The following is a 55,359-nucleotide window of genomic DNA, read 5'->3' as shown; positions in this document are numbered from 1 at the left end:
CTGTGGACGGCGCAGCCGGGCGACGCCCACGGCGCCGCGCACAAGACCTGGTGGAAGCGGATCGAGGGCTGGCGGGCCCGCAAGAGCCTCGCCTACAAGGCTTCGACCGAGGTGATCAAGCCGCAATACGCGATCCAGCGGCTCTACGAGCTGACCAAGGACCGCGACACCTACATCACCACCGAGGTCGGCCAGCATCAGATGTGGGCCGCGCAGTTCTACGGCTTCGAGGAGCCGAACCGCTGGATGACCTCCGGCGGCCTCGGCACCATGGGCTACGGCATCCCGGCCGCGGTCGGCGTGCAGCTCGCCCATCCGGGCGCGCTCGTCGTCGACATCGCCGGCGAGGCGTCGGTGCTGATGACCATGCAGGAGATGTCGACCGCGGTGCAGTACCGGCTGCCGATCAAGATCTTCATCCTCAACAACCACTACATGGGGATGGTCCGGCAGTGGCAGGAGCTGCTGCACGGCGGCCGCTACTCGCAGAGCTACTCGGAGGCGCTGCCCGACTTCGTCAAGCTCGCCGAGGCCTATCACGGCGTCGGCATGCGCTGCGAGAAGCCGGGCGATCTCGACGCCGCCATCAAGGAGATGATCGCGGTCGACAAGCCGGTGATCTTCGACTGCGTGGTCGATCCGTCGGAGAACTGCTTCCCGATGATCCCGTCGGGTCGCGCCCACAACGAGATGCTTCTGGGTGACGCCGCCGAAAAGCTCGACGAGGCGATCACCGAGGAAGGCAAGATGCTGGTCTGAGACCTGATCATCACGCACCCCGCTCCGGCGGAGCGGGGTGGATGTCATTCGGGGCAGGGAATTTTCTCATCATGAACGCCATCACGCCGACCTCCGGCAGCACCTCGCACTATCCGTCCGCCCACGTGGCGCAGGCGATCGAGACCCACACGCTCGCCGTCATCGTTGACAACGAGCCGGGCGTGCTCGCCCGCGTCATCGGCCTGTTCTCGGGTCGCGGCTACAACATCGAGAGCCTGACGGTGTCCGAGACCGAGCACCAGAAGCACCTGTCGCGCATCACCGTGGTGACGCGCGGCACGCCGATGGTGATCGAGCAGATCAAGAACCAGCTCGACCGCATGGTGCCGGTGCACCGGGTCGTCGACATGACCGTGTCGGCCCGCTCGATCGAGCGCGAGCTCGCCATGGTCAAGGTGCGCGGCAAGGGCGATCACCGGGTCGAGGCGCTGCGCCTCGCCGACGCCTTCAAGGCGCGCGTCATCGACGCGACGATCGAGAGCTTCGTGTTCGAGATCACGGGCGGGGCCGAGAAGATCGACCAGTTCGTCAGCCTGATGCTGCCGCTCGGACTGGTCGAGGTCTCCCGCACCGGCGTCGTCGCCATCGCGCGGGGCCCGGAAGGGATGTGAGGCGGCGGCGCGCTCACCGGCGCGCCGGCTCGATGCTTCCCTCTCCCCGCGGGGAGAGGCGTCAGGCGGCGCCAGCCGTGGACGTCTTGCCGGTTCGGATATACATTGTGTATCCGAAGAGGATGCCATGAAGGTCAAGGTCTCGAAATGGGGCAACAGCCTCGGGGTGCGGCTGCCGAAGGCGGCCGCCGAGGCCGCGGGCCTCACCGAGGGCAGCGAGGTCGACGTGGTGGTCGAGGGGCGCGAGCTGCGGCTGAAGCCGGCGACCACGCGGGTCGGATACACGCGCTATCGGCTCGCCGACCTCGTCGCCGAGGCGAAGCGGCTCGGCCCCGAGAACGAGCCGCCGACCGTCGACTGGGGGCCGGACCGCGGGGAGGAGATTCTGCCCGAGGACGAGTATTCGCGCGGCGAGATCACGTTCGAGGATCTGACCAGAAACAATGCTCCCCGAAAGCGGTGACATCGCCTGGGTCGAGCTCGACCCGGTGCTCGGAACCGAGCAGGCCGGCCGCCGGCCGGCGCTCGTGCTGAGCGATCGTGCCTATCACGAGATATCGCGACGCAGCATCGTCTGCCCGATCTCGTCGCGGACGAAGCCGTGGAGCTTCAACGTCCCGCTCCCCGAAGGGCTGCAAACCCGAGGCGTCGTGCTGGTCGATCAGATCCGCAGCGTCTCCCGCGAGCACCGCATGTTCGGCGTCATCGAGCACGTGCCCGACAGCGTCCTGCTCGACGTCCGCGGCGTGCTGGTCGCACTGCTCGGGCTCGACAGTGTCCCGATCGCGCCCGGCCCGTCGCCGTGAGAATTCAGGACGGAACGGCATAGGACTTCCGCGGTTGTCGGGCTTGTCCCGGTCCCGCGTACCTCTTAAGAACCCACCCACGGCAGCCCGGTTCTCGGGGCCTGCCGGACCCGCAACGACCAGGGCGGCCGGCCCGCCGAGAAGGGGAATTCCCATGCGTGTCTATTACGATCGCGACGCCGATCTCAATCTGATCAAGACCAAGAAGGTCGCGATCGTCGGCTTCGGCAGCCAGGGCCACGCCCATGCGCTCAACCTGCGCGACTCCGGCGTGAAGAACGTCGCCGTCGCCTTGCGCCCGGGCTCCGCCAGCGCCAAGAAGGCCGAGGCCATGGGCCTGCCGGTGATGACGGTCGCCGAGGCCGCCAAGTGGGCCGACGTGATGATGATGCTGACGCCGGACGAGCTGCAGGCCGACATCTACGCGGCCGAGATCGCGCCCAACATCCGTTCGGGCGCCGCGCTGATGTTCGCGCACGGCCTCAACGTCCACTTCAACCTGATCGACCCGAAGAAGGACGTCGACGTCCTGATGGTGGCGCCGAAGGGCCCCGGCCACACGGTGCGGGCCGAGTACGCGCGCGGCGCCGGCGTGCCGTGCCTGCTCGCCATCCACCAGGATCCGTCGGGCAACGCCCACGATATCGGCCTCTCCTACGCCTCGGCGATCGGCGGCGGCCGCGCCGGCATCATCGAGACCACGTTCCAGGAAGAGTGCGAGACCGATCTGTTCGGTGAGCAGGCGGTGCTGTGCGGCGGCGCCGTGGAGCTGATGAAGGCCGGCTTCGAGACGCTGGTCGAGGCCGGCTACGCGCCCGAGATGGCCTATTTCGAGTGCGTCCACGAGCTCAAGCTGATCGTCGACCTCATCTACGAGGGCGGCATCGCCAACATGAACTACTCGATCTCCAACACGGCCGAGTACGGCGAGTACAAGTCGGGCCCGCGCCTGATCACGGCCGAGACCAAGGCCGAGATGAAGAAGGTGCTGGCCGACATCCAGTCGGGCGCCTTCGTGAAGGACTGGATGCTCGAGAACAAGGTCAACCAGGCCTCGTTCAAGGCGATCCGCGCCAACAATGCCAAGCATCAGATCGAGCAGGTCGGCGCCAAGCTGCGCGAGATGATGCCGTGGATCAAAGAACGCGCCATGGTCGACAAGAGCAAGAACTGAGCGGACCCGTCCGCGGGCTCGCCTGGACCTGAATTTTGCGAAGGGTCGCCGTGAGGCGGCCCTTTTTCGTGTGTGACGCCACGTGTCTGCGACGCGCTTCACCTCTCCCCGCGCGCGGGGAGAGGTCGACGCTCGCGCGATCAGCGCGGACGTCGGGTGAGGGGGCGTCTCCGCGAGTCTCGAAGTCTCGGTGTGCGGAAGCGCCCCCTCACCCGACTCGCCTCTGCGCGGCGAGCGCGCGGCGGGGAGAGGGAACCGGCGCGCGCCGCCGCCCGACAACGACATGGCAGCCTCTTTGATTCCGGTTGAATCCCGCGCCGCCGCCCGATATCGACGAAGATCAACAAGGGCTCGCCAAGGGTCCGGGGACCCACGTGCCCGCCGAATGTCCACGGGAGGACTGCATGAGGCTGAAGACCCTGGCCGTCGCCGCTGCGGCGGTGCTCGCCGCGCTCGCCGCTCCGCTGTCGCCGGCCGCCGCGCAGAGCGCGCCGGCGCCCGAGAAGCCGAAGCTGGTGCTCGGTGTCGGCGGCAAGAACCTCCTCTACTACCTGCCCCTCACGCTCGCCGAGAAGCTCGGCTACTTCAAGGAGCAGGGCCTCGACGTGACGATCACGGACTTCGGCGGCGGCGCCAAGTCGCTGCAGTCGCTGATCGGCGGCTCGGCCGACGTCGTCACCGGCGCCTACGAGCACACGATCCGGATGCAGGCGAAGGGCCAGGAGATCCGCGCCGTCGCCGAGCTCGGCCGCTTCCCCGGCATCGTGCTCGCGGTCCGCAAGGACAAGGCGGCGCAGGTGAAGTCGTTCAAGGACCTGAAGGGCATGAAGATCGGCGTCACGGCGCCGGGCTCGTCGACCAACTTCTTCCTGAACGCGTTGATCGCCAAGGACGGCCTGAAGTCGACCGATGTCTCGATCATCGGGGTCGGCGCCGGCATGTCGGCGGTCGCCGCGATGAAGAAGGGCGAGCTCGACGCCATCTCCAATCTCGATCCCGTCATCACCAAGCTGGTGCAGGACGGCGACGTGGTGGTGATGGCCGACAGCCGCACCGAGGCCGACAACGAGAAGCTGCTCGGCGGCAACAACCCGGCCGCGGTCGTCTATCTCAAGGCCGACTTCATCGAGAAGAACCCGGAGACCACCCAGCGCATCGTCAACGCGTTCTACAAGACGCTGCAATGGCTCAAGACCGCGACCCCCGAGGACGTCGCCAAGACGGTGCCGGAGGAGTACCACCTCGGCGACCGCGGCCTCTACATGGCGGCCTTCACGGCGTCGAAGCCGATGTACTCGACCACCGGCATCATCCCGGAGAAGGGCATGCAGAACGCCCTCGACATGCTGGTGCAGTTCGACGACGAGATGAAGAGCGCCAAGATCGACCTCAAGCGCACCTTCGACGACCGCTTCGTGAAGAAGGCCGCCGGCACGATGTGAGCCGACGAGTCTCTGACTCGTCATGCCCGCGCTTGTCGCGGGCATCCACGTCTTACTGTCGATCGGACAGCGAAGGTCGTGGATGGCCGGGACGAGCCCGGCCATGACGAGGCGGCGGTTCGTGTTTCGACCGATGGGCTTGACCTCGCCGCCCGCTCGGAGGAGACCGGGGCTGCCGCGCGTGCCGACGCGCGCGGCGTCCGGGTGGAGGGGCTGCGGCCCGCGGCCGGAGCACCCCCACGCGGCCGGGCGCCAGCGCCCGGACCGCACGCCGGACGGCACGCCCCGCAATGTACGCCCCCCGTCTCACCTTGCCGCACACGCTGCTGGCGCTTCTCGTCGCCGGCATCTGGGGCGTCGCCTTCGTCTTCACCAAGCTCGGGCTCGACAGCTTCTCGCCGCTCGTTCTCACGACGCTGCGCTTCGCGACCTCGGCGCTGCCGCTCCTGGTGGTGCCGCGCCCGCGGATCGCCCTGTCCGCGACGGTCGCCATCGGGCTGACGCTGTTCGTCGGCCAGTTCATGTTCCTGTTCCTCGGCATCACGCACGGCGTGCCGCCCGGCCTCGCCGCCGTGATCCTGCAGACCCAGTCGATGTTCACGGTGGCGCTCGCCGCCGCGATCTACCACCAGTATCCGACTGGCCGGCAGACCGTGTCGCTCGTCGTCGCGGCCGCCGGCCTCGCCTGCATCGGTGGCACGGTGGGGCAGGAGTTCGACGTGTGGGCGCTTCTGCTGATGCTCGGCTCGCCGCTCAGCTTCGCGGTCGGCAATCTCTTGCTGCGCAAGGCCGGGCAGAACGACATGGTGGCGCTGATGTCGTGGCTCAGCCTGGTGCCGCCGCTGCCGTGCCTCGCGCTCGCGCTCGCCCTCGAAGGACCGGCGGCGATCGGGCAGAGCCTCGTCGCGGCGCCGTGGATCGCCTGGGTCGCGGTGCTCTACCTCGCCTTCGCCGGCACCACGATCGCGTTCGCGGCGTGGGGCGCGCTGCTGCGCCGCTACGGCGTCGCCACCGTCGCGCCGTTCGCGCTGCTGGTGCCGTTCATCGGCGCGATCGCCTCGAGCCTCGTTTTCGGCGAGACCTTCGGCCCGCTGCGCCTCGCCGGCATGGCCCTCGTGCTCGTCGGCCTCGCCATCCTGATGGTGCCGACCCGCAAGCGCGCGTGAGGGCGCCGCCGGGATTTGCGCCGCCGGGCGCCACGCGCTAGGGGTTCGGCTCCGCTCCGACGCACTCCCGCCGATGCCATGCCCATGAACATCCTGTCGATCCAGTCGCACGTCGCCTACGGCCATGTCGGCAACGCCTCTGCCGTGTTCCCGCTGCAGCGGCTCGGCTGCGAGGTGTGGCCGATCCACACGGTGCAGTTCTCCAACCACACCGGCTACGGCGCCTGGAAGGGCCGCGTCTTCGACGGCGGCCTGATCGGCGAACTCCTGGAAGGCATCGCCGAGCGCGGCGCGCTGCCGCTGTGCGACGGCGTGTTGTCCGGCTACATGGGCGGCGCCGACATCGGCGAGGCGATCCTCGACGCGGTCGGCAAGGTGCGGGCCGCCAACCCGAAGGCGCGCTACTGCTGCGACCCGGTGATCGGCGACGTCGGCCGCGGCGTCTTCGTGCGGCCCGGCATTCCGGAGTTCATGCGGGCGCGCGCCGTGCCGGCCGCCGACATCATCACGCCCAACCAGTTCGAGCTGGAATATCTCGCCGACCGCACGACCGGCACGCTCGCCGACGCCGTGAAGGCGATCGAGATCGTCCATCTGCTCGGGCCGAAGGTGATCCTAGTGACGTCGCTGCACACGAACGAGACGCCGGCCGACGCGATCGATCTCTTGGCCTCCGGGCCGGACGGACGCTTCCGCCTGCGCACCGAGAAGCTCGACATCGCGATCAACGGCGCGGGCGACGCCATCGCGGCGCTGTTCTTCTTCCACTTCATGTCGACCGGCTCGACTGCCGAGGCGCTCTCGCGCGCCGGCTCGTCGATCTTCGGCCTGCTGAAGCGCACCGTCGCGGCGGGCTCGCGCGAGATCCTCACCGTCGCGGCGCAGGACGAGTTCGTGACGCCGTCGCGCGTCTTCACGGCCGAGCCGGTGTGATCACGATGGCGCGCCGCTTCGTCACGCTCGACGTGTTCACGGCCGAAAAGTTCGCCGGCAACCCGCTCGCCGTGGTGCTCGACGCCGAGGGGCTCGACACCGCCGCCATGCAGGCGATCGCGAAGGAGTTCGCGCTGTCCGAGACCGTGTTCGTGCTGCCGCCGGACGATCCCGGTCATCGCGCCCGGCTGCGCATCTTCACGCCGGCCCGCGAGCTGCCCTTCGCCGGGCATCCGACGGTCGGCACCGCGGTGCTGCTCGGCCGGCTCGACGGCGGCATCGGGCTGCGCGAGATCGTGGTGGAGGAGGGCGTCGGCCCGGTGCGTTGCACGGTAACGCCGCGCGACGCCGACCGCGGGACGGCGCGCTTCGACCTGCCGCGGCTGCCCGAGCCGGTGGCGGCCGCGCGGGATCCCGGGACGATCGCAGCGGCGCTCGGCCTCGCCGCGGGCGAGATCGGCTTCGGGAATTTCGTCGCGGAGGACTGGTCGGCCGGCGTCGCCTTCACGCTGGTGCCGCTCGCGAGCCGCGACGCGGTCGCCCGCGCGACGCCCGACATGCGGCACTGGGCGGCCGCCTTCGGGACGCAGGGGCATCCGGCCGCATTCGTGTTCAGCCGCGAGACCGCCGTGCCCGGCCACGCCTTCCATGCCCGCATGTTCGCCCCGAGCCTCGGCATCGCCGAGGACCCGGCGACCGGCGCCGCGGTCGCGGCCTTCGCCGGCGCCGTCGCCCGCCACGGCGGGCTCGGCGATGGGACACACACGCTGGTGATCGAGCAGGGTTTCGAGATGGGCCGGCCGAGCCTGATCACGTTGTCGCTGGTGTTGCGAGGCGGCGCGCTCGTCAGCGCAGCCATCGGCGGCGACGCCGTGGTGATGAGCGAGGGGCGGCTGCTCGTCTGATCTCGAGCGAGCGGGCGAGGGCGGTCATGGCGAAGGCGTTTCAGGACCAGATTCCGTGAACGACCTCGACGTGATTCCGATCGACGCCCTCGACCTCCGCCTGGAGCCGTTCGACTGGCCGTTCGCTGCCGCGCGGCGGGCCGAGATCGACGCCCATTTCGACGCGCTCCGGCGCCACCTGCCGCATGTCTGGAACGGCCGCGTGCTGCTGATGCGCGACTGGACCGTCGACGGCGGCACGCTGCGGGCGCGCCTGTTCGAGACCGACTATGCGAGCTTCATGGCGTGGCGCGACTGGGGCTGGCCGGACCCGACCGTGACCAACGCCTTCGCCATGGGCGCGCTGCGCGGCACCGACGGCGGCTTCCTGCTCGGCGAGATGGCGGCCGGCACGGCGAACCAGGGCCAGGTCTACTTCCCCTGCGGCACGCCGGATCCGAGCGATGCCCGCGGCGGCATCGTCGACTTCGCCGGCAGCGTCGTGCGCGAGATTTTCGAAGAGACCGGCATCGGTGCTGATGCCTACACGGCCGGTCCGTGGGCGATCGTGAAGGCCGGGCGGCTGCTCGCCGTCATCCGCCTGCTCGAGGCGCACACGACCACGGCCGCGCTGTGCGCGACGGCGCGTGCCCATATCGCGTCCGAGGTGGATCCCGAGTTGTCCGCCATCGTCGCCGCGCACGGCCCGGACGATCTCGGCCCCGGCGTCCTCGATTTCGTCCGGGCCTATCTTCTGCACGCCTGGGACTGAGCGCATCGGCGCCGAGACGAGTGCCAGGGCACAGACTCTCGATGGTCGTTGTCCACGCAGGCAACGGCTCTGGATGACTCGGTCATCCCGGGGCGCGAACCTTAAGGTTCGCGAGCCCGGGATCCATACGCCCGGTGTCGGTGACTCACGAAGACAGGGCGTATGGGTCCCGGGCTCGGCGCTTCGCGCCGCCCCGGGACGACGGAGCGTGCTGCAAAACCTCGCCCGTGCGGAGCACGACGAGGAGAGCTTCGAGCCTTGCCCCATCCCCTGTGAAGCCGAGTGACCGGCGTCGCCCCGACGTTGCACCGCGCCCCCGACCGCCTGTCGCGCCGCTGTCATGCAGCCTCGCTAGGGTGCTGGTGAAAACGTTTACACCAGCCTCGGCGCACGGCCGCTCATGGACCCCTCCGCGCTCTGCGACACTCCTGAGACAAGCGACGACGCGCCGCGGCGCGCGACGACCATCAAGGACGTCGCCAGAAAGGCGCGCTGCTCGATCGCCAGCGTGAGCCGTGTCGTCAACGACTCCGGCCCGGTGAGCGCGGCGCTGCGCCGGCGCATCGCGGCCGCCGTCGCCGAGCTCGACTTCCGGCCGAGCGAGGTCGGCCGCAGCCTGGTGCTCAAGCGCAGCCGCACCATCGGGGTGCTGGTGCCGAGCGTCACCAATCCGGTGTTCGCCGACTGCCTCGCAGGTCTCCAGGAGACGGCGCGCCGCGCCGGCCATGCGGTGCTGATCGCGCAGTCCGACTACGAGCCGGGCCGCGAGGTCGAGGCGATCGCGCCGCTGATCGCCGAGCGTCCCGCCGGCCTGGTGCTCACCGTCTGCGATCCGGCGGCGAGCGAGGCGAGGGTCCGCGCCGCGGCGGCCGGCATCCCGACCGTGCTCTTGTTCAACGAGGCGGGCGCGGCGGGCGACGCCGTCGTGACGGTCGACAATCGCGGCGCCGGGCGCGAGATCGCCGCGGCGCTGATCCGCCACGGCCATCGCCGCATCTCGTTCGTCGCCGGGCGTTTCGCCGCGTCGGACCGGGCGCGAGCACGTTACGAGGGCGTGTGCGACGTGCTCGCCGCCGCCGGGCTGCCGGTCGCGCCGCCGGTCGAGATCGACTTCATCGACGGGCCGGACCGCATCGACCTCTCCGAGCTGATGGCACAGTCGCGGCCGACCGCCATCGTCGCCTCCAACGATCTGCTGGCGATCGGCGTCGTCGCGGCGCTGTGCCGCCTCCGGCTTTCGGTGCCGGAGGACGTGTCGGTCGCCGGCTTCGACGGCATTGCCATCGGCCGGCTGATCGCGCCGGCGCTCGCCACCATCGAATGGCCGGCCCGCGCCATGGGCGCCGCCGCCGCCGCCATGCTGCTCGACCTCGTCGCCGGCAACGCCGCCACGGCGGCCCGCGTCGTGTCGCTGCCGCATCTGTTTCGCCCGGGCGGCACGCTCGCCGACGCCCAGAACGCTCCCCGCTGAGTCACCCACGGAGACCCTCATGACGACCCGCCGGATTGTTCTCGGCCTCGCCGCCGCGACGCTGCTCGCCACCCCGCTCCTGCCCGGCGTGCCGGCCGCACAGGCGCAGCAGGGCGGCACCGCGATCTGCTACAACTGCCCGCCGCAATGGGCCGACTGGGCCGCGATGCTGAAGGCGGTCCATCAAGACCTCGGCATCACCATGCCGCACGACAACAAGAACTCCGGCCAGGCGCTGTCGCAGATCCTCGCCGAGCGCGCGAGCCCCGTCGCCGACATGGCCTATTACGGCATCACGTTCGGCATCAAGGCGAAGGCCGAGGGCGTGACCGAGGCCTATCAGCCGGCGCTGTTCGACAAGATTCCCGACGGCCTGAAGGACAAGGACGGTCACTGGTGGACCGTGCATCAGGGCACGCTGGGTCTGTTCGTCAACGTCGACGCGCTGCGGGGCAAGCCCGTGCCGGCCTGCTGGGCCGATCTGAAGAAGCCCGATTACAAGGGTCTCGTCGGCTATCTGAACCCGACCTCGGCGGCGGTCGGCTATGTCGGTGCCATCGCGGTCAACCTGGCGCTCGGCGGCACGCTGGAGAACGTCGAGCCGGGACTCGCCTTCTTCAAGGAGCTCGCCAAGAACGATCCGATCGTGCCGCAGCAGACGTCCTATGCGCGCGTCGTCTCGGGCGAGATCCCGATCCTGTTCGACTACGACTTCAACGCCTACCGGGCGAAGTACACCGAGAAGGGCAAGTTCGCCTTCGTCATCCCGTGCGAGGGCTCGGTGTCGTTCCCCTATGTGATGACGCTGGTGAAGGGCGCGCCGCACGCCGCCGAGGCGAAGCGCGTGCTCGACTATCTGCTCTCCGACAAGGGCCAGCTCGTCTGGACCAACGCCTATCTGCGTCCGGCGCGCCCGATCGAGATGCCGGCCGAGGTGGCGGCCAAGTTCCTGCCCAAGACCGACTACGACCGCGTCAAGGACATCGACTGGGGCGCCGCCGAGAAGATCCAGAAGACGTTTTCCGACCGCTACCTCGCCGAGGTGCGGTGAGTCCAGCGCCAGCCGCGGACGCGGCGTGACCCTCTCCCTGAGGGTCGCGCTCTTGCGCGACAAGAGGGTCGGGCGCGAGCGCAGCTCGCGCGCGGGGTGAGGGTTTACGGCGCGAATTGTCTGGCCTCGGCACCCCCTCACCCGGACCTCGCGCCTTCGGCGCGAAGTCCGACCTCTCCCCGCTGGGGAGAGGTGACACGTGCCCGTCGCTAATGCTGCGGTCCAATCCGTCCCATCCAATGCACCGCCGAAAGCCCGAATGCCCCGCCGCTTCGAGATCCTCCTCCTGCTTCCCGCCGGCGTGTTCGTGCTGGCGTTCCTGCTCGTGCCGATGGCCGCGCTGGTGCCGGTCGCGGGCTCGGGCAAGCTCGGGTGGGGCGCCTATCTCGCCGTGCTCACCGAGCCGCGCTATCGCGCCACCATGATCTCGACCCTGATGGTCGCGGCGGCGACCACGGTTCTCACGCTGGCGATCGCCACCGTCGCGGCGCAGTTCCTGGCGGTGCGGCGCTTCCCCGGACGTGATCTGCTCGTCGCCATGCTCACCTTTCCGCTCGCGTTCCCGGGCGTCGTCGTCGGCTTCATGGTGATCCTGCTCGGCGGCCGGCTCGGCCTCGTCGGGCAGGCGTCCGAGGTTCTAGGGGGCAGCCGCATCGTCTTCGCCTACTCGCTGACCGGGCTGCTGGTCGGCTATCTCTACTTCTCGATCCCGCGCGTCATCCTCACCGTGATGGCGGCGGTCGAGAAGCTCGATCCGTCGCTCGTCGAGGCGGCGCGCTCGCTCGGCGCCGGGCCGTGGCGTATCCAGCGCGACGTCGTGCTGCCGGCGCTGGCCCCGGCCCTCACGGCCGCCGGTGCGCTGTGCTTCGCGACCGCGATGGGCGCCTTCGGCACGGCGTTCACGCTCGCCACCCGCATCGACGTGCTGCCCATGGTGATCTACACCGAGTTCACGCTCGGCGGGAACGTCGCCATCGCGGCGGCGCTGTCGATCGCGCTCGGCCTCGTCACGTGGGGCGCGCTCGCGATCGCGCGCAACGCCACCGGCAACGTCGCGGCGGCGGGCTGAGCCATGCGGATCACCACGCTCGCCGCCGGATTCGTCACCGTGCTGGTCGCCGGCTTTCTCGTCGTGCCGGCGATCGTCTCGATGTTGGCCGGCGTCTCGGTCTCCTATGCACGCGGTCTCTCCGAGGGCCTGACGCTCGACTGGATTTTCGAAGTCTGGCGGCTCTATGCCGACACCATTCTCCGGTCCGTCGTGATCGCGCTCGCGACGCTCATCGTCACGTTGCTGATCGGTGTGCCGGCCGCCTATGCGCTGGTGCGGCGCGGCGGCAGGCTCGCCCGCATCGTCGAGGAGATCGTCACGCTGCCGCTGGCGATCCCCGGGCTGGCGCTCGCGCTCGCCCTGATCATCACCTACGGGGGCGTGCGCGAATTCCGCGGCTCCTCCGCCTTCATCGTGGTCGGCCACGTGCTCTACACGCTGCCCTTCATGCTGCGCTCCGTGATGGCGGTGCTGCAGTCGATCGACTGGCGGCTCCTCGACGAGGGCGCCGCCTCGCTCGGCGCCTCGCCATGGCGGCGCTTCGTCGATGTGATGCTGCCCAACGCACGACCCGGAATTCTCGCCGGCGCCCTCACCGTCGTCACCCTCTCGATCGGAGAGTTCAATCTCACATGGATGCTGCACACGCCCTTGACCAAGACGCTGCCGGTGGGGCTCGCCGACTCCTACGCCTCGATGCGGCTGGAGATCGCCTCGGCCTACACACTCGTGTTCTTCCTGATGATCGTGCCGCTCCTGATCGCCATGCAGTTTTTGGCGCGACTCGGCGGGCGGAAGGAGGTCCGGCCGTGACGGCAGGAGAGGGCGCGGCGCACGGCGCGACGCTGTCGGTGCGCCGTGCCGGAAAGACGTTTCCGGGCGGCGTGGTTGCGCTCGCCCCGACCGATCTCGACCTGCCGGCCGGCGAGATCCTCGTCCTGCTCGGCCCCTCGGGCTGCGGGAAGACGACGCTCTTGCGACTCGTCGCCGGGCTCGCAGCGCCCGATCCGGGCGGCGCCGTGCTGTTCGACGGCATCGACGTGACGGCGACGCCGATCGAGCGCCGCCGCGTCGGCATGGTGTTCCAGTCCTACGCGCTGTTTCCCAACATGACGGTCGCCGAGAATGTCGGCTACGGCCTGAAGGTGCGGGGCGAGCCGCGCGCCGTGCGCGACGCCGAGGTGGCGCGCCTTCTGGAGATGGTCGGGCTCGAGCAGCTCGCGGACCGGCCGGTCGACCGTATCTCGGGCGGTCAGCGCCAGCGTGTCGCGCTCGCCCGCGCCATCGCGATCCGCCCGAAGATTCTGCTGCTCGACGAGCCGCTGTCGGCGCTCGACGCGGCCTTGCGGGAGAGGCTGCGGATCGAGCTCGCGGCGCTGCTGCGGCGCTTCGCCATCACGGCCATTCACGTGACTCACGACCAAGCCGAGGCGATGGCGATCGGCGACCGCATCGCCGTGATGCGCGATGGCCGCATCGTCCAACGCGACGCGCCCGAGGCGATCTACGAGCGTCCGGCGGACGCCTTCGTCGCACGCTTCGTCGGCACCATGAACCGGCTGCCCGGCCGGCTGGTGCCCGGCGCGACCGCCGAGGTGGTGCATTTCCGACCCGAGGCCGTCACGCTCGGCCCGGCCGGGACCGACACGATTCCGGCGCGCGTCACCGCCGCGACCTTCTTCGGCGCGCATCGCCGGCTGAGCCTCGACGTCGCCGGCCATGTCGTCGAGGCCGATGTTCCGGCATCATGGCGGGTGGCCGTCGGCGACTCGGTCGCGCTCACCATCGACCCGGCCCGCCTACACGTGTTTCCCGACACCGACCCTGTCACGACCCCGAGCCCCGACGCATGCTGATCGCCCAGATTTCCGACCTTCACGTCCGGCCCGCCGGCGTGCTCGCCTACGGCGTCTCCGAGACGAACGCCTATGCCGAACAGGCCGTCCACGCCCTCGCCCGGCTGCAGCCGGCGCCCGACCTCGTGATCGTCACGGGCGATCTCACCGACGCCGGGCTGCCGGAAGAGTACGCGTTCCTCGCGGGCCTGTTCGACCGGCTGCCGATGCCGGTCTATTGCATCGCGGGCAATCACGACCGCCGCGCCACCCTGCGGGCGGCCTTGGGGCCGAAGGGCTACCTGCCGGCGGAGGGGCGGCTCGACTTCGTGATCGAGACCCGACCGGTGCGGATCGTCGGGCTCGACAGCCTGTGGGAGGGCCACGGCGCCGGCCGGCTGGAGCCCGAGTCGCTCACGTTCCTGGCCGACGCGCTCGGCGCCGCGCCCGAGGTGCCCACGATCGTCGCCGTCCACCATCCGCCCTTCGTCTGCGGCATCGGCCACATGGACCGCATCCGCCTGCTCGACGGGGCCGAGCACTTCGCCGCGATCGTCGAGGCGAACCCGCAGGTCGAGCGCGTGATCACCGGGCATCATCACCGGCCGGTCGCGGTGCGCTGGGCCGGCACGATCTGCCAGATCGCGCCCTCGGTCGCCCATCAGGTGACGCTGACGCTGACGCCGGACGCGGCCTCCGACTTCGTGCTCGAGCCGCCGGCCTTCCTGCTGCACAAGTGGATCGAGGGCACCGGCCTCGTCACCCACCAGGCCTATGTGCAGCGCGCGCCGGGACCGTTCCCGTTCTTCGCGCCCAAGCCGGCCGCGGTCGAGTGATCGGGTCGGATTATGCGGGATCTGAGGACGCAGCCTCGTGCCTTGGACAAGGCGCAGCAGGCCGCAGGCCTGTTGCGCCGCAGAGCCGGGGCTCAGGCGCGGCACGACGGGCCGCATGGAGAAAGAGGTTCTTCGACCGCCGCGCTTGATCGCCCCTGGGTCCCGGTTCGCGACGCTTCGCGCCGCGCCCGGGACACGATGCCTTCGCCGAGGCAGCGCAGCGTAACCGCGATCGTTTGGATCGGAGGGAGGGTCTGAGACGATCGGCGCCGGCGACGCGGCGAACCACTCCTCACCTCCGCCGTGAGGCCGGCGGCGGCGTCGCGTGAGCAAGAGCGCGACGGTCGGGGGCAGGGCGAACGGGAGACGACGCGCGCGGCGCCGCCTCCCGATCGGTCGTCTCAGTTGACGCGCGTCTCGGTGCGGGCCTCGGCGGGCTTGAAGGCCCCACCCTTGGCGGCCGGAAGCTCGAGCGTCGCCGGCGCGGCCTTGGCCGGGGCGTTGGCGCGGCGGATCTGGTAGAGGTACCAGGCGCCGACGCCGGCCACCAGGATGCCGACCTGGTAGGCGGGCAGCAGCAGCGACAGGGCGATCAGCACCACCGCGACCGTGCAGGCCTTGGCGAGCTTCTCGCCGTCCGAGGCGATCAGCGACAGCCGATCGTAGTTGTCACCCTCCAGGAAGGGCGCCGCGAAGCGATCCAGGCCGAACCGCGTCCATGCGTTGAGGAAGCCCAGCTTGTGGGCCCACAGCAGGAACAGGGTGGCGGCGAAGGCGATCACGGAAACCGCGGCACCGAGCGGGCCGGCGGCAGCGCCGATGACCACGACCAGGGCGACGGCGAAAGCAGCAATCCAATAATTCATTTGAGTAACCCTTCACCCGAGCGTGGGTGCCTTTCAGGTTGTCCTCTCCCGACGAAATACGCAGACCGGATGAATCTACCGCGTCGGCATGATCGTGTAAATTTAGCCGCCGGGGTGTGGTCGGGCCCGCACAGGGTGCCGGAAGCCTGCCCGGCAGGTATAATCCACTCGATTATCGGGCGTCTTCGGCCCGGTCACCATCGATCAACCTTCTGCGACGAGCGCGCCCCTGCGACCGCCCGCGGGGTGGCGCGGTCGTCCGGAGCGGGCGCCGCCACGATCCCGGCAGCGACGAATCGCACGGCATGGGCTGGCGATTGCGTGCAATCAAGGGTTGCGTTGACCTCGGGGCGGAGGATGCAACCAAAGCCGTCGCACCGGCTTGCCCCGCCGGCCGACGCACGTTACAAGGGCGGCGTTGCGTCTTCGGTAACGCCGCGTCAACACGTGTCGGGCACCGTGACGGGCACAGAGGATCGGGCATGTCGCCGCGCCGCCAGCATCGCGCGCTCTTGGATCGGGTCGTTTCGGCCCCGTCCGCGGCTGCCCTGATTTCCGGCCTCCTTCTCCTTAGCTGCCCCTGAGGGCCGGCAGGGCGCGACGCGCCTGGGCGCTCAGGGGATCCGAGACGGAACCCGGACGCGCCCCGACGAGGCGCACGCTCTTCGAGAAGGATTTCTTTCCATGACCGCGCAACACCCGGCCGCGCCGACCGCGCACGCTCACTCCGACAAGGACCGCGTCGTCATCTTCGACACGACGCTGCGCGACGGCGAGCAGTCGCCCGGCGCCACCATGACTCACGAGGAGAAGCTCGAGGTTGCCGAGCTGCTCGACCAGATGGGCGTCGACGTCATCGAGGCCGGCTTCCCGATCGCCTCGGAGGGCGACTTCTTCGCCGTCAACGAGATCGCCAAGCGGACCAAGAATGCCGTCGTCTGCGGCCTCTCCCGCGCAGCCTTCAAGGACATCGACCGCTGCGCCGAGGCGATCAAGCCGGCGGCGCGCAAGCGCATCCACACCTTCCTGTCCACCTCGCCCGTGCACATGAAGCACAAGCTCCAGAAGGAGCCGCACGAGGTCTACGAGATGGTGATCGCGCAGGTGACGCGCGCCCGCAACTACACGGACGACGTCGAGTGGTCGTCCGAGGACGGCACCCGCACCGAGATCGACTTCCTGTGCCGCTGCGTCGAGGCCGCCATCAAGGCCGGCGCGACGACCATCAACATCCCGGACACGGTCGGCTACACGACGCCGGAGGAGTACTACAACCTGTTCAAGACGGTGCGCGAGCGCGTGCCGAACTCCGACCGCGCCGTGTTCTCGGTGCACTGTCACGACGATCTGGGCCTCGCCGTCGCCAACTCGCTCGCCGGCGTGCGCGGCGGAGCGCGCCAGATCGAATGCACCATCAACGGCATCGGCGAGCGCGCCGGCAACACCGCGCTGGAAGAGGTCGTGATGGCCATGAAGGTGCGCAACGAGGTGCTGCCCTGGTGGACCAACATCGACGCCACCATGCTGACCCGCGCCTCCAAGCTGGTCTCGGCCGTGACCTCGTTCCCGGTGCAGTACAACAAGGCGATCGTCGGCCGGAACGCCTTCGCGCACGAGAGCGGCATCCATCAGGACGGCATGCTCAAGAACGCCCAGACCTACGAGATCATGACGCCGGAGAGCGTCGGCGTGAAGCAGACCTCGCTGGTGATGGGCAAGCATTCCGGCCGCCACGCCTTCATCCGCAAGCTGGAGGACTTGGGCTACAAGCTCGCCGGCAATCAGCTCGAGGATGCCTTCGTGCGGTTCAAGGCGCTGGCCGACCGCAAGAAGCACGTCTACGACGAGGACATCGAGGCGCTGGTCGACGAGGAGATCGCCACCGCCCAGGATCGCATCCGGCTGGTGTCGCTGTCGGTGATCGCCGGCACGCACGGGCCGCAGCGCGCCACCATGAAGCTCAACATCGAGGGCCGCACGGCGATCGAGGAGTGCGAGGGCAACGGCCCGGTCGACGCGGTGTTCAACTGCATCAAGGCGCTGGTGCCCAACGAGGCGAACCTGGAACTCTATCAGGTGCACGCCGTCACCGAGGGCACCGATGCGCAGGCCGAGGTGTCGGTCCGCCTCTCCGAGAACGACAAGACCGTCACGGCCAAGGGCGCCGATCCCGACACTTTGGTCGCCTCCGCCAAGGCCTATCTCGGCGCGCTCAACAAGCTGATGATCAAGCGCCAGCGCACCAAGCCCGAGGCGATGACGGCGACGCCGTAGTCGGGCTTCGTGTCCCGGACGCGCTGCGCCGCGAAGCGGTGCAGCGTGAGCCGGGACCCAGGGCCAGAAACGAGGCGCCCCTTTTCACCTCTCCCCGCGCGCGGGGAGAGGTCGCCGGCCGGGATCTGTCAGCTCTTGCTGCGCGCGCCCCGATGCTGCGTCAAGGCGGCGGGTGGCGTTCATATCGTGGTCGGGTCCAGTTTCGACGCGTAGATCGCCGCCTCCATGACGATGGTGAGTGCAACACCGGGAGCGAGAACAGGCTGCACTTGCCGAATTAAGGCATTGGCGGCATGCGCTGCGATGGCAGGCCAGAACCTGATGCTCGCCTCGCCGAGATGGGGCGATCCAGCCGGACCGCGGCCGCTGAAGCAGATCAGCGCCAATGGCCACACGGCCTTCAACAATTCTCTGACGGGAAAGAAGGGGAAGTGCTCGCGGGGCACCGATGGCATACCTTCGAGGTCTCCGCCGATGGTTTCCGCGACGTGCGAGAACATGGCGTCGAGATTTGGCAGGTGACGCGGATCCAGACCCGCCGCGACAGCCGCACCGGCTGCCAGCGGCCACAGTTTCTCACCCGCCTCGGCGTCGGACATCGCGATGAGCATCTGGTTGAGCGGTTCGCCGAAGAAGTATGTCCCGCCATCCTTCGTCATGACCCGATGGATCTGGCTCAGGCCGGCGTGATCGCCTGTTTCGGTGAGCCGGGTGATCATGGCGCGTTGCGCCGCGAATCCGGTGATCGCCCCGATTGCCGCGACACATGTTTCCGCATGGATGCGATCGTCCACCGCCAATTTGGCGGTGACATTGTGAATGAGGCTGCCCAGCGCGATGTTGCAGGCGGCATAGTCCGGCTGGCCGCTCCAAGGATATCGGCTTTCGAGATTGATCAGGCGTCCCCCGTCAGCGGGAGTGCCATCGGATCGCTGTTCCTTTGGCTGCGTGGCTTGGCCGTCTGCCGCTGCTGTGTTTCTTTTTCCGAAGCTGCCTCGGACCTCCGAGGAGTCCAATTGTGGTGCCGGCGGTTCTCCGGGGCCTGTGCTTCTCTTCCCGAACGGATTGAAGATCATGGAAACCTCCCAGGCGGCCATGCGCGCAACTAGGCTAAGCAACAATTACCAAAAGCGCCGGGCAGCGATCCGTCGGTCGTCACCGCCGGACTTGATCAGGCGGTCTATCGATATGAAGTCGCAGTTTTTTACACGATGGTTTCGCGGGACGAGCCCGCGAATGACGAGTCGAAAGTTCGTGCCGATTGTACTAGTACCTTTCTGCCCCGAAAATCTTACTGGTCCGTCAAAGGCAGGCTGGCGACGAAATCGGCAACCGATGATGAAGCGAGCCGTAGGGTGGGCAAAGGCGCGCCGAAAGCGCGCTATGTTCACGCCGTCCATCGGATCGGCTGCGTGAGACCGCGTGGGCACGGCGCGTCCCGCGCCTTTGCCCACCCTACAAGTCTACAAGTCCCGGAACATCACCAGCGCATCGACATAGCCTTTGGTCGGGTGCTCGAAGGCGCCCGGCAGGCGGCCGACCACGGCGAAGCCCATGTGCTGCCACAGCCGCACGGCGCGCTCGTTCGAGCTGATCACGAAATTGAACTGCATCGCCCGGAAGTCCCGCGCCTTGGCGCGCGCCAGCGAGTGCGCGCACATCTCCTGCGCGACGCCGCGGCCGGCGGCGTCCGCCGCGACCATGTAGCCGCAGTTCGCGACGTGGGCGCCGCCGCCGGCGTTGTTGGCTTTCAAATAATAGGTGCCGACCATCGCTTCGCGGTCGCCGTCCTCGTAGAGGGCGACATGCACCTCGTGGGCCGGCGACAGCCAATAGGCGAGAGCGTCGTCGCGCGAAAGGTCGCGCGGCAGCGGATAGGTCTCGCCGGCCCGGATCACCGGCTCGAGGATCCGCCACAACGCATCGGCGTCGGCGGGCGTGGCGGGGCGAATGCGCATGGGCGCCGTTGTTCCATTGTTAGCGGCGCGTCTGGTCCGGTCTGTGGAGTGGCCGCAGGCACCGACACCCTCTCCCTGAGGGAGAGGGTCGGGCGCGAGCGAAGCTCGCGACCGGGGGTGAGGGTTTACGGCGCCGGTCGGCTGGCCTCGGCACCCCCTCACCCGGACGTCGCGCCTTCGGCGCAAAGTCCGACCTCTCCCCGCTGGGGAGAGGTGAACCGAGAACGAGGCTCGCGCCGAGCTTGCCAGGTCGCGTCGTCAGCACGTCGCCGCGAGCGGCGGGGCCACCATGTTGGGGATCTCGATCTCGATCTCCAGCGTGGAGATCGTCGCACCGCGGTCCATCTTGACCTGGACGTGGTCGGGATCGACGAAGACGTGGCGCGAGATCACCGCGACGATCTCGTCCTGCAGGAGCGAGACCAGGTTGGACGAGCGGCCGAGGGGGGATCGCTCGTGGGCGAGCAGAATCTGCAGCCGCTCGCGCGCGATCGGCGCGGAGTGGCGGCGCTTGAACCAGCTCCAGATCATGCGGCTCTCCGTCCGAACAGCTTGGTGAGCAGGCTGCGCTTCTCGGTCGGGACGACGATGTCGAGGTCTTCTCCTTCGAGGCGGCGGGCCGCCTCGGCATAGGCGCGGGCGGGCGCGCTCGCCGGGTTGCTGAGCGTCACCGGCGTGCCGAGATTGGAGGCGCGCAGCACCTCCTGGCTCTCGGGAATGATGCCGAGCAGCGGCAGCGACAGGATCTCGACGATGTCGGTGATGCCGAGCATCTCGCCCTTGGAGGCGCGGGCCGGATCGAAGCGCGTCACCAGGATGTGCTTGGCGATGCGCTCGCCGCGTTCCGCCCGCACCGTCTTGGCGTCGAGGAGGCCGATGATGCGATCGCTGTCGCGCACCGACGAGACCTCGGGATTGGTGACGATGACGGCCTGGTCGGCGTGCCGCATCGCGAGCTGGGCGCCGCGCTCGATGCCGGCCGGGCTGTCGCACAGCACCCAGTCGAAGCGCTGGCGCAGCTCCTCGATGACGCGGGTCACGCCGTCGTCGGTGAGCGCGTCCTTGTCGCGGGTCTGCGAGGCGGGCAGCAGCCACAGCGTCTCGATGCGCTTGTCGCGGATCAGCGCCTGCTGAAGCTTGGCGGCGCCCTGCACGACGTTGATCAGATCGAACACGACGCGCCGCTCGGCGCCGAGCACGAGATCGAGGTTGCGCAGGCCGACGTCGAAGTCCACCACCGCGACGGTCTGTCCCGTCTGCGCCAGGGCCGCGCCGAGGGCGGCCGTGGTGGTGGTCTTGCCCACGCCTCCCTTCCCAGATGTCACGACGACCACGTTGGCCATTGTCGGTCCCCTCTCCCTGCCTCAGTCGAGTGCGGTTATCAGCATGGTCTCGCCCTCGAGCCAGGCCTGGATCGGCCGGTTGCGGAGCGATGGTTCAAGGTCGTCCACGGTGCGGTAGTAGCCGGCGATGGCGAGCAGCTCGGCCTCGGTCCGGCGGCAGAAGATGCGGGCGCGGCAATCGCCGCCGGCGCCCGCCAGCGCCCGCCCGCGCAGCGTCCCGTAGATGTGGATCGAGCCGCCGGCGACGATCTCGGCGCCCGACGAGACGGCGCCCAGCACGATGATGTCGCCGTGCGGGTGATAGATGGTCTGGCCGGAGCGGACCGGCTCGGCGATGGTGAGCGAGCCGACCGGCTGCGGCGGCGCCGCCGGGACGATGCGGGTCACCTGAGCGGATGTCACCTGGGCCGTCGGCGCCGGCTCGGCCGCTGCCGGCGGCGCCTGCGCGGGATCGGCCGCGCCGCTCTCCCCCGACGCGCCGCCCTCGGCGGCCGGGCCGCCCTCGGCGGCCGAGAAGGTGCCGCGGCCGCTGGTGAGCACCGGCGGCAGCTCGGCGCCGTAGTCGGCGTCGCCGCCTTCCAGCCCCATGATGCGGATGCCGCGGCCCTGCAGCTCGCGGATCAGGTCGTGGATCTCGCCCTTCGACAGCGTCAGCCCGGCGAGGTCGAGCACGGCCGGCCGGCCGGCGAAGAAGCCGGGCGAGCGGCCGATCGCGCCGTCGATGTCGGAGAGCCATTCCGGGATCGGCAGCTCCGGTGCCAGCGCGAACGCCATGTAGGAGCGGCCGCGGAAGCGCACCGGGCGCGGACGCGATTTCGGCTGGGCTGCGGTCCTCATGGCATCCGGCTCCCGGATCGTGCGGACGGTTCGGGGGCGACGGACGACGGACGAATCGCCGCGACCATCAGGCGAATCCGAAACCGTGGCGAGATTGAGTCGCGCCACGCCGAGACGATGACGGCGGAGGCGGGAGCGAACGCGGGGGTCGGCACGGCACGCCCTCTCAGCCGGCCATGCGCACGTCGCCGTGCGGGCTCGTGCCGCCGTGCGGCGCCGGCACCGGCACGCCCTCGGCCGAATACTCGTTGAGCTTGTTGCGCAGCGTCCGGATCGAGATGCCGAGGATGTTGGCGGCGTGGGTGCGGTTGCCCAGGCAGTGCTTCAGCGTCTCCAGGATCAGATCGCGCTCGACGTCGGCGACCGTGCGGCCGACCAGCGCCCGGGTCACCGCCTCGGCGGCGAGCGTCGCGTGCTCGACGGCGGCCGGGCGCGTCTGGTCGAGGCGCTCGCCGTCCGGGGTGAGGATCGCGTCGGCACCGATCTCGTCGCCGATGGCGAGCAGCACGGCCCGGTGCATCGTGTTCTCGAGCTCGCGCACGTTGCCGGGCCAGCGGTTCACGGTGAGCTGATGCTTGGCGTCGGCCGACAGCGGCCGCACCGGCACGCCGTTCGCCTGCGCGTATTTGCGCACGAAGTGATGGGCGAGCTCGAGGATGTCGCCGGGCCGCTCGCGCAGCGGCGGGATCTTGAGATTCACGACGTTGAGGCGGAACAGCAGGTCCTCGCGGAACGTCCCCTCCCGCACCGCCTCGGCGAGGTTGCGGTTGGAGGTGGCGAGAATGCGGATGTCGACCGGCACGGGCCGGGTGCCGCCGACCCGGTCGATCACCCGCTCCTGCAGGGCGCGCAGCAGCTTGGCCTGCAACCGCACCTCCATCTCGGAGATCTCGTCGAGCAGCAGCGTGCCGCCGTTCGCCTCCTCGAACTTGCCGACGCGGCGGGCGACCGCGCCCGTGAAGGCGCCCTTCTCGTGGCCGAACAGCTCGGACTCGAGGAGCTGATCGGGAATCGCCGCGCAGTTGACCGAGATGAACGGCCCGCGCGAGCGGTTGGAGCGGCCGTGGACGTAGCGGGCCAGCACCTCCTTGCCGGTGCCGGACTCGCCCGTGATCAGCACCGAGGCGTCGGACGGCGCGATCTGCTGAGCGAGCTTCACGACATTGGCGGTCGCCTGGTCGCGATAGACGAGCTCGCGCGAATCGTCGGCGACGGCGGCCAGCACGGCCGCGATCATCTCCGGATCCGGCGGCAGCGGGATGTATTCCTTGGCGCCCGCATGGATCGCCGCGACGGCGGCGCGCGCGTCGTTGGTGGTGCCGCAGGCGACGATCGGAACGTGGATGTGCTCGGCCTCGAGCCGCAGCACCAATTCGCGGATGTCGAGGGCGACGTCGACCATCATCAGGTCGGCGCCGCGTCCCGAGCGCAGCACCGCCATGGCCTGGTCGCTGCTCTCGGCGTGGGTGACGCTCGCGCCCTTGTCCATGGCGATCTTGGTCGCCACGGTGAGCTGGCCCTTCAGGGTGCCGACGATCAGGAGGCGCATCACACTTGCTCCGTCGCTCGCGGGCGCTCGACCGCGTGGGCCTGTCGCGCCGCTCTATCGGATGTCGCGGAAGCCCGTCGCATCACGCGCGATCCGCCTTGATGATTTCCGTCATGGTCACGCCGAGCTTCTCCTCGACGAGCACCACCTCGCCGCGGGCGACGAGCCGGTTGTTGACGTAGATGTCGATCGCCTCGCCGACCCGGCGGTCGAGCTCCAGCACGGCGCCGGGGCCGAGCTTGAGGAGCTCCCCCACCTCCATGCGGGCACGTCCGAGCACGGCCGAGACCTGCACGGGCACGTCGAATACGGCTTCCAGATCGGAGGCCGCGTGGGTCGTCGCCTCGGCTTCCGCGAGGTCGGTCTCCTGCTCGACGATGCTGTGGTCGGTGTCGAGATTGGGGAAGGGAACTTTTGTCTCGTCGGTGGCCATCACGTCCCTCCCACGTCACCCGTTGCCGCCGCGGCGCGCGTCGATGTAGCGCGTCACCGCTTCGTCGATCGCCGCCTCGATCTCGGCGCGGTCGCGCACCAGCCCGCCGTCCGCCCATTCGATCCGGCAGTCGCCGGGCGGAATGTCGGCGGCGCCCAGAACCACCAGCCGTCCCTCGAAGCCGCGCGCCTTCGCCATCGCGGCGAGCTTCTCACGCGCGAGGTCGTAGAGCGCCTCGTTCACGCGCACCACCACATGGGGGGCGCTCAACAGCTCGCCGAGGCACGCCGACATCAGCGCGCCGATCTCCGCGAAGGGCTCCTCGGCGATCAGCGCCGGCGCCAGCTTGCGGGCGATCGCCGTGGCGACCTCGACGGCGTCGGCCTCGAGCTTGGTGGTGATCGCCGGCAGCTGCGCCGCGGCGATCCCCATCGCGGCGGCGATGCGGTCGAAGGCGGCGGCGGTCTGCCGCTCGGCCTGCGTCCTCGTCTGTACCTCGGCCGCGGTGAGGCCTTTCTGATAGCCGCGCTTCTCGGCCGCCGCGATCGCCGCCTCGTGGTCCTCGGGCGAGATGGTCGGTTCCGCCTTGGCCTTGGTCGGGGCGGCGAAGTCGAGGTCGAACAGGAACTTGGCCGGAGCGTTCACGGGACGACCCTCCGGACCGGGACGAGCGCGCGCGGGTGCAGGGAACGGTTCATCGCGGTCCTCAGTACACCAGCTCTTCGTCGGCGCGGTTCTTGGTGATCATGATCTCGCCCTTGCCGGCCAGATCCTTCGCGAGATTGACGAGCAGCGCCTGCGCCTCGTCGACCTCGCGCAGCCGCACCGGGCCGAGCGCGCCCATGTCGTCGTTCAGCATCTTGGCGGCGCGCGACGACATGTTCTGCATGAAGAAGTTGCGCACCGGCTCGGAGGCGCCCTTGAGCGCAATTGCCAGCTTGTCCTTGTCGATGTGGCGCATCAGCGTCTGGGCCGAGGCGTTGTCGAGCTTGATCAGGTCGTCGAACGTGAACATCAGGCTCTTGATGCGCTCGGCGCTCTCGCGGTTGGTCTCCTCCAGCGCCGTCATGAACCGCGTCTCGGTCTGGCGGTCGAAGTTGTTGAACACCTCGGCGATCAGCTCGTGGGCGTCGCGGCGACGGGTCTGCGACAGGCTCGACATGAACTCGGTGCGCAGCGTCTGCTCGATCCGCTCGATCACTTCCTTCTGCACCGATTCCATCCGCAGCATGCGGTTGACGACGTCCATGCCGACGTCCTCGGGCAGGATGCCGAGCACCTTGGCGGACTGCTCGGGCTTGAGCTTGGAGAGCACCACGGCGACGGTCTGCGGGTACTCGTTCTCCAGATACTTGGCGAGCATCTCCTCCTGGACGTTGGAGAGCTTCTCCCACATGTTGCGGCCGGCGGGGCCGCGGATCTCGTCCATGATGCCGGAGACGCGCTCGGGCGGCAGGTACTGCTGGAGCAGGCGCTCGGTGGCGTCGTAGGTGCCCATCAGGGCGCCGGAGGCGGAGAGGCGCGAGACGAACTCGAGCAGCAGCTCCTCGACCGCGTCGGCCGGGACCGTGCCGAGGCTCGACATGGTCACCGACAGGGTGCGCAGCTCGTCGTCGTCGAGCAGCTGCCAGATCTTGGCGCCGTACTGGTCGCCCAGCGCGAGCAGCAGCACGGCGGCGCGCTCCGGGCCGGTGAGCTTGACGGAGGGGCCGCCGGCCGGCTGCCGCGCCGCCAGCGCGGCCACCACGGTCTCGAGGTCGTTCTTGGCCATCGGTTCGACCCTGGATCACTTCTGCTCGTGCAGCCACTGGCGCAGGATCTGCACGGTTTCCTGCGGGTTGCGTTCGGCGAGCTCGCCGACCTTCTGGATCGACTGGGCGTGGACGCTGCCCTGCACCTGCGCGAACTCGATCATCTTGGAGGTCTGACTGGAGACCGCCTTGGCCTCCTCCTCGCTGTGCGGGATGCCGTCCGGGATGCTGGCCGGGACGCCGGCGAGCGCCGGCAGCGGCGCCTCGCCGGTCAGCGCGGCGATCGCCTCGGGCGTGATGATGCGGCGGACCAGCGGGCGGATCACGAAGAACAGGACGACGAGCCCGAGGAGCAGCATCACGCCGAGCTCGATCGCCCGCATGATGTCTTCCTTGGTGAACTGCAGCATGCCGAGGAACCCGCTCTGATCCGGCATGGCGATGCTCTGCGTCTCGGCGAAGCGCAGGTTGACCACCTCGATCTGGTCACCGCGGCGCTGGTCGAAGCCGATCGCCGAGCGCACCAGCATGGCGATGCGGTCGAGCTCCTCCTTGCTGCGCTCCTGGTAGGTCAGCTCGCCCTTGTCGTTGCGGCCGTAGACGCCGTCGACCAGCACGGCGACCGAGACCCGGTTGACGCGACCGCCCTCGATCACCTTGGTCTCGGTGATGCGGGTGATCTCGTAGTTGTTGATCTCCTCGGTCTTCTTGCTCTGGTCGCGCGGGCTCGGCGGCTGCGCCGGCTGGCCCTGCTGGGCGTTCGGCAACTCGGTCGACACGCTGACCTGGCCTTGCTGCTCGGTCGTCTGCGACTGCTCCTCGCGGGTCTGGCTGGAGCGCAGCACCCGACCTTCCGGGTCGTAGCGGTCCTGGGTCTGGGTCACCCGGTTGAAGTCGAACTCGGCGGTGAGCTGCACGCGGGCGCGGCCCGGGCCGACGATCGAGGTGACGATCGACTCGACCTGATCGCGCAGGTTGCGCTCGTAGGCGATCTTGCGCTCGTCGCCCGACACGCCCGCCCCGTAGGCATCGCCGGCGGCGCCGTCGGCGAGCAGCCGGCCGGTCTCGTCGACCACCGAGACGCGCTCCGGCTTCAGCCCGTTGACGGCGGAGGCGACGAGGTGGCGGATGGCGCGCACCTGCTGGGTCTCGAGCTGGCCCCGGACCTTGAGGGCGATCGAGGCGGAGGGCTCGAGCTTGTCGCGCGAGAACAGCGGCCGCTCGGGGATGACGAGGTGGACGCGGGCGCCCTGGACCCGGTCGAGCGACCGGATGGTGCGGGACAGCTCGCCTTCCAGGGCGCGCAGGTGGTTGATGTTCTGCACGAAGCTCGTAGTGCCGAGCGAGTCCGACTTGTCGAAGATCTCGTAGCCGATGCCGCCGCCCTTGGGCAGCCCGCCCTCGGCGAGCTTCATCCGCAGGCGGCCGACCTTCTCCTTCGGCACCATGATGATGGCGCCGTCGTTCTTGAGCTCGAAGGCGATGCTCTGGCGTTCGAGATCCTTGATGATCGCCGAGGAGTCCTCGAGCGTGAGGTCGGTGAACAGCGGCACCATCTGGGGCGCCGTCACCTTGAGGATCACGAAGGCGAAGAACCCGATCAGGGCGGCCGTGACGGCGCCCATCGCGGCGATGCGCGCGGGTCCGAGTGTCTTGACGAAGGTGATCAGACCATCCACGGCACGACCCTGAGGCGAGGGTGACTTCCAACCTGTTATGTCGGCTGATGAAAATCACCGACCCGGCAAGTTTTGCCGGGTTCATGGTTTCGAATTGGTTAACGCGATGGTTAACCATTGCTTCACGGGGCGAAAATCGGGGTCGCGTGGCCGCCGGGACGCACTGTGGCGCCGTGGCGACGCCGGCTGCGGTGGTCATTCCGGCGCGGCGCACTCGGGTCGGCGCTTCGCGCCGCCCGAGCACAGGCTCCGCGCCGAACCCGGAATCCAGCCGCGACCGCGGAGCTCGCCGCTGGATTCCGGGTTCGCGGCTTTGCCGCGCCCCGGAATGACGCCGGACCGATCGACCGGGTTGGAATGAAAGGGTGCGGTGCCGTCACGATCCCGACCGGGACCGCGACGCCACCTCCGGCCCGAAAAAGAAAAGGCCGCCCGGAGGCGGCCTGTCGCCGATCCGATGGTGACACATCGGCCCGGCAGGTCGAACGGAGCGGTCAGGGGGGCCGGGGAGGTCCGTCCGACGTGGCGGCGGCCCGCAGGCGGCGGGCGTGGTCCGGCGGCCCGAGGGGCGTCCGCCGGGCAGGGGAGCCGGTTGGGCTACTGGCGATACTGCTGCAGGCGCGTGGTGCGCAGGCCGGCGAGGCCGTGGCGATCGATGGAGTATTGCCAGGCCAGGAACTCTTCCACCGTGAGGGTGTAGCGGCTGCAGGCCTCTTCGAGTGACAGGAGGCCACCGCGAACCGCGGCGACGACCTCGGCCTTGCGGCGGATCACCCAACGCTTCGTGCCCGGTGCGGGGAGGTCGGCGATAGTCAAAGGGCTACCGTCCGGCCCGATGACATACTTCACCCTCGGGCGGTGGGGTTCGGTCATGGACGAACTCACGCTACAGGAACTGAAAAACACCCCTGCACGATAGGCCCGCCCGCTTAAAATTTGGCTAAGCGTCCGTAAAAAAAGGGAAAACATCGACCGCTAAAGACCCCCGGTCGGAACCCCCGAAGGGCGCTGCACAACGCGCCGGCAAATCGTGTGACATCAATATGATAAGGGCGCGCCATCGGGTTCGCCGGGACGCTCGCGCGGCCGTCGGTCGCCGCCCGGGAGCCGGGCGGGCGCGGACAGGAATATAAGAAGATCGGGGGGTCAGCGGCTGACGATGCGCTTGATCTTGTCGAACGTGAAGGTCTGCCCGCCGACGCTGAGCACCGGTGGCGTCTGGGTCAGATCGACGGAGTCGACCGTGCCCGTCACCTCGGTCGGGACCGCGACCGGCTTCCCGGCGGCGTCGACGGCGCTGATCGCGATCTTGTAGTCGCCGGGCGGCCATTTGGTGCCGTCCTTGCTGCGGCCGTCCCAGGTGAACTTCTGCTCGCCGGTCTGCAGCGTGTAGTTCCCCGCGAAGACCGTCTGACCGGCGGAGTTGGAGATCGAGATCGTGGCGGTCGCCGGCTTCGGCGAGTTGAACGACCAGGTCGCCATGCCGTCCTGCGGCAGGCTCGCGCTGGTGCCGTCGACCGCGACCTTGGAGCCGATATAGCCCAACGCCATCGTGGTCTGCGCGCTCTTCTCCAGCGCGATCAGGGTCTCGAGCTGCTGGTTGGTCTTGAGCTGCTGCTCGACCTGCGAGAACTGCACGAGCTGCTGGGTGAACTGGTTGGCGTCGAGCGGATCGAGCGGGTTCTGGTTCTGCAGCTGCGTCGTCAGCATCTGCAGGAAGGTCTGGAAGTTGTTTCCCAGGACCATGGCGTCGTTCGGCTTGGCGCCATTAGAGGTGACGGCCGCCGTCGCGGAGAATTGGGTACCGTTGACACTGCTCGTCGCCATGGCGTTGCGCCTTCTGGTTCGTGTGCCGATCGCAACCGGGGGTCAGACCCGGATGTCGACCCCTGTCGCCCGGCCGAACAGCCGCCCGTAGGTGGCCCTCAGCTCCGTCACACCGGACTCGCCACCGCCCTCGACGGTGCCGCGGCCAGTGCCGCGGTGGCCGGAGCGGCTCTCCGGCTCGTATTGCTGCCCACCGCTCTGGTCGCGCAGCGAGAACTGCATGGCGCCCTGGTCGGCCTTGAGGCCGGCGTCCTGCAGGGCGCGCTCGAGCTGGCCGGCATCGCGGCGCAGCAGCTCGAGCGTGTCGGCCCGGTCGGCCGTGATGCGCGGCACCACCGTGCCGTTGCCGTCCACCTCGAGCTTGACGTGGACGCGGCCGAGGTCCGGCGGATCGAGCCGGATCTCGAAGGAGTGCTTGCCGTTCTTGGCCTGGGTCGTGATCTCCACCGGCACCCCGGCGAGCGGCACCGGCGCCGACGCGTCGCCGCGACCGGTGGTGACCTGGGACGCGCCGGCCTGGGCCGTACCCGTGATGGTGAGCCCTTCGGCGCGCGCGAGACCCTGCACGGCGGCCGCGGCCTGGGCCGCGGCCTGGGCCGCGGTCGATGCGGCCGATTGCGGTGGCGCTGCGGACGGCTGTGCGGCGGTAGCGTCGGGACGGACGTCGGGCTTCGGGCCGGTTTCGGGCCGGTGACCGGCCCCGATCGTCTCGGCTTCGACGCGTCGGCCCTCGGGCTTGCCGGCGCCGGGGGTCTCGGGTGGCAGGATCCCGGTCGGCTGTTCGGCCACGATGCCGACCCCGGTCGCGGCGGCGTCCGCCGCCGGTGCACCTTGCGCTGCCTTCGCCTCGGCCGGCTTCGCCGTGGTCGTGGTGTCGGTGCCCTTGGCGGCCGCGCCGGCCGTCGCGGTGGCTCCGGCCGTGGCCGGTGTCTGGGCCGACTCGCCGTCCGCGGCCGCCTTGGCCGAGCCGTCGACTGGCAGGGGCGTCGGGCTGCCGGCCGCGGCCGGCTTGCCGGCGGCCTCACCAATAGCGGCGGTCACGTCGGCGCCGGCCGGGGTCTCGGCTCCGGCCGCCGCGAGGGCGAGGGCCGGGTCGACGACGGCGACGACCGGCGTCGGGGTCGTGGCCTGCGTTGCGGCGGCTACTGCTGCGGCCGGATCGACGACTATCGCGGCCGGATCGGTGGTCGCGGCTTTGCCGTCGGCCTGGTCCTGATCGCTGCCCGGCTGGTCGCCCGGCTGGCCGGATCCATCGACCGGGCGACCGCCCGCCGTCGTCGTCGCGCCGGCGCCCGGCTCGGCGGGTTCGTCGGTGGCCACGGTGTCGTCGGCGGGCGCGGTGTCGCGGTCGCGCGCCGAGGCCGGACGGCCGCTGCGGTCCGCGGCGGGCGCCCGGCCGGCGTCGCTGCGCGGCGTGCCGGTCGGATCGGTGGCGCGCTGCCGGGTCTGGGCATCCTGGCTGGCCGACGCGGCGGCGTCCTGGGCGCCGTCGATCAGGCTGGCGAAACCGGTGTCGGTCGACGTCGTCGTCCGCGCCGCGGTGCGGGCGGCCTGGGCGGCGGCGGCGAAGGCGCTCGTGTCGATGCTGAGAGTGGGCACGCTCTCGACCCTCTGGTTCGTTCGGGACTGGTTTTGCAAGTGGCGGGCCACCCAGGTCGTTCCGAAAACCATATGTGAGACAGTGACTTGTCGGAATTAATCGGACCGGCGACGGCCCTGCGTCCGGCATCCCTTGCTGCCGGCCGGCAAGTTCTGCCGGGCCGGTGGCCCGCCGCGCCGCCCGGGACCGCGACGGCGCGGCGCGCCAGTTTGGAACGGTTCGTCTGGCGAGCCGCGGACCGCGTCCCTATAGTAAGAAGACACGAGAGCCGCCGCCGCCCAGCGGGCGGCATGGCCCCGCCGCCCGGCGGGACGGAGCGCCGCCGCCCCGGCGGCCCACGGTGAGGAGCGCGGCGAGCCCGCGGCGACGATGCGGAACAGTCTCGATCTCGACACGCGGCCGGCCGACACCCGCGTGGTGGTCGCCATGTCGGGCGGGGTCGATTCCTCGGTCACGGCCGCTCTGCTGAAGCAGGAGGGCTACGACGTCGTCGGCGTCACGCTGCAGCTCTACGACCACGGCGCCGCCACGCATCGGCTCGGCGCCTGCTGCGCCGGCCAGGACATCCACGACGCCCGCCGGGTCGCGGCCCAGATCGGCATCCCGCATTACGTGCTCGACTACGAGAGCCGCTTCAAGGAAGCCGTCATGGACCGCTTCGCCGAGAGCTACGTGCACGGCGAGACCCCGGTGCCCTGCGTCGACTGCAACCAGTCGATCAAGTTTCGTGATCTCCTCGGGACCGCCCGCGAGCTCGGCGCCCGGGTGCTGGCGACCGGCCACTACGTCGCCGCGCGCGCCATGCCGGACGGCGGCCGCGCGCTGTTCCGGGCCCGCGAGGAGGAGCGCGACCAGAGCTATTTCCTGTTCGCCACGACGCGCGAGCAGCTCGACATCCTGCGCTTCCCGCTCGGCGAGCGGACCAAGGCCGAGACCCGCGACCTCGCCCGCCAGTTCGGGCTGGAGGTCGCCGACAAGCACGACAGCCAGGACATCTGCTTCGTGCCGACCGGCCGCTACACCGAGGTGATCGAGCGCCTGAAGCCGGGCGCCGCCGAGCCGGGCGACATCGTCGACCTCTCGGGCCGGGTTCTCGGATCGCATCAGGGGATCATCCGCTTCACGGTCGGCCAGCGGCGCGGGCTCGGCATCGCGGCCGGCGAGCCGCTCTACGTGGTGCGGCTCGACGCGGCGAGCCGGCGCGTCGTCGTCGGCCCGCGCGAGGCGCTGCGGACCACGCGGATGCGGCTGCGCGACGTCAACTGGATCGGCGACGGCACGCTCGACGCGGCGCTCGCCGCCGCCGGCGGCCGGCTCGAGGTGTTCGTCAAGGTGCGCTCGACCCGGCGGCCGCAGCCGGCCTGGGTGCATCGGGCGGGTGATGGAACTGCGGCCGGCACCGGCGAGATCGAGGTCGAGCTGGTCGACGGCGAGGAGGGGGTTGCCCCCGGGCAGGCCTGCGTGTTCTACGACGCGCTCGCCGGCCAGGCGCGCGTCCTCGGCGGCGGGTTCATCCGGACCGCGGCGGCGGCCGTCGAGCCGGTTGCGGCGCCGACCGAGGCGTCGGCGGCGCGCCGGGGGCCGGCGGTCGCCGGGGCGCGGCGCTGACAGTATTGCTTTAGGTCTTTTCGGGGCTGATCCGATGGCAGACGATCTCGATCGCGACAAGGTCGCCAAGGCGTATGCGCGCTGGGCGCCGATCTACGACATGGTGTTCGGGCAGGTGTTCGAGCGCGGCCGCAAGGCGGCGATCGCGGCCGTGGAGGCCACGGGCGGCGGCCGGATTCTCGAGGTCGGCGTCGGCACCGGCATCTCGCTGCCGGACTATCGCCGCACCAACCGGCTGTTCGGCGTCGATATCTCCGAGCCGATGCTGCGGAAAGCCCAGGAGCGGGTGGTCGCGCAAAAACTCGACCATGTCGAGGTGCTCTCGGTGATGGACGCGACCAAGCTCGCCTTTCCGGACGGCTGGTTCGACGTCGTCGTCGCGCAATACGTGATCACGGCCGTGCCGGACCCGGAAGGCACGCTCGACGAGTTCGCCCGGGTGGTGAAGCCGGGCGGCGAAATCATCCTGGTCAATCACATCGGCGCCGAGAGCGGCGCGCGGAAGATTTTCGAAGCCGCCTTTGCGCCCGTCGCGCGAAAACTCGGCTGGCGCCCGGAGTTCCCCTGGGAGCGCCTCGCGCGCTGGGTCGAAAAAGCCCCCGGCATCCGCTTCATCGACCGCAAGCCGATGCCCCCGCTGGGCCATTTTTCGCTGATCCGCTTCGGCCGGGTGGCGGGAGCGCCGAGCTTGAGGGCGGCGGAGTAGGGGCGGCGCACGCTCAGTGATCGCCGAGGATTGCATCCAGGGTGATGATGAGAGCCGGCAACCTTTCGCGTACCACGAACCACACGAGGTCGAGACGAACCTCGGCATAGCCGTGGATCAAGCGATGACGCATGCCGATCATCTCGCGCCAGGGCACCTCGGGATGTTGGTTGCAGGTGGCTGCCGACACCTTCCCGGCCGCCTCGCCGACGATCTCCAAGGACCGGATCACAGCATACTGATGAAGGCGGCTCGCAAGGAAATCCACTTCTTGTAGCGGCTCGACAAAGGCGAGCGCGTCGCGCGACGCCTGAAGCATGTCCAGCATCAGGCCAGCATCGTGGTCCGGCAGCGCCTCAGCCATACACCGGCTCGGCTTCGCCGAGGATGCGGCGGCGGCGGATGGGGTTGCGGCTCGCCTCGACGGCCTCGCGCTCGACCAGATCGACGGGGCGGCCGAGCAGAGCCTCCAGAGCGTCCTTGAGATCGGCGAAGCCGGCGAGGTCGTTTCGCGTCTCCGGGCCGAACGTGACCAGGAGGTCGATGTCACTCGCCGGGCCGAAGTCCTCGCCACGCGCCGCCGAGCCGAAGACCTCCAGCCGCGTCACGCCGTGGCGGCGGCACAGCGCGGCGAGGTCGATCCGCTTTTCGCTCAGCAGGGTGTTCATGAGCGCGGCTCCAGGGTGGTGATCGACTATACCATGGCCCACAGCCCGTAGGGCGGATCAGCCGGAGGCGTGATCCGCCGATCTTCTCGGACGACTGATTGCGGCGGATCACGCTTCGCTGATCCGCCCTACGAGGCGCGGGCCGGTCCCGCATTCCGCTGCGGTGCATGCGGGCTACGATTGCGGCGGGCGTTCCCGGTGTCCTCCGCCCCGCTACTTGATCTCCAAAATCTCCAGCTCGTGGTCGCCGGTGCCGACGACGTCGCCGACGGATTTGCGCAGCAGGAGCCGGGCGACCGGCGAGACGAACGAGATCGATCCGGCCTTCGGGTCCGCCTCGTCCTCGCCGACGATGCGGAACGTCTGCACGCGCCCGTCGGGGCGCTGGAACGTCACGGTGCTGCCGAAGGCGACGACCTCGGTCGATGTCGGGTCCGGGATCACCTGCGCGGTGCGGACCCGGACGGCGAGGTAGCGCGCGTCGCGCAGCGGCACCGCCTCCTGACGCCGGCGCTCGTTGACGTCCTCGATCGCTTGCGCCGCCTCGCAGGCCGCGCGGGCCGCCGCGAGCTGGCGCTCCAGCGTCGCGAGCCCCGCCGCCGTGACCAGGTTGGGATGCGGCGAGATCGGCCGATCGGGAAGCTGCGTCTCCGACGCCGTTTCGGCACTGTCTTCCTTGGTGAAGGCGACGCTCACGCGAAAACTCCGTGTCGGATCGGTAGACGCCGTCAGCATAACGATTGCCGCAAGCGACTCCAGCGACCCCAGGGGGACCCCCGCGGCGCGGACATGGTCGTATTGTAAAGTGCGCTACATGCCGTATCTTGAGGACCTTGAGAACCTCGGCCAGGAGCCCCTCATGGCGCGCACGTCCGACCGCAAGGAGCATCCGTTGTCGATGCGGCTGCCGGAGGCCGATATCGCGATGATCGATCGTGCGGCGACACTGCGCGGCCGCTCGCGCACCGACTTCGTGCGCGAGGCCGCCGTGCGGGCGGCCGAGGACGTCCTGATGGAGACGCGGCCGATCCGGATGACCGCGGCCGGCTTCGCGGCGTTCACGGCGGCTCTGGCCGGCCCGCCGGCGCCGGTTCCCGCGATGGTCGATCTCGTCCGGCGCAGGGCACCGTGGGAGCCCGGTGATCCGGAGACCGGGGCCTGACGCGGTGACCTCGGGCTCGGAGCGTTCAGGTCCGGCGCGTTCAGGTCCGGCGGGGCGGGGTCCCGTCATCTCGGCGCCCGAGCCGCTGACGGCGGCTCACGACCTCGAAGGCTTCTGTTGCGGCAAGCCCTCCCTCGACCGATGGCTCGCGACGCGGGCGCTGTCGAACCAGGAGAAGGGTTTCACCGCCGTCATGGTCGTTCACGTGGACCTCCGCGTGATCGGCTATTACGGCCTCGCGCCGACCGCCGTCGTGCCGTCCGTGGTGCCACGATCGATCCGGACCGGCCAGCCGCCCGACCCGGTGCCCTGCCTGCTGCTCGGCCAGCTCGCGACCGATCGCGCGTGGATCGGCAAGGGGATCGGCACCGGCCTGCTCAAGCACGCGCTGCAGCGGTGTGTCATCGCGGCCGCGCTCGTCGGCGGCCGGGCGCTCGTCGTCCATGCGGTCGACGACGAGGCCGCCGAATTCTGGCGGCGACGCGGTTTTATCACCGCGAAGGACGATGCCTTCGTGCTGTTCCGATCGATCGCCGACATCGCGGCGTCGTTGTCGCGCGCCTGATCTCGGTGGGACGCCTCACGGGTCGCACTTCGTGTAGACGTCGATGCCGGGCTCGTCGTCGTTCGGCAGCGTCGCGCCCGACTCGTCCCGGTGGTCCCAGGTCTTGATCGTCGCGCCGACCAGCAGCGGCCGACCCGCGACCTGTCGCAGCTGCCACACCTCGCGGCTCTTGTAGGAGGTCGCCTCGACGAAGCAGGCCATCTCCACCCGGAGCGTGACCTGGCCGTCCGCCGACGGCGTCGCCGCGACGTCGATCCTGACGAGATCGCAGCCGCTCTCCCAGCCCTTCCAGGACGTCGCCCCGATCTGGATGACGCCGCTGGTCAGGCTCAGACGCGGGCGCGGGCAGGCGCCGCCGGTCGGCCGGGCGAGCTGCCAGTAGCCGCGAAACGCCGGCGGAAAGCTCGCCGCCGCGGGCGCCGCATCGACGTCGCGCAGGCCCACATAGTCGAAGCTCAGCGTGTCGGTCCGCGTGCCCTGCGGGCGGCAGTCCGGGCCGATGCGCGGCGCCTCGCCCTTCAGCACCACCTGCCGATCGTCGTTGCGAATGGTTCCCGACACCGGATACGTGAAGGTCCCGCAATTCGGACGGAACAGGGTCGCGCTGCCGACGTAGCGCCGGCCCTCGACGCGTCCCGCGAACAGCACGGCGTCGCGCGCCGCGCCCGCCTCCACGAGTCCGGCCCGCGGCTCGATATACCGGAAGGTCCGCTCCGCGCCGTCCGCGACCAGGTACACGAGCGATCCGTTGTGGGTCCACACGCTGCGCTCGGCCGCACCGGCGCCGGCCGTAACGCACGCCCAGAGCAGGATGAAGAGGACCAGTCTCATCGCCACTCTCCGTTGCGTTTCGGAACAGGTGCATTCACGAGGGTCCGAGGTTCATCGATGCGGCCGGGCGTTCACGACTGTATCGCCTCGTCACGTCGCCACGGAACTCCGCCGCCCGCCGTCCGTTACCGGACAGATTCGATGAGGAGCGCCCATGGCCAAGACCGCGGCGAAGAAGCGGACCACGCGCAAGTCAGTTTCGACGTCAGGCACGCGCAGGTCCGGCAAGCAGTCGAAGCCGCAGAAGGACACGATGGAGCGCGTCATGCACGAGTTCAAGCATGGCGAGCTCGAGACGCGCGGCGGCCGCAAGGTGAAGAGCCCCAAGCAGGCGATCGCCATCGGGCTTTCCGAGGCGGGCGCCTCGAACCGCCAGAGTCCGGCCGAGAACCGTCGCAAGCTGAAGCGCACCAAGCGCAAGGAGCGGCACGGCCGGACCGGGCGCGCCGAAGCCGAGGGGCGGCGCAACGATCCCACCGGCAACGACAAGCGCGACACCCGCGCGGCGCTCTACGCGGAGGCGAAGCGGCGCGACATCCCGGGCCGCTCGCGCATGAACCGCGATCAGCTCGCCCGCGCGTTGCGCCGGCGCTGAGGCGACGGCGCGTATAGCTCGTACAGCAACGGTTCACTTCGGCACGGACGGGTGCGATGACGGCTCCTCTCTTTTCTCCGGCACGGGGGACTGCCGCGGCCGCGTTGCGTGCCATGCCGATCGGCGCCGAGCCGCAGCCGGGCGGCGGCGTGCATTTTCGCGTGTGGGCGCCACTCCCCGAAGACATCGTCCTGGTGGTGGACGGGGCCGAGCATCCGCTCGCGGCCGAGGATGGCGGTTATCGCAGCGGCTTCATTCCCGATGCGAAGCCCGGCGCGCGTTACGGTTATCGGCTCGACGACAAGGCGACGCCGCTCCCGGACCCCGCCTCGCGCTGGCAGCCGGACGGACCGCATGGCTTGTCGTGCGTGGTCGATTCCTCGGCCTATCGGTGGCGCGACGGTGCGTGGACGGGTTTACGCGGCGGCGATCCGCATCTGATCACGGAGATTCACATCGGCACCTTCACGCCGGAGGGGACGTATGCGGCGGCGGCGCGAAAGCTGCCGCTCCTGAAGGAGGTCGGCATCACGGTGGTCGAGCTGATGCCGGTCGCCGAGTTCGCCGGTCGCTTCGGCTGGGGCTACGACGGCGTCGATCTGTTCGCGCCGACGCGGCTCTACGGCACGCCGGACGAGCTGCGTGCCTTCGTCGACACGGCGCACGGGCTCGGGCTCGGCGTCATCCTCGACGTCGTCTACAATCATTTCGGTCCGGACGGAAACTTTCTGCCCTGCTTCTCCAAGAGCTATCTGACTGACCGCTACGACAACGAGTGGGGCGACGCGATCAACTTCGACGGCGAGGGCGCCGCGCCGGTGCGCGAGCTCGTGCGCGAGAACGCCGCCTATTGGGTGCGCGAGTTCCATTTCGACGGGCTGCGGCTCGACGCCACCCAACAGATCTTCGACGCCTCGCCGATCAACATCGTCGCCGAGCTGACGGAGGCCGCGCGCGCCGCGGCTCCCGGGCGAAGCGTCTTCGTCGTCGCCGAGAACGAGCCGCAGGAGGCGCGCCTCGTGCGCCCCCGCGACAAGGGCGGCTACGGGCTCGACGGCGTCTGGCACGAGGATCTGCACCACACCGCGCATGTCGCGCTCACCGGCCGGGCCGAGGCGTATTATTCCGACTACACGGGTTCGGCGCGTGAGCTCCTGGCCTGCGTCAAGCACGGCTTCCTCTATCAGGGCCAGCGGTCGCGCTGGCAGAAGAAGCCGCGCGGCATGCCCTCGCTCGACCTGCCGGCGCACCAGCGCATCACGTTCCTGGAGAATCACGACCAGGTGGCGAACTCGGCCTGCGGGCGCCGGCTGGTGGAGCTTTCGGACGCAGCGCGACTGCGCGTGCTCACGGCGCTGCTGCTGCTCGGCCCCGGAACCCCGATGCTGTTCCAGGGGCAGGAGTTCTTCTCCTCGACGCCGTTCCTCTATTTCGCCGACCACAAGCCGGAGCTCGCCGATGCCGTGGAGAAGGGGCGGCGCGCGTTTCTGATGCAGTTCCCGAGTGTCGCCGCCATCGAGACGGCGAAGCCCGGAGCGCCCGAAACCGTCGAGCGATGCCGGCTCGACTGGAGCGAGCGCGAGTGCAACAGCGCCGCCGTCGCGCTGCATCGTGATCTGATCAGTCTCCGCCGCACCGACCCGGTGCTGTCCGGATATGCCCGCCTCGACGGTGCGGTGATCTCCGACGACGCCTTTCTGGTGCGGTTCTTCGGTGACGACCATGGCGCCGGCGCGGCCGAGCGGCTGCTGATCGTCAATGTCGGCCGCGAGGTCGCGCCGGCGATCTTCCCCGAGCCCTTGCTGGCGCCGCCCGAGGGTCACGACTGGCGCATGCTGTGGTCGAGCGAAGACGCCGCCTATGGGGGCGAGGGCGCCCGTTCGCCGCTCGCCGCGGACGGCACCTGGGTCTTTCCCGGCCGCACCGCGGTGCTGATGGAGGCCGTGCCGGCGACGGAGGCCGCGCCGCCCCAGGGTTGACGGGCGCGATGGTCGGAGACGCGTCGCCGCGGGTGGTGCAACCCGGGCCGCCGCGCTAAGCCTCGGGGCAAGGAGTACTCCGATGCCCGTCACGAATTCTCCCATCGACCAGGACCGCCTGTGGGCCGACCTGATGGCGCTCGGCGCCATCACGGATCCGGACAAGCCGTGGACCCGGCGGTCGTTCACGCCCCTTTTTCTCGACGGCCGCGACTGGCTGGCGCGGCGCTTCCGCGACGCCGGCCTGAGCGTTCGAATCGACGCCGCCGGCAACCTGATCGGCCGCCGCGAGGGCCGCGTCCCCGGCGCCAAGGCGATCACCATCGGCTCCCACTCGGACAGCGTGCCGAGCGGTGGCCGCTTCGACGGCCCGGCCGGCGTGCTGGCCGGGCTCGAGGTGGCGCGCGCGCTCGCCGATCGCGGCATCGTGCTCGACCATGCGTTCGAGGTGATCGACTTCCTGGCCGAGGAGCCGAGCGAGTACGGCCTCTCCTGCGTCGGCAGCCGTGGCATGGCCGGCGCCCTCGGCCCGAACGAGCTCGCCATGACCGGTCCGGGCGGCGAGACGCTCGGCGCCGCCATCGCCCGCGTCGGTGGCGCGCCGGAGCGCCTCGGCGAGGCGCTCCGCGACGACATCGCGGCCTATCTCGAGTTGCACATCGAGCAGGGCACGGTACTCGAATCGCAGAAGCTCGACGGCGGCATCGTCACGGCTATCGTCGGCATCACTCGCCTGGAGATCGTGTTCGCCGGCGAGGCCGCGCATGCCGGCACGGTCGGGATGCGCAGCCGGCGGGATGCCTCGCACGCCGCCGCGGCGGCCGTGCTGGCGGTGCGCGACGTGGCGACCGCGCTGCTCGACCGCGGCGAGGGCTACGTGGTCGCCACCACCGGCATCGTCACGGTGTCGCCGGGCGCCGCCAACGTGGTGCCGGGTGAGTCCCGCGTCGTCGTCGATGCGCGGGCCGAGACCACGGCGCTGTGCGGGCTGCTGGTCGCCGGCATCGAGAGCCGCATCCGGGCGATCGCGGCCGAGACCGGCGTGTCGGTGGCCCGCTTCGCGGTCCTGTCCAGCAACGACCCGAGCACCTGCGATCCGCACCTGCGACAGACGCTCGCCGAGAGCGCGGCGGCGCTCGGCGCCGGCACCACCGTGATGGCGTCGGGCGCCGGGCACGACGCCGCCTTCGTGTCGCGCATCGCGCCGGCCGCCATGCTGTTCATCCCGTGCCGCGACGGCCGCAGCCATTGCCCCGAGGAATGGAGCGAGCCCGGCGAGGTCGCCGCCGGCACGGCCGTGCTGTTCGAGGCGGTCACCCGCCTCGATCGCACGCTCGCGGCACCCTGACGCGGCCGGCGGCCCGAGGGCGGCTCAGGGCGTCTGGCCGCGGCGGACCTGGTCGAGGCGCGTGACGGTCGCCGAGGGGGCGGCGACCGCCGCCGCGCGGATCGACTGGTCGTGCAGGGCGCCGGCGCGGCGCTCGATCTCGTCGCGCCAGGCGAGCCGCGCCAGCCAGTCCTCCGGGATCGCGGCGACGCCGTACAACGCGCCGGCGAGCTGGCCGGCGACCGCGGCCGTGGTGTCGGCGTCGTAGCCGAGATTGGCGGCGGTCAGCACGGCGCTGCGGAAGTCGCCGGTGCGGGCGACGCTCCAGATCGCCGCCTCCAGCGTATGCGCGACATAGCCCGTGGACTTGATGGCGTGGCGGGTCTCGCCGCGCCACGAGCCGTTCATCACGGTCGCGATCGGGCCGACGAGCCCGTCGCCGCGCGGCCGGAACACGACCGAGGGCGGGGCGCCCGCGATGGCGTCGGCGAGCATCGCGGCGAACGCCGCGCAGGCGTCGAGCGTCTGCGGTGCGGCGTGGGTCACCTGGCTTTGCGTGCGCGCCGCCTCGGTGCGGGCCGGAGCGTCGTTCCACCAGCGGATCGCCACCGGCGAGAGGCGCATCAGGGAGCCGTTGCCGGCGATCTCGGGGGAGGTCGAGCCGGCGAGCGGGTCGCCGGTGCGCTGCCACGTCTCGATCGCCTCGCGGGTGGCGTTGCCGATGTCGAAGCAGACGCCCGTGCAGGAGTAGCGCCCGTCGCGGTACCAGGCCTCGAAGCGGCGCATGAGGTCGGTCGGGTCGACCCGGCCGCGCTCCAGGAGGCTGTCGGCGAGCGCCAGCGCCATGGCGGTGTCGTCGGTCCATTGGCCGGGCGTCAGCCGGAACGGGCCGCCGCCGACCATGTCGTCGATGCGCGGGCAGGTGTCGCGCACCTCGAACTCCAGCGCGGTGCCGACCGCATCGCCGACCGCGAGTCCGACCAGGGCGCCGATGGCACGGCCGCGGATCGCGTCGTCGAGGTCCGCCGGGCGGGCCTCCGGGATCGACCGCTGGGCGCGCACGAAGCGCTCCTGCTCGACCGTGGCGATCGCCCCCGGCCGCGCCCCGCGCACCGCCCGGATCGCCTCGTCGGCCGGGACGCCGAGCTCGATCATCAGCCGCGCCGCGATGGTGCCGGCCCGGCCGAGCCCGCCGCGGCCGTGGACGACGATGTCGAAGCCGCGCCGCAGAAGGCCGCGCAGGGTCTCGCCGACGCGGATCCAGTCGCGTTCGAAGCGGACGTCCGGGATCGACACGTCGGTGATCGGCAGGTGGAACCAGCTCATGTGCCGGGCCTCGGTCTCCGGCCCGAGCCGGGCGACGTCGAGGTCCTCCATCTCGCGCGGCTCGAGCAAGGTCACGACGGCGCTGGCGCCCCAGTCCCGGACCGTGTCGAGGTCAGCGGCGAGGTCGCGGAACCACTCGCCCGCGAGCACCTCGGCGTCCTTCTTGCCGGGGCAGAACGTGATGCCGATCCGGCCGAGGCCGGGGCCCGGCTGGACGGCGCCGATGAGCAACGGATGCGAGACGGAGGTCCGCATGGGCGATCTCCTGGCCTGTGACGCTGGGCGGGCTGGCACGAATGGGCCATGGAAGCCGACCGGACCGCCGGAATTATGAGCCAGCTCAAAAAGCGAGCCGAAATTCACACGTGTCGATGGTCGAATCGCACCGTCAGCGGGCCGACCTCGCGCCGACCGCAAAAAAGAGCGCCCGGCTCCGCATCGGGAGGCCGGGCGCCTGGGACCGCGGGCGCGGGCACTGAGCGGGGTGAAGCCGGATGCGTCAGTGCTCCGGCTGGCAGATGGCGCCGGCGGCGATCGCCCGCATGGTCGCCACCACCAGGATGGCGAGCACCACGGCGAGCACCGCATAGAGTGCGACGAAGAGGACGAGGGCCGGCGTGCCGCCGATGATCTCGGCGAACACCGAGGCGGCGCTCGCCAGCGCGGCGAGCGGAAACGAGTAGGCCCACCACGACAGGGCGAAGCGGATGCGGGCCATCTGGCCGATCTTGGTGGCGACCAGCAGGAACAGGCCGATCCCGGCATAGAAGAACAGCCGGGCGAAGCCGTCGAGGACGCCGCCGTCGAGCTTCGTGTAGGCGAGGAAGCCGACCGCCGGCGGCGCCACCAGGATCATCAGGGTCGGCAGCAGCCGGTCGGGCAGCGGGTTGTGGAAGATCAGCCGGTTGAACACCAGGGTGAGCAGCACGATCCAGAACATCACGCCGAACGAGAAGAAGAACCAGCTGATCTCGACATGGCCGAGCGGCACGCCGGCGAGCGGCACGATGATGTTGCCGACCGCCGGGATGAACCAGGCCGGGTTGAGGTGCGGCGGCTCGAACGGGCGGTGACCGATCCAGGTCGAGAGGATGACAAGGCTGAAGGTCAGATGCAGGGCGGCGCCCGCCGTCCACAGGACGCCGGCGACCGCGCGGTCGAGCGGCAGGGCGATGATCGACAGCAGCAGCAGCGAGATGCTGATGGTCGGAAAGAAGCTCAGCCGCACCGGATGACGCCACTCCGCGACCACGGCCTTGCGGTGGCGCACCAGCTTGGCGGCGTAGAAGGCGGCGACCGCGACGAACAGCCCGGCCGCGATGCCGCCGAGGACGAGGCTGGCGATCTGGCGGGTGCCGAGCAGCAGCTCCAGCCGGTGGGTGGCGATCGCCAGGCCCGCCGTGCCCATCACGGTGGCGAAGAAGCTGACGGGAAAGTGCTCGAGGCGGGGCGTCGCCTCGGGGACGGCATCGGCGGTGGTGTCGGTCATCGGGGTCCTCGTCGCCGGACGCGAAGCAAGAGCCGTACCTCGTCGTCCGATGATCGGCATACTGGCGGCAGGGCGGCCGCCCGTCTGTGACGATGTCACCGGGGCGGAAGCAGGCCGGCGTCGGGCTCGGGCACCAGGCGGAGCGCCATGTCGTCGATGAGGGCATCGCGGCGCGCCTCGACGGCGAGCAGCGCGTCGCGGCTCTGGCGCAAGGTGCCGGCGTTCGAGCCGTGCACGACGATGCCGCCGATCACCGCGGTGAGGCCGCCCAGGAGGGTCAACGGCTCGGCGGCCCACAGCCCGAGCACGGTTCCGGCGAGCAGGACGGCGCCGATCCCGATCGCGACTTGGGCGGCCAGCATGAACTTGCGGCAGCTCTCCGCGACCGCGGCGAGGCGCTCGATCTCGTCCTCCAGCCGCGCGATCTCGTCGGCGAACCGTCTCTCCTCGGGCACGCTCCACTCCTCGCACCGGGCCGGCGGCAGTCTAGCCTCGCCGCCGGCGGTGGGGCCAGAGCCGTGGCGGTTCCGCGGCAGGATGCCGGATTTGTGCACGGAATGGCCCGAAATCGGCGTCGAACCGGTGGAACACGCACGCTGGGCAGCACTTTGCTGATTTCCTGTGCGCACGAATCGGCTAGAGGGGCTGAGACGTGTAAGCACAGTGACGAGGAGCAAACTCGATGGCGAAAGCCGCTACGTCCAAGCCGGCCACGGCCAGCAAGCCGGCCGCGGCCACCAAGCCGGCCCAGGCGACCGTGACGCTCAAGCATCTCGCGGCGACGATCGCCGGCAATCACGAGCTCGCCAAGAAGCAGTCCGAGGCGATCCTGAGCGACATGATCGGCCTCGTCACCAAGCACCTGAAGAAGGGCGACCGCATCCGCATCAGCGGGCTCGGCATCCTCCAGGTGAAGAAGCGCGCCGCCCGCATGGGCCGCAACCCGGCCACCGGCGAGCAGATCAAGATCAAGGCGAGCAAGAAGATCGCTTTCCGGGCCGCCAAGGAGCTCAAGGACGCGATCTGATCGCGCCTCGCGCCTGACCACCGGTCTTCGCAAGGCCCGCCGTCGCGAGACGGCGGGCCTTCGCGTATGGGCTCTTCCTTCCCTTTCCCGCGAGGGAAGAGGGTTTTCTGGACGGACGCGCCTTGTCCGGGGCACGCCGCGGAGCGCCGGGATCGTCACACCGCGGCGCCGGGGCGGACGCCGGCACGCCGGAAGGCCGGGCAGGCGCTCTGCTCGAGGACCGCGGCAAAGCGGTTCTTCAGCCATGGCATCTCCAGGCGCAGCCGCAGCCCGGCTTTGCTGCGCGCCTTGAATACGCCCGACCAGTCGAGCAGCGCCTTGGCGTTGTCGAGCGTCAGCGCGATCGGCGGCAGGCCCTCGCGGGCCAGCACCCAGCTCATGATCAGTGTGCCGGTGCGGTGGTTGCCCTCGACGAACAGCTCGGGCGTGCTCAGCATCCGGATATAGACACCGGCAGCGCGCCGCCACGGCGTCTCGTGCGCGTGCAGCGCGTGCCACTCGACGATGTCGCGGATGCCGCCGTCGGCGCGCTCGTAGAAGCGCTGCTCGGTGGCGGCGAGGTGGCCGGCGGCGTCGGCCCGCACGACCGCATCGGTGCCGCACAGGACGAGCGCGTTGAGCTCCAGCCAGTCGCGCAGATGGCCGAAGGCGAACAGATCGACCTTGCGGTGGACGAGATCGTCGACCGCGGCGTAGCCGGCCATCATCCGGTCGATCCAGCCCTCGTCGGGGCTTTCGCGCAGATCCTGGAGGGAGAGGTTCAGGCGGACGAAGGCGTGTGCGACGACGCGCAGCGAGGCCTCGATCGCGGCGAGGTCGAGCACGACGCCGGTGTCCGGCGCAAAGGTCGCCGGACCGGCGAGATCCAGGATGTCCGGAATGGCTGGACGCTCCGGTTCGAGCCTAGTGCGAGACGGTGTCGAGTGCCTCGCGACCGAGCGAGACGATGTCGGCGGTCAGCGGAACATAGCCGAGCTCGCCCCCCAGACTCTGCCCCCGCGTCAGTCCCCAGGCGACGAAGTCGCGGGCCGCCCGGCCCTTGGCCGCGTCGCGCGGCGTGCGGTAGAGGAACAGCCAGCTGTAGGAGACGATCGGATAGGCGTTCGCCGCCGTCGGGTCGACCACCGAAGCCTCGAGCTCGCCCGCCTGGCCCGAGCGGGCGGAGAGCGCGAGTTGCGCCGCCTCGGCGGACGGCGCGACGAAGCTGCCGGACCGGTTCTGCAGCGTCGCGACCGGCAGGCCGAGCCGCCTTGCGAAGCCGTACTCGACATAGCCGATGGCGCCTTCGCTCATCTTGATGCGCGCGGCGACACCCTCGTTGCCGGCGGCCAGCATGGCACGGCCCGGCCACGCCACCATCTTGCCGGCGACGAGGCCGGCGCTTCGCCACGCCGGATCGGCGGCGGCGAGATGGCGCGTGAAGGCGGCCGTGGTGCCGCTCGAGTCGCGCCGCGCGATCAGCGCGATGTCGCGGGCCGGCAGCTTGAGGCCCGGATTGGCGGCCTTGATGCGGGGGTCGTCCCAGCGCGTGATGGTGCCGGCGAAGATCCCGACATAGACGTCGCGCGGCAGCTTCAGCGCGCCGCCGAGGCCCGGCTGGTTGTAGGCGACCACGATCATGCCGGCTGTGACCGGCACGGCGACGGCGCCGCCCGGCACCTTGACGGCGTCGGCGGCCGACAGCACCTCGTCGCTGGCGCCGAAGTCGACCGTGCCGGCGAGGAAGCGCTTGACGCCCTCGCCGGAGCCGACCGACTGGTAGGTCACGGCGACGCCGCGCTCCGCCTTGTAGGCGGCGATCCAGCGCTCGTAGAGCGGCGCCGGGAAGGTGGCGCCGGCGCCGGCGATCGCGAGGCCCGACGGACCGGCGACGCCGCCGGCCGGCTGCTGGGCGAGGCCGGCGACGGGGACGGCGATGACGCCGAGCACCGCGGCCGCGGTGGCGAGCACCGCGCGACGTGACGCATCCATGGAAGCCTCCTGCCGACGATCAGCTGAACTTGCCGCCGATATAGTCCTTGGTGAGCTGCTCGCGCGGGCTCTCGAACACCCGCGCCGTCTCGTCCATCTCGACGAGATAGCCGGTGCGGCCGCCCTTGGAGATGTCGACGGCGAAGAACGCCGTGATGTCGGCGACGCGGGTCGCCTGCTGCATGTTGTGGGTGACGAGCGCGATCGTGTAGTCCTTGCGCAGCTCCAGCATCAGCTCCTCGATGCGCCGCGTGGCGATCGGGTCGAGCGCCGAGCACGGCTCGTCCATCAGCAGCACGCTCGGCTCGGTCGCCACCGCGCGGGCGATGCACAGGCGCTGCTGCTGGCCGCCCGAGAGCGACAGGCCGCTCGCCTTGAGCTTGTCCTTCACCTCGTCCCACAGCGCGGCGCGGCGCAGCGCGTGCTCGACCCGCTCGGCGACGTCGCCCTTGAACTTGTTCAGCCGCAGGCCGAAGGCGACGTTGTCGAAGATGCTCATCGCGAACGGGTTCGGCTGCTGGAACACCATGCCGATGTAGCGGCGCACCACGACCGGATCGACCGCCTTGTCGTAGATGTCCTGGCCGAGGAAGTGGACGTTGCCCTCGAGCCGGAAGCCGTCGATCAGGTCGTTCATGCGGTTGAGGCTGCGCAACACCGTGCTCTTGCCGCAGCCCGACGGTCCGATGAAGCCGGTGATCTTGCCCTTCTGGATCGGCACGTGGCTGTCGCGGACCGCGAGGAACTGCCCGTACATGATCTTGCTGACACGGCAGTCGATGGCGATCTCGCTCGCCACGGCCGGTGCGGCGGAGGGACCCTGATCCCGGATGGCTTCCACGGCGCTCATGATCACCTCCTAGTACTTCGGCCGGCCGAGCAGGCGGCTGAGCACGTTGAACACCAGTACGATCAGCACGAGGACGAGCGACGCGGCCCAGGCGAGCTGGATCTGGTTCTCGAACGGCATGCTGGAGAAGTTGAAGATGAGGATCGACAGCGAGGCGGTCGGCTCGCTGACCCGGCCGAGCCAGTAGTTGCTGAACAGGGCCGTGAACAGGAGCGGCGCCGATTCACCGGAGACGCGCGCGACGCCGAGCATCACGCCGGTGGCGATGCCGGGCAGCGCGGTCGGCAGCACCACCTTCCAGATCATCTGGGTCCTGGTGCAGCCGATGCCGAGCGCCGCGTCCTTCATCTTGCGCGGGACCATCTTCATCGCCTCCTCGGCGGTGAGGATGACGGTCGGCAGCATCAGCAGCGACAGCGCGATGCCGCCGGCGAGCGCCGAATAGGTGCCCATGGCGAGCACCACGACGGCGTAGCAGAACACGCCGGCCAGGATCGAGGGGAAGCCGGTCAGCACCTTGGAGAGGAAGCGCGCGGTGCGGCCGAGGCGGTCGTCCGGGCCGAGCTCCGACAGGTAGACGGCGGCCAGCACGCCGAACGGGATGCTGATCGCGGCGGCGATGCCGACCATCACCACGGTGCCCAGGATGGCGTTGCCGAAGCCGCCGCCCATCTCGAAGCCGGCCGGTGGCAGCTCGGTGAACAGCTCGAGCGAGAGCCGCGAGCCGCCCTCGACGATCAGCATGTACAGGACCGAGAACAGCGGCACCGCGGCGAGGACGGCGATCGACCAGGCGCCCGCGGTGAGCAGGACGTTGGTGACGGCGCGACGTTCGGACCACGAATGGGCGAGGTCGGGCATCGAGGAGGTGCCGCCGGCGATCGGCGGGACGCTTCCGGAGGGGGCGGCGAGGTCGGTCATGCCTTACCCGAGATCTTTCGCTGCGTGAGAGTGAGCAGGCCGATGCCGGCGATGTTGACGACGAGCGTGATGGCGAGGAGGACGAGGGCCGCGTACATCAGCGCCTCGACCTCGACCGGGCCGGCCTCGGGGAAGTGCGAGGCGAGCAGGGCCGCGAGCGTCTCGGCCGGCGCGAACAGCGACAGGGTGAGCTGGTTGGAGTTGCCGATCAGCATGGCGAGCGCCATCGTCTCGCCGAGCGCCCGGCCGAAGCCCAGCACCATGGCCGAGAAGATGCCGCCGGCGGCGGTCGGCACCATCACCTTGAGGATCACCTCCCACTTGGTGGCGCCCATGCCGAAGGCGGCCTCCTTGGTGCGGTAGGGCACGGCGTTGAGCGCGTCCTGGGAGATCGCCGCGACGGTCGGCAGCACCATGATGGCGAGCACGATGGCGGCGGGCAGCAGGCCGGGGCCCGAGAGCGAGGTGCCGAAGAACGGGACGAAGCCGAGCGTCTCGTTGAGCCAGTTGGCGGCCGGGCGGATCGCCGGGATGACGACGAAGATGCCCCACAGGCCGAACACAACGCTCGGGATCGCGGCCAGCATCTCGACGACCAAGCGGAACAGGAAGGCGACGCGGGCCGGCAGGAAGCCCTGGGTGAGGAAGATCGCGACGGTCAGCCCGAAGAAGCCGCCGATCGCCAGCGCCAGCAGCGACGAGTAGAGCGTGCCCCAGATGGCGGGGAGGATGCCGAAGCGCTTCTCCTGCACGTTCCAGCTCGAGCCGGTGAGGAAGTCGATGTGATAGTCGCGGATCGCCGGCAGCGCCTGGCCGCCGATCTTCCACACGATGTAGGCGACCAGCACCAGGATCAGCGCGGCGGCGAGCCAGGCGAGCGACCGGAAGGCGCGGTCGACGATGTAATCGGGCCCCGACGGCGCCTGGGTCACGGCGCCGGGCGGGGCGGCGAGGGCGAAGGGATGGTTCGACATGCTCGGCGTCCGTACTGCTCGGCGTCCGGTGGTGCGGCGGAACCGATCGGGCTCTGAAACGCGGGCTCACGGCCGGCGGTCCGCCGGAATGCGGACCGCCGGGGCGCGGGCGGCGGCTACTGGATGTCCTTGGCGGCGGCCTTGATCTTCTCGACCACCGGGGCCGGCAGCGGGATGTAGCCCATGCTGTCGGCGATCGTCTGGCCCTTGGTCGCGGCGTAGTCGACCAGGTTGCGCAGGATCTCGGCCTTCTTCGGATCCTGCTTCTTGTAGAAGAGCAGCCAGGTGAAGGTGGCGATCGGGTAGGACTCGGCGCCCTCCGGATCCTCGATCCAGCCGCGCAGGTCGGGGCCGAGCTTGGCGGCCGCGAGCGTCGCGGCGCCCGACTTGTCGCTCGGCGCGACGTACTGGCCGGCCTTGTTCTGCAGGAGCGCCGCGTTGGTCTTGGTCAGCTTGGCGTAGCCGTACTCGATGTAGCCGATCGCGCCGGGCGTCTGCTTCACCGTGGCGGTGACGCCGTCGTTCTTCGGCGCGCCGACGATCTTGTCGCTCTTCGGCCACTCGACCGTGGTGCCGCTGCCGATCGCCTTGGCGAAGTCGGCGTCGATGGTCGCGAGGTGCTTGGTGAACACGAAGGTCGTGCCGCTCGAGTCCGAGCGCCGCACCACCGTGATCGGCAGGTCGGGCAGCTTCAGGTCGGGATTGGCGGCGACCAGCTTGGGGTCGTTCCACTTGGTGATCTTGCCGGAGAAGATCTGCGGGTAGACGTCGCGCGGCAGCTTCAGGCCGATCGGATTGCCGGGCAGATTGTAGGCCAGCACGATCTCGCCGGCCGTGATCGGGATCAGCACCACGCCACCGTCGACTTTGGCCATCTCGGCGTCGGTCATGGCCGCGTCGCTGGCGGCGAAGTCCACCGTCTTGTTGACGAAGTCCTGGATGCCGGCGCCCGAGCCCTTTGCCTGGTAGTCGACGATGACCTTGTTGTCCTTGCTGAACTGCTTGAACCAGGCCGAGTAGATCGGGAACGGGAAGCTTGCCCCCGAGCCGATCAAGCGCATCTCCTGCGCGGTCGCGACGCCCTGCGGACCGGGGACCGCGAGGCCGACCGCCACCAGGGCGGCGGCGAGAAGCGGCGCGCGAAACGAACGATGGATCACGACGATGTCCTTTGCTTCGACATGGGATTCGAGCAGCTCGGCGGATGTGCTCGGTGGGTGTGCTCGGTGGGTGTTTCGGGCGGGACCGGACGTCCTCGCGGGGTCGACAGGCCACGCACGGACCCCTCCTCGCACCGAGACGGCACATCAGACGACGGCACAGCAAACTTCTCCCCGCAGCGCCCATGAGCGGCTGCGACGGATCGTTTCGGCGGGCCGACCGGCCCGGGTCCGCGCCTGTCCGCGGCCCGGTTAATACGTACTTCACGATGCGTGACAGTGACGCGACAGCGGCATGACACGACCGCGCCGCGACGTCGGACGCGCGGCGCTTTTCCGGTCCGTCACGGGGACGTGAAGCACACAGCGTCGGCGGGGCGTCCGCGCTCCCGCGTGATCGGAAAGGGTACCGAGATGCCGCGGCTGCGGCCGCGGCGACGGGGATACGCTACGGTGCGGCTCGCGGATTCGGTCCGCGGCCGCGGATCCTCGACGCCGGCGCTCGTCCGGCGGGAGCACCGAACGACACACCGCCACCCCCGCGGGTGCAGAGCTTCACACGGGAGCCTCGACCTTGACGATGTCCAGTCCGTCCGCCCGCCGTCGGCCGGCCGCCCTCATCATCGCGACTGCCGCCGTCGTCGTGCTCGCGGCGCTCGCGGCCGTCGCGACGCGTGCCGGTGCCGCCGATCCTCCGATCCGCATCGGCGTGATCGCGTCCTATTCCGGTGCCTATGCGGATTACGGCCGGCAGTTCGATGCCGGCATGGCGCTGTGGTTGTCGGAGAACGGTGGCCGGCTCGCCGGGCGGTCGGTCGAGATCATCCGAAGGGATGCGCCGGGCGCCCAGCCCGAGCTCGCCAAGCGGCTCGCCCAGGAGCTTGTGGTGAGAGACAAGGTGCACGTGCTCGCCGGGCTCGACTTCAGCCCGAACGCCTTCGCGGTCGGCGCCGTCGCGCGCGAGGCCCGCGTCCCGGCGATCGTGATGAACGCGGCGTCGTCCGGCATCACCACCCAGTCACCCTTCGTCGCCCGCGTGTCCTTCACGGTCCGGCAGGTGTCCGACCCCATGGGGCGGTGGGCGGCGAAGAACGGCATCGCCCGCGCCTTCACGGTGGTCGCCGACTATGGCCCCGGCCACGACGCGGAGAGCGCCTTCGACAAGGCGTTCACGGCGGCGGGCGGCCGCGTGGTCGGCCGGCTGCGTGTCCCGCTCGCCAATCCGGACTTCTCGGCCTACGTCCAGCGCATCAAGGACGAGAAGCCGGAGGCCGTGTTCTTCTTCTTCCCGTCCGGCCCGATGCCCCGCGCGTTTCTCAAGGCCGCGAAGGAGCGCGGGTTGGAGGAGGCGGGCATAAGACTGATAGCGACCGGCGAGGCGACCGACGACAGCTATCTCGAGGCGACCGGCGACGTCGCGCTCGGTCTGATCACGTCGCACCACTATTCGTTCGCACACGAGTCGGCGAAGAACCGCGCCTTCGTCGACGGCATCGGGCGCATCGCCGGACCGGCGATGCGCCCGAGCTATTTTTCTGTCGCTGCGTACGACGGCATGCAGGCGCTCGCGCTGGCGCTGGAAAAGACCGGCGGCAGCCTCGACGGCGAGGCGGTGATGACCGCGTTGTCGGGGCTTTCCTTCGAGAGCCCGCGCGGCCCGATCACCATCGACGCCGCGACGCGCGACATCGTCCAGACCGTCTACATCCGCAAGACCGAGCGGGTGAACGGTGCGCTGGTCAATGTCGAGTTCGACCGGTTCGAGGCCGTGAAGGATCCGACGACGCCGTGATGGCGTCCCCGGGCATTCCGGGATGCGCGCGACAGCGCGCGAACCCGGAATTCAGCGGCGAGCTCCATATCCTTGGCTGGATTCCGGGTTCGACGCAGCGCGCCGCCCCGGAATGTCCAGGGCGCCCGGGCCGCATCCTTCGAGGCTCGCCTACGGCGAGCACCTCAGGATGACGGGTCGAGGTTTTGGGGCCGTTGGTATGTGCCTCCGAGCTGACTGTAAGCAGCGCCATCACGTCGCGTGAAATCGGCGCCCGGTGAGGGCATGGCGGCGCAGCAGCGGCGCCGTGCGGTAGCGGTCCTCGCCATAGGCGTGCGCGAGCGCGTCGATCACGGCGGCGACTCGGGCGGCGCCGAGCGCGTCGCACCAGGCGAGCGGCCCGCGCGGATAGGCGACGCCCTTGAGCATCGACAGATCGATGTCGGCGGCGCTGGCGACCTGCTGGTGCGCGGCATCGGCCGCCTCGTTGATCAGCATGGCGACGGTGCGCATCACGACGAGGCCGGGCGCGTCGTCGAGCACCGACACGCGCTTTCCGAGTGCCTGGAAGAAGCCGGCCGCCGCGGCGCACGCACCCGCCGGCGCCTGATCGGCCGCGGCGATGGCGATGCGCGTCGCCGCGCCGTAATCCAGGGCGAGGTCGAACAGACTCTCGGGCCCGCCTTCCGAGGCGAAGCGTTCGGTGGCGCTGCGTCCGTCGGTGAGCGCGAGCGCGACGCCGTCGATCCTGATCACGCCGTCGCCGTCGCGCGTCTCGACGGTGAGGCCGGCCGCCTGCGCCAGACCGGCGAGCGCCGCCGCCGGACCGAGATCGCCTTCGATGACCACGCGGCTCGGCCGCGGCCCGGCGGGCGCGTCGTCCACGACGGGCGGCGCCGCACCCTTGGCGTAGTCGTAGAAGCCGCGGCCGCTCTTGCGACCGAGCTGTCGCGAGTCGACCAGCTCCTTCTGCACCAGCGACGGCTTGTAGCGCGGATCCTGGAACAGCAGCTCCCACACGGTGCGGGTGACGGCGTAGTTCACGTCGTGGCCGATCAGATCCATCAGCTCGCACGGGCCCATGCGGAAGCCGCCGGTCTCGCGCAGGATGGCGTCGAGGGTCGCAGGCGACGCGGCGCCCTCGGCGATCAGCCGCAGCGTCTCGCCGTAGAACGGGCGGGCGACGCGGTTGACGATGAAGCCCGGGGTCGAGCGGCAATGCACCGGCGTCTTGCCCCAGGCGAGGCAGGTCGCGAAGGCCGTCGCCGCGACGGCCGGCGTCGTGACATGGCCGCTGACGATCTCGACCAGCGGCAGGATCGGCGCCGGGTTGAAGAAGTGGACGCCGAGGAAGCGCTCCGGCCGCTCCAGCACGGCGGCGAGCGCCGTCACCGACAGCGACGAGGTGTTGGTGGAGAGGATCGCATCGGGCGCGACGGCGGCCTCGATGCGGCGGAACAGATCACGCTTCACGCCGAAGTCTTCGACGATCGCCTCGATGACGAAGCCGGCCGGGCCGATGTCGTCGATGTTCGGCAGCGGCGCGATGCGGCCCAGCTGCGCGTCGCGCGCCTGTGCCGACAGCTTGCCCTTCTCGACCAGGCGGTCGAGGTCGCGGCGCAGCCCGTCGAGGCCGCGCTGGATCGCACCGGGCGCGGCGTCGTGCAGCAGCACCGGATGCCCCGCCCGCGCGGCGACGAGCGCGATGCCGCTCCCCATCGTCCCGGCCCCGATCACGGCGACCGGCACGCCGGAGGGCAGGGCGGCTCCAACCTGGTTCATCGTCTTCCTCCCCAATGTTCTGATTGGCTGCGCCCGGACGGCGAGCGATGTGCGCTGTTTATCAGGATCGGGCCGCTCTTGTCCTGCCGACCCGTTGTCCGCTCCGATGTCAGCGCCGGGCTCGACGCAGGGGTCGCCAAGTCAAGGTTCAAAGCCTCTCCTCGGTCGTGCTCCGAAGGCGGAGCACCCAGTACGCCGCGGCCTTTCGACTGAAACAACGAACGCCGGTGGATACTGGGCCGTCCGCCTGCGCGGACGACGACCACCGAGAGGCTGTGATCACCCGCCGTCGCCGAGGATCAGGCCGGGCGGCAGGGCCTCGCCGTAGAGGCTGGCGCGGTCGGCCTGCTGGACCGGCACGACCTCGCGCAGGCGCATCGTGCGGGCCGCCGGCACGCCGCTCTTCTCCAGCTTGCCGGCGATGCTTTCGCGCAACGATCGCGGCGGGTTCAGGCGCGGGTCGTCGACGGCGCGGGCGGCGCGCAGGAACAGGGTCTGCGCCTCCTCGAATTTCGGGCTCGCCCAGTCGAGCCGGCGCAGCGCGTCCCAGGTCGCCTCGACCAGATCGGGCGGCACCACGGTCTCGGGCCCGGCATGGAACGGCGTGCGGTTGAGCAGCAGGCCGAGCGCCGCGAGCCACGCGGCGCAATCCTTCTGCTCGGCGGCCAGCTCGACCACGGTCGTCAGCATCGCCTCGACGAGCGCCGCCTTCTGCTCCTGGCCGAGCCGCTCGAAGGCACCGGCCATGCGGATCAGCTCGGGCGGTGCCGACTTCGGCTCGAGCAGCCGGTTCTGCTCGGCGTCGAGCAGCGCCTCCTGCCGGGCGCGGTCGAGCCCACCGGCGAGCCGGCGCCACAGGATGTACTCCTGCAGCTTGCTGCGCTTGCCGGCGAAGCGCAGGCCGCCGCGCACGATCTGCCACAGGCGATCGATGCGGCTCGCATCCATGGTGACGCCGAAGCCGGGGCGCAGCAGGAAGCCGGCGAGGATCAGCCAGGCCTCCTCGTGATCGGCCGAGAGGGCGCGGGCGGCCTCGTGCTGCTCCAGCGTCGCCCACAGCTCGCGCAGCAGCACGCCGCTCCACTCGCCCTTCGGGCGGCCGAGCGCCTTTTCCAAGGCGTCGAGAATGCGCTGGGCGGACACCTTCTGCTTCTTGCCGGCCGGCTGGGCCAGCGTGCCGATGGCACACTTCGCCTCGGCGAGCTTCTCCGGCGCGACGCCGAGGGCAGGGGGGTCGTCCGCCGCGGAGGCGCTGCTCGCGGCGGCGGGCGGTGCCGGACCGGCTGCGCCGGGGGCCGGACGAAGATTGAACTCCAGCGGCCAGGTCTCGCGGATGCGCGGGTCGAGGCTGCGGCAGGCGACCTGCAGGAGCCCCAGCTCGTTGAGCCGCGCCTTGAGCGCCACCGGCACGGTCGCGCCCGCGTCGGCCGCGTTCGCGCGCTTCACGGTGGCGACCGTCTCCAGCGGCGGCAGCGTCTCGAAGTCCTCGGTCGGCGTGACGACGTCGCCGACCTCGCGGTCCTCCTCGCGCGTCGAGGTGTAGACCTGGAAGCGCACCGGCCGGTCGAGCCGCAGGCGCAGATCGAGATCGCCCACCTCGTAGCTGGCGTCGGTCGGGGCGCCGTGCGGCAGCACGCAGACCAGCGAGCGGCCGCCCGCGATGCCGTCGCCGCCGCGGCGATGCACTTCCAGGAACACGGCCCGGGCCGTGTTCCTGG

54 protein-coding genes and 1 pseudogene (1 of these 55 only partly in view) are annotated in these 55,359 nt (G+C 70.2%); 26 read left to right on the top strand and 29 right to left on the bottom strand.

All coding sequences use genetic code 11. From position 1 onward, the window contains the following. From CCR97_RS12530 to CCR97_RS12455, 16 genes are all read left to right on the top strand, one after another. A protein-coding gene (locus tag CCR97_RS12530) for an acetolactate synthase 3 large subunit (RefSeq protein WP_111358371.1) crosses the window boundary here: on the top strand, window positions 1-759 show its final stretch. Its footprint begins 1,002 nt before the window's first position; only the last 759 of its 1,761 coding nucleotides appear in the window; its start codon lies beyond the left edge, outside the window; the stop codon is at window positions 757-759. Between the two features lie 71 nt (window positions 760-830). Continuing rightward, window positions 831-1,391, top strand: coding sequence for an acetolactate synthase small subunit (gene ilvN / locus CCR97_RS12525; protein ID WP_111358366.1), 561 nt, complete (start codon window positions 831-833; stop codon window positions 1,389-1,391). Between the two features lie 127 nt (window positions 1,392-1,518). After that, window positions 1,519-1,854 (top strand): AbrB/MazE/SpoVT family DNA-binding domain-containing protein, encoded by a 336-nt coding sequence (locus CCR97_RS12520; protein ID WP_111358367.1) that lies wholly within the window; start codon window positions 1,519-1,521, stop codon window positions 1,852-1,854. Then, entirely contained in the window at window positions 1,835-2,197 is a 363-nt protein-coding gene (locus CCR97_RS12515) for a type II toxin-antitoxin system PemK/MazF family toxin (RefSeq protein WP_111358368.1), read from the top strand. The genes CCR97_RS12520 and CCR97_RS12515 overlap by 20 nt, the downstream gene beginning before the upstream one ends. Window positions 2,198-2,351: 154 nt before the next feature. Continuing rightward, window positions 2,352-3,371, top strand: a complete 1,020-nt coding sequence (gene ilvC / locus CCR97_RS12510) for a ketol-acid reductoisomerase (RefSeq protein ID WP_111358369.1) — start codon at window positions 2,352-2,354, stop codon at window positions 3,369-3,371. Between the two features lie 404 nt (window positions 3,372-3,775). Further along, window positions 3,776-4,813, top strand: a complete 1,038-nt coding sequence (locus CCR97_RS12505) for an ABC transporter substrate-binding protein (protein WP_111360668.1) — start codon at window positions 3,776-3,778, stop codon at window positions 4,811-4,813. Between the two features lie 290 nt (window positions 4,814-5,103). Further along, complete coding sequence (locus CCR97_RS12500; protein WP_111360020.1) at window positions 5,104-5,979, top strand: EamA family transporter; 876 nt, start codon at window positions 5,104-5,106, stop codon at window positions 5,977-5,979. Window positions 5,980-6,063: 84 nt separating this feature from the next. Then, window positions 6,064-6,912: a pyridoxal kinase PdxY gene (pdxY, locus tag CCR97_RS12495; protein ID WP_111360021.1), complete on the top strand. Its 849-nt coding sequence runs from the start codon at window positions 6,064-6,066 to the stop codon at window positions 6,910-6,912. Window positions 6,913-6,917: 5 nt separating this feature from the next. Then, window positions 6,918-7,817 (top strand): PhzF family phenazine biosynthesis protein, encoded by a 900-nt coding sequence (locus CCR97_RS12490; protein ID WP_111360023.1) that lies wholly within the window; start codon window positions 6,918-6,920, stop codon window positions 7,815-7,817. 55 nt (window positions 7,818-7,872) lie between these two features. Beyond that, complete coding sequence (locus tag CCR97_RS12485) at window positions 7,873-8,568, top strand: NUDIX hydrolase (protein WP_111360022.1); 696 nt, start codon at window positions 7,873-7,875, stop codon at window positions 8,566-8,568. Between the two features lie 400 nt (window positions 8,569-8,968). Then, window positions 8,969-10,039, top strand: a complete 1,071-nt coding sequence (locus CCR97_RS12480) for a substrate-binding domain-containing protein (protein WP_111360438.1) — start codon at window positions 8,969-8,971, stop codon at window positions 10,037-10,039. Between the two features lie 19 nt (window positions 10,040-10,058). Then, on the top strand, window positions 10,059-11,090 hold the full coding sequence (locus CCR97_RS12475; RefSeq protein ID WP_111360437.1) for an ABC transporter substrate-binding protein: 1,032 nt from the start codon (window positions 10,059-10,061) through the stop codon (window positions 11,088-11,090). Window positions 11,091-11,349: 259 nt separating this feature from the next. Then, window positions 11,350-12,159, top strand: coding sequence for an ABC transporter permease (locus CCR97_RS12470; protein ID WP_111358504.1), 810 nt, complete (start codon window positions 11,350-11,352; stop codon window positions 12,157-12,159). A gap of 3 nt (window positions 12,160-12,162) precedes the next feature. Then, window positions 12,163-12,954 carry an ABC transporter permease gene (locus CCR97_RS12465; protein WP_111358503.1) on the top strand — a complete coding sequence of 264 codons (792 nt, stop codon included), beginning with the start codon at window positions 12,163-12,165 and terminating at the stop codon, window positions 12,952-12,954. Then, window positions 12,951-13,997: an ABC transporter ATP-binding protein gene (locus CCR97_RS12460; protein WP_111358502.1), complete on the top strand. Its 1,047-nt coding sequence runs from the start codon at window positions 12,951-12,953 to the stop codon at window positions 13,995-13,997. Before CCR97_RS12465 ends, CCR97_RS12460 begins: the two co-directional genes overlap by 4 nt. Then, on the top strand, window positions 13,991-14,812 hold the full coding sequence (locus tag CCR97_RS12455) for a phosphodiesterase (protein ID WP_111358501.1): 822 nt from the start codon (window positions 13,991-13,993) through the stop codon (window positions 14,810-14,812). The genes CCR97_RS12460 and CCR97_RS12455 overlap by 7 nt, the downstream gene beginning before the upstream one ends. Before the next feature lie 401 nt (window positions 14,813-15,213). Here CCR97_RS12455 and CCR97_RS12450 read toward each other — a convergent pair whose 3' ends face one another. Continuing rightward, window positions 15,214-15,678: a hypothetical protein gene (locus CCR97_RS12450; RefSeq protein ID WP_111358500.1), complete on the bottom strand. Its 465-nt coding sequence runs from the start codon at window positions 15,676-15,678 to the stop codon at window positions 15,214-15,216. 684 nt (window positions 15,679-16,362) lie between these two features. Here CCR97_RS12450 and CCR97_RS12445 point away from each other — a divergent pair. Beyond that, entirely contained in the window at window positions 16,363-17,952 is a 1,590-nt protein-coding gene (locus CCR97_RS12445; RefSeq protein WP_111358499.1) for a 2-isopropylmalate synthase, read from the top strand. A gap of 179 nt (window positions 17,953-18,131) precedes the next feature. On the opposite strand, the gene CCR97_RS12440 is transcribed toward CCR97_RS12445, so the two are convergent. The 13 genes from CCR97_RS12440 to CCR97_RS12380 all read right to left on the bottom strand — a co-directional run bounded on the left by CCR97_RS12440 (window position 18,132) and on the right by CCR97_RS12380 (window position 30,928). Continuing rightward, on the bottom strand, window positions 18,132-19,028 hold the full coding sequence (locus CCR97_RS12440) for a hypothetical protein (RefSeq protein WP_146618817.1): 897 nt from the start codon (window positions 19,026-19,028) through the stop codon (window positions 18,132-18,134). A 387-nt stretch (window positions 19,029-19,415) separates the two neighbouring features. Next, on the bottom strand, window positions 19,416-19,910 hold the full coding sequence (locus CCR97_RS12435; protein ID WP_111358497.1) for a GNAT family N-acetyltransferase: 495 nt from the start codon (window positions 19,908-19,910) through the stop codon (window positions 19,416-19,418). 258 nt (window positions 19,911-20,168) lie between these two features. After that, the gene (gene minE, locus CCR97_RS12430; RefSeq protein WP_111360619.1) at window positions 20,169-20,441 is read right to left on the bottom strand and encodes a cell division topological specificity factor MinE; all 273 of its coding nucleotides are present in this window, start codon (window positions 20,439-20,441) and stop codon (window positions 20,169-20,171) included. Beyond that, a complete protein-coding gene (gene minD / locus CCR97_RS12425; RefSeq protein WP_111360620.1) occupies window positions 20,438-21,253 on the bottom strand; it encodes a septum site-determining protein MinD in 816 nt (271 codons plus the stop codon). Before minD ends, minE begins: the two co-directional genes overlap by 4 nt. 21 nt (window positions 21,254-21,274) lie before the next feature. Beyond that, window positions 21,275-22,090, bottom strand: coding sequence for a septum site-determining protein MinC (gene minC / locus CCR97_RS12420; protein WP_201159529.1), 816 nt, complete (start codon window positions 22,088-22,090; stop codon window positions 21,275-21,277). A gap of 166 nt (window positions 22,091-22,256) precedes the next feature. Further along, window positions 22,257-23,639, bottom strand: a complete 1,383-nt coding sequence (flbD, locus tag CCR97_RS12415; protein ID WP_111359342.1) for a sigma-54-dependent transcriptional regulator FlbD — start codon at window positions 23,637-23,639, stop codon at window positions 22,257-22,259. Window positions 23,640-23,721: 82 nt separating this feature from the next. After that, a complete protein-coding gene (gene fliN, locus CCR97_RS12410; RefSeq protein WP_111359341.1) occupies window positions 23,722-24,072 on the bottom strand; it encodes a flagellar motor switch protein FliN in 351 nt (116 codons plus the stop codon). A gap of 15 nt (window positions 24,073-24,087) precedes the next feature. After that, window positions 24,088-24,717 carry a FliH/SctL family protein gene (locus tag CCR97_RS12405; RefSeq protein WP_111359340.1) on the bottom strand — a complete coding sequence of 210 codons (630 nt, stop codon included), beginning with the start codon at window positions 24,715-24,717 and terminating at the stop codon, window positions 24,088-24,090. Window positions 24,718-24,778: 61 nt separating this feature from the next. Next, complete coding sequence (gene fliG, locus CCR97_RS12400) at window positions 24,779-25,843, bottom strand: flagellar motor switch protein FliG (protein ID WP_111359339.1); 1,065 nt, start codon at window positions 25,841-25,843, stop codon at window positions 24,779-24,781. Window positions 25,844-25,858: 15 nt separating this feature from the next. Beyond that, window positions 25,859-27,502: a flagellar basal-body MS-ring/collar protein FliF gene (gene fliF, locus CCR97_RS12395; RefSeq protein WP_111359338.1), complete on the bottom strand. Its 1,644-nt coding sequence runs from the start codon at window positions 27,500-27,502 to the stop codon at window positions 25,859-25,861. Between the two features lie 597 nt (window positions 27,503-28,099). Beyond that, window positions 28,100-28,375, bottom strand: coding sequence for a CtrA inhibitor SciP (gene sciP / locus CCR97_RS12390; RefSeq protein WP_008383176.1), 276 nt, complete (start codon window positions 28,373-28,375; stop codon window positions 28,100-28,102). Between the two features lie 273 nt (window positions 28,376-28,648). Then, on the bottom strand, window positions 28,649-29,329 hold the full coding sequence (locus CCR97_RS12385; RefSeq protein ID WP_111360416.1) for a flagellar hook assembly protein FlgD: 681 nt from the start codon (window positions 29,327-29,329) through the stop codon (window positions 28,649-28,651). Window positions 29,330-29,371: 42 nt separating this feature from the next. After that, window positions 29,372-30,928, bottom strand: coding sequence for a flagellar hook-length control protein FliK (locus tag CCR97_RS12380; protein ID WP_201159528.1), 1,557 nt, complete (start codon window positions 30,926-30,928; stop codon window positions 29,372-29,374). A 370-nt stretch (window positions 30,929-31,298) separates the two neighbouring features. On the opposite strand from CCR97_RS12380, the gene mnmA reads away from it, so the two are divergent. Next, window positions 31,299-32,537 carry a tRNA 2-thiouridine(34) synthase MnmA gene (gene mnmA / locus CCR97_RS12375; protein WP_111358640.1) on the top strand — a complete coding sequence of 413 codons (1,239 nt, stop codon included), beginning with the start codon at window positions 31,299-31,301 and terminating at the stop codon, window positions 32,535-32,537. A gap of 34 nt (window positions 32,538-32,571) precedes the next feature. Continuing rightward, the gene (locus CCR97_RS12370) at window positions 32,572-33,243 is read left to right on the top strand and encodes a class I SAM-dependent methyltransferase (RefSeq protein WP_111358641.1); all 672 of its coding nucleotides are present in this window, start codon (window positions 32,572-32,574) and stop codon (window positions 33,241-33,243) included. Between the two features lie 13 nt (window positions 33,244-33,256). Here the strand turns inward: CCR97_RS12370 and CCR97_RS12365 are convergent, their stop codons facing one another. From CCR97_RS12365 to greA, 3 genes are all read right to left on the bottom strand, one after another. Beyond that, window positions 33,257-33,607: a HepT-like ribonuclease domain-containing protein gene (locus CCR97_RS12365; RefSeq protein ID WP_111358642.1), complete on the bottom strand. Its 351-nt coding sequence runs from the start codon at window positions 33,605-33,607 to the stop codon at window positions 33,257-33,259. Further along, entirely contained in the window at window positions 33,600-33,911 is a 312-nt protein-coding gene (locus CCR97_RS12360; protein ID WP_111358643.1) for a nucleotidyltransferase family protein, read from the bottom strand. Before CCR97_RS12360 ends, CCR97_RS12365 begins: the two co-directional genes overlap by 8 nt. A 213-nt stretch (window positions 33,912-34,124) precedes the next feature. After that, window positions 34,125-34,607, bottom strand: coding sequence for a transcription elongation factor GreA (gene greA, locus CCR97_RS12355; RefSeq protein WP_111358644.1), 483 nt, complete (start codon window positions 34,605-34,607; stop codon window positions 34,125-34,127). Between the two features lie 163 nt (window positions 34,608-34,770). Here greA and CCR97_RS12350 point away from each other — a divergent pair, with 163 nt between their 5' ends. Together CCR97_RS12350 and CCR97_RS12345 are read left to right on the top strand one after the other, a co-directional pair. Then, complete coding sequence (locus CCR97_RS12350; protein WP_111358645.1) at window positions 34,771-35,073, top strand: type II toxin-antitoxin system TacA family antitoxin; 303 nt, start codon at window positions 34,771-34,773, stop codon at window positions 35,071-35,073. Window positions 35,074-35,266: 193 nt separating this feature from the next. Further along, window positions 35,267-35,638, top strand: a complete 372-nt coding sequence (locus CCR97_RS12345) for a GNAT family N-acetyltransferase (RefSeq protein WP_476705563.1) — start codon at window positions 35,267-35,269, stop codon at window positions 35,636-35,638. Window positions 35,639-35,653: 15 nt separating this feature from the next. Here the strand turns inward: CCR97_RS12345 and CCR97_RS12340 are convergent, their stop codons facing one another. Beyond that, a complete protein-coding gene (locus CCR97_RS12340) occupies window positions 35,654-36,469 on the bottom strand; it encodes a hypothetical protein (protein ID WP_111358647.1) in 816 nt (271 codons plus the stop codon). Window positions 36,470-36,623: 154 nt separating this feature from the next. Here CCR97_RS12340 and CCR97_RS12335 point away from each other — a divergent pair, with 154 nt between their 5' ends. The 3 genes from CCR97_RS12335 (at window position 36,624) to CCR97_RS12325 (ending at window position 40,391) form a co-directional block, all read left to right on the top strand. Then, a complete protein-coding gene (locus tag CCR97_RS12335; protein WP_244670404.1) occupies window positions 36,624-37,064 on the top strand; it encodes a DUF6496 domain-containing protein in 441 nt (146 codons plus the stop codon). A gap of 56 nt (window positions 37,065-37,120) precedes the next feature. Continuing rightward, entirely contained in the window at window positions 37,121-39,043 is a 1,923-nt protein-coding gene (gene treZ / locus CCR97_RS12330; protein ID WP_111358648.1) for a malto-oligosyltrehalose trehalohydrolase, read from the top strand. Window positions 39,044-39,125: 82 nt separating this feature from the next. Continuing rightward, window positions 39,126-40,391 (top strand): Zn-dependent hydrolase, encoded by a 1,266-nt coding sequence (locus CCR97_RS12325; RefSeq protein WP_201159527.1) that lies wholly within the window; start codon window positions 39,126-39,128, stop codon window positions 40,389-40,391. A gap of 24 nt (window positions 40,392-40,415) precedes the next feature. Here CCR97_RS12325 and CCR97_RS12320 read toward each other — a convergent pair whose 3' ends face one another. The 3 genes from CCR97_RS12320 to CCR97_RS12310 form a co-directional block, all read right to left on the bottom strand. Continuing rightward, window positions 40,416-41,951 carry an ADP-ribosylglycohydrolase family protein gene (locus CCR97_RS12320; RefSeq protein WP_201159526.1) on the bottom strand — a complete coding sequence of 512 codons (1,536 nt, stop codon included), beginning with the start codon at window positions 41,949-41,951 and terminating at the stop codon, window positions 40,416-40,418. 244 nt (window positions 41,952-42,195) lie between these two features. Further along, window positions 42,196-43,185 carry an SLAC1 anion channel family protein gene (locus CCR97_RS12315; RefSeq protein WP_170145885.1) on the bottom strand — a complete coding sequence of 330 codons (990 nt, stop codon included), beginning with the start codon at window positions 43,183-43,185 and terminating at the stop codon, window positions 42,196-42,198. Between the two features lie 95 nt (window positions 43,186-43,280). Next, window positions 43,281-43,640, bottom strand: a complete 360-nt coding sequence (locus CCR97_RS12310; protein WP_111357848.1) for a hypothetical protein — start codon at window positions 43,638-43,640, stop codon at window positions 43,281-43,283. A 227-nt stretch (window positions 43,641-43,867) separates the two neighbouring features. On the opposite strand from CCR97_RS12310, the gene CCR97_RS12305 reads away from it, so the two are divergent. Beyond that, window positions 43,868-44,212, top strand: a complete 345-nt coding sequence (locus CCR97_RS12305) for an HU family DNA-binding protein (protein ID WP_111357849.1) — start codon at window positions 43,868-43,870, stop codon at window positions 44,210-44,212. Window positions 44,213-44,367: 155 nt separating this feature from the next. Here CCR97_RS12305 and CCR97_RS12300 read toward each other — a convergent pair whose 3' ends face one another. The 6 genes from CCR97_RS12300 to pstS (CCR97_RS12275) form a co-directional block, all read right to left on the bottom strand. After that, window positions 44,368-45,036, bottom strand: coding sequence for a hypothetical protein (locus CCR97_RS12300; protein ID WP_111357850.1), 669 nt, complete (start codon window positions 45,034-45,036; stop codon window positions 44,368-44,370). 79 nt (window positions 45,037-45,115) lie between these two features. Beyond that, on the bottom strand, window positions 45,116-46,183 hold the full coding sequence (gene pstS / locus CCR97_RS12295) for a phosphate ABC transporter substrate-binding protein PstS (RefSeq protein WP_111357851.1): 1,068 nt from the start codon (window positions 46,181-46,183) through the stop codon (window positions 45,116-45,118). Between the two features lie 19 nt (window positions 46,184-46,202). Then, window positions 46,203-47,033 carry a phosphate ABC transporter ATP-binding protein PstB gene (gene pstB, locus CCR97_RS12290; protein ID WP_111357852.1) on the bottom strand — a complete coding sequence of 277 codons (831 nt, stop codon included), beginning with the start codon at window positions 47,031-47,033 and terminating at the stop codon, window positions 46,203-46,205. A gap of 9 nt (window positions 47,034-47,042) precedes the next feature. Continuing rightward, window positions 47,043-47,954, bottom strand: a complete 912-nt coding sequence (gene pstA / locus CCR97_RS12285) for a phosphate ABC transporter permease PstA (RefSeq protein ID WP_111357853.1) — start codon at window positions 47,952-47,954, stop codon at window positions 47,043-47,045. Next, window positions 47,951-48,928, bottom strand: a complete 978-nt coding sequence (pstC, locus tag CCR97_RS12280; protein ID WP_111357854.1) for a phosphate ABC transporter permease subunit PstC — start codon at window positions 48,926-48,928, stop codon at window positions 47,951-47,953. Before pstC ends, pstA begins: the two co-directional genes overlap by 4 nt. Before the next feature lie 116 nt (window positions 48,929-49,044). Beyond that, window positions 49,045-50,088, bottom strand: coding sequence for a phosphate ABC transporter substrate-binding protein PstS (pstS, locus tag CCR97_RS12275; RefSeq protein ID WP_245428929.1), 1,044 nt, complete (start codon window positions 50,086-50,088; stop codon window positions 49,045-49,047). 580 nt (window positions 50,089-50,668) lie between these two features. Here pstS (CCR97_RS12275) and CCR97_RS12270 point away from each other — a divergent pair. After that, window positions 50,669-51,880 (top strand): ABC transporter substrate-binding protein, encoded by a 1,212-nt coding sequence (locus tag CCR97_RS12270; protein WP_111357855.1) that lies wholly within the window; start codon window positions 50,669-50,671, stop codon window positions 51,878-51,880. Window positions 51,881-52,111: 231 nt separating this feature from the next. On the opposite strand, the gene CCR97_RS12265 is transcribed toward CCR97_RS12270, so the two are convergent. Together CCR97_RS12265 and CCR97_RS12260 are read right to left on the bottom strand one after the other, a co-directional pair. Next, on the bottom strand, window positions 52,112-53,641 hold the full coding sequence (locus CCR97_RS12265; protein ID WP_201159525.1) for a 3-hydroxyacyl-CoA dehydrogenase: 1,530 nt from the start codon (window positions 53,639-53,641) through the stop codon (window positions 52,112-52,114). 279 nt (window positions 53,642-53,920) lie between these two features. Beyond that, window positions 53,921-55,359 (bottom strand): annotated as a pseudogene (locus tag CCR97_RS12260) (hypothetical protein); the annotation flags it as partial.

This window comes from Rhodoplanes elegans (genome assembly GCF_016653355.1).
GTDB classification, from domain to species: domain Bacteria; phylum Pseudomonadota; class Alphaproteobacteria; order Rhizobiales; family Xanthobacteraceae; genus Rhodoplanes; species Rhodoplanes elegans.
This window is presented reverse-complemented; position numbering and strand designations above follow the sequence as displayed.

What these genes read in the sequence shown, in the direction of transcription:
- CCR97_RS12365 (WP_111358642.1), bottom strand. Translation starts at nt 33,607, where the DNA reads ATGGCTGAGGCGCTGCCGGACCACGATGCTGGCCTGATGCTGGACATG.
- CCR97_RS12345 (WP_476705563.1), top strand. Translation starts at nt 35,267, where the DNA reads ATGGTCGTTCACGTGGACCTCCGCGTGATCGGCTATTACGGCCTCGCG.
- CCR97_RS12435 (WP_111358497.1), bottom strand. Translation starts at nt 19,910, where the DNA reads ATGCGCATTCGCCCCGCCACGCCCGCCGACGCCGATGCGTTGTGGCGG.
- pstC (WP_111357854.1), bottom strand. Translation starts at nt 48,928, where the DNA reads ATGTCGAACCATCCCTTCGCCCTCGCCGCCCCGCCCGGCGCCGTGACC.
- CCR97_RS12445 (WP_111358499.1), top strand. Translation starts at nt 16,363, where the DNA reads ATGACCGCGCAACACCCGGCCGCGCCGACCGCGCACGCTCACTCCGAC.
- pstS (WP_111357851.1), bottom strand. Translation starts at nt 46,183, where the DNA reads ATGGATGCGTCACGTCGCGCGGTGCTCGCCACCGCGGCCGCGGTGCTC.
- mnmA (WP_111358640.1), top strand. Translation starts at nt 31,299, where the DNA reads ATGCGGAACAGTCTCGATCTCGACACGCGGCCGGCCGACACCCGCGTG.
- CCR97_RS12500 (WP_111360020.1), top strand. Translation starts at nt 5,104, where the DNA reads ATGTACGCCCCCCGTCTCACCTTGCCGCACACGCTGCTGGCGCTTCTC.
- CCR97_RS12315 (WP_170145885.1), bottom strand. Translation starts at nt 43,185, where the DNA reads ATGACCGACACCACCGCCGATGCCGTCCCCGAGGCGACGCCCCGCCTC.
- CCR97_RS12335 (WP_244670404.1), top strand. Translation starts at nt 36,624, where the DNA reads ATGGCCAAGACCGCGGCGAAGAAGCGGACCACGCGCAAGTCAGTTTCG.
- CCR97_RS12340 (WP_111358647.1), bottom strand. Translation starts at nt 36,469, where the DNA reads ATGAGACTGGTCCTCTTCATCCTGCTCTGGGCGTGCGTTACGGCCGGC.
- CCR97_RS12320 (WP_201159526.1), bottom strand. Translation starts at nt 41,951, where the DNA reads ATGCGGACCTCCGTCTCGCATCCGTTGCTCATCGGCGCCGTCCAGCCG.
- CCR97_RS12480 (WP_111360438.1), top strand. Translation starts at nt 8,969, where the DNA reads ATGGACCCCTCCGCGCTCTGCGACACTCCTGAGACAAGCGACGACGCG.
- CCR97_RS12450 (WP_111358500.1), bottom strand. Translation starts at nt 15,678, where the DNA reads ATGAATTATTGGATTGCTGCTTTCGCCGTCGCCCTGGTCGTGGTCATC.
- CCR97_RS12465 (WP_111358503.1), top strand. Translation starts at nt 12,163, where the DNA reads ATGCGGATCACCACGCTCGCCGCCGGATTCGTCACCGTGCTGGTCGCC.
- CCR97_RS12325 (WP_201159527.1), top strand. Translation starts at nt 39,126, where the DNA reads ATGCCCGTCACGAATTCTCCCATCGACCAGGACCGCCTGTGGGCCGAC.
- CCR97_RS12385 (WP_111360416.1), bottom strand. Translation starts at nt 29,329, where the DNA reads ATGGCGACGAGCAGTGTCAACGGTACCCAATTCTCCGCGACGGCGGCC.
- CCR97_RS12490 (WP_111360023.1), top strand. Translation starts at nt 6,918, where the DNA reads ATGGCGCGCCGCTTCGTCACGCTCGACGTGTTCACGGCCGAAAAGTTC.
- pstB (WP_111357852.1), bottom strand. Translation starts at nt 47,033, where the DNA reads ATGAGCGCCGTGGAAGCCATCCGGGATCAGGGTCCCTCCGCCGCACCG.
- ilvN (WP_111358366.1), top strand. Translation starts at nt 831, where the DNA reads ATGAACGCCATCACGCCGACCTCCGGCAGCACCTCGCACTATCCGTCC.
- CCR97_RS12370 (WP_111358641.1), top strand. Translation starts at nt 32,572, where the DNA reads ATGGCAGACGATCTCGATCGCGACAAGGTCGCCAAGGCGTATGCGCGC.
- CCR97_RS12270 (WP_111357855.1), top strand. Translation starts at nt 50,669, where the DNA reads ATGTCCAGTCCGTCCGCCCGCCGTCGGCCGGCCGCCCTCATCATCGCG.
- CCR97_RS12305 (WP_111357849.1), top strand. Translation starts at nt 43,868, where the DNA reads ATGGCGAAAGCCGCTACGTCCAAGCCGGCCACGGCCAGCAAGCCGGCC.
- CCR97_RS12470 (WP_111358504.1), top strand. Translation starts at nt 11,350, where the DNA reads ATGCCCCGCCGCTTCGAGATCCTCCTCCTGCTTCCCGCCGGCGTGTTC.
- CCR97_RS12360 (WP_111358643.1), bottom strand. Translation starts at nt 33,911, where the DNA reads ATGAACACCCTGCTGAGCGAAAAGCGGATCGACCTCGCCGCGCTGTGC.
- fliN (WP_111359341.1), bottom strand. Translation starts at nt 24,072, where the DNA reads ATGGCCACCGACGAGACAAAAGTTCCCTTCCCCAATCTCGACACCGAC.
- fliG (WP_111359339.1), bottom strand. Translation starts at nt 25,843, where the DNA reads ATGGCCAAGAACGACCTCGAGACCGTGGTGGCCGCGCTGGCGGCGCGG.
- minE (WP_111360619.1), bottom strand. Translation starts at nt 20,441, where the DNA reads ATGATCTGGAGCTGGTTCAAGCGCCGCCACTCCGCGCCGATCGCGCGC.
- CCR97_RS12520 (WP_111358367.1), top strand. Translation starts at nt 1,519, where the DNA reads ATGAAGGTCAAGGTCTCGAAATGGGGCAACAGCCTCGGGGTGCGGCTG.
- treZ (WP_111358648.1), top strand. Translation starts at nt 37,121, where the DNA reads ATGACGGCTCCTCTCTTTTCTCCGGCACGGGGGACTGCCGCGGCCGCG.
- pstA (WP_111357853.1), bottom strand. Translation starts at nt 47,954, where the DNA reads ATGACCGACCTCGCCGCCCCCTCCGGAAGCGTCCCGCCGATCGCCGGC.
- minC (WP_201159529.1), bottom strand. Translation starts at nt 22,090, where the DNA reads ATGAGGACCGCAGCCCAGCCGAAATCGCGTCCGCGCCCGGTGCGCTTC.
- minD (WP_111360620.1), bottom strand. Translation starts at nt 21,253, where the DNA reads ATGGCCAACGTGGTCGTCGTGACATCTGGGAAGGGAGGCGTGGGCAAG.
- CCR97_RS12350 (WP_111358645.1), top strand. Translation starts at nt 34,771, where the DNA reads ATGGCGCGCACGTCCGACCGCAAGGAGCATCCGTTGTCGATGCGGCTG.
- CCR97_RS12440 (WP_146618817.1), bottom strand. Translation starts at nt 19,028, where the DNA reads ATGATCTTCAATCCGTTCGGGAAGAGAAGCACAGGCCCCGGAGAACCG.
- pdxY (WP_111360021.1), top strand. Translation starts at nt 6,064, where the DNA reads ATGAACATCCTGTCGATCCAGTCGCACGTCGCCTACGGCCATGTCGGC.
- CCR97_RS12265 (WP_201159525.1), bottom strand. Translation starts at nt 53,641, where the DNA reads ATGAACCAGGTTGGAGCCGCCCTGCCCTCCGGCGTGCCGGTCGCCGTG.
- CCR97_RS12455 (WP_111358501.1), top strand. Translation starts at nt 13,991, where the DNA reads ATGCTGATCGCCCAGATTTCCGACCTTCACGTCCGGCCCGCCGGCGTG.
- flbD (WP_111359342.1), bottom strand. Translation starts at nt 23,639, where the DNA reads ATGCGCCTCCTGATCGTCGGCACCCTGAAGGGCCAGCTCACCGTGGCG.
- CCR97_RS12475 (WP_111360437.1), top strand. Translation starts at nt 10,059, where the DNA reads ATGACGACCCGCCGGATTGTTCTCGGCCTCGCCGCCGCGACGCTGCTC.
- CCR97_RS12505 (WP_111360668.1), top strand. Translation starts at nt 3,776, where the DNA reads ATGAGGCTGAAGACCCTGGCCGTCGCCGCTGCGGCGGTGCTCGCCGCG.
- sciP (WP_008383176.1), bottom strand. Translation starts at nt 28,375, where the DNA reads ATGACCGAACCCCACCGCCCGAGGGTGAAGTATGTCATCGGGCCGGAC.
- ilvC (WP_111358369.1), top strand. Translation starts at nt 2,352, where the DNA reads ATGCGTGTCTATTACGATCGCGACGCCGATCTCAATCTGATCAAGACC.
- CCR97_RS12515 (WP_111358368.1), top strand. Translation starts at nt 1,835, where the DNA reads ATGCTCCCCGAAAGCGGTGACATCGCCTGGGTCGAGCTCGACCCGGTG.